This window comes from Acuticoccus yangtzensis (assembly GCF_001927245.1).
Taxonomy (GTDB): Bacteria; Pseudomonadota; Alphaproteobacteria; order Rhizobiales; family Amorphaceae; genus Acuticoccus; species Acuticoccus yangtzensis.
The window spans coordinates 286382-326922 of the sequence record NZ_MJUX01000005.1 but is presented as its reverse complement, the minus strand read 5'-3'; the positions used below and the strand labels follow the sequence as shown (position 1 = coordinate 326922).

General features: G+C 68.4%; 31 protein-coding genes and 1 pseudogene (1 of these 32 cut by a window edge). 16 read left to right on the top strand and 16 right to left on the bottom strand.

Annotated elements, in window-relative coordinates:
• Positions 1-111 (top strand): annotated as a pseudogene (locus tag BIX52_RS24080) (IS630 family transposase); the annotation flags it as partial.
• A 384-nt stretch (positions 112-495) separates the two neighbouring features.
• Here BIX52_RS24080 and BIX52_RS14830 read toward each other — a convergent pair.
• The 5 genes from BIX52_RS14830 to proS form a co-directional block, all read right to left on the bottom strand.
• Positions 496-3645: an efflux RND transporter permease subunit gene (locus BIX52_RS14830; RefSeq protein WP_075221848.1), complete on the bottom strand. Its 3150-nt coding sequence runs from the start codon at positions 3643-3645 to the stop codon at positions 496-498.
• Between the two features lie 176 nt (positions 3646-3821).
• A complete protein-coding gene (dnaE, locus tag BIX52_RS14825) occupies positions 3822-7259 on the bottom strand; it encodes a DNA polymerase III subunit alpha (protein WP_075221847.1) in 3438 nt (1145 codons plus the stop codon).
• 229 nt (positions 7260-7488) lie between these two features.
• Positions 7489-8187 (bottom strand): ABC transporter ATP-binding protein, encoded by a 699-nt coding sequence (locus BIX52_RS14820; RefSeq protein WP_075221846.1) that lies wholly within the window; start codon positions 8185-8187, stop codon positions 7489-7491.
• Positions 8187-9434: a lipoprotein-releasing ABC transporter permease subunit gene (locus BIX52_RS14815; RefSeq protein WP_075221845.1), complete on the bottom strand. Its 1248-nt coding sequence runs from the start codon at positions 9432-9434 to the stop codon at positions 8187-8189. Before BIX52_RS14815 ends, BIX52_RS14820 begins: the two co-directional genes overlap by 1 nt.
• Positions 9431-10762 (bottom strand): proline--tRNA ligase, encoded by a 1332-nt coding sequence (gene proS / locus BIX52_RS14810; RefSeq protein WP_075221844.1) that lies wholly within the window; start codon positions 10760-10762, stop codon positions 9431-9433. Before proS ends, BIX52_RS14815 begins: the two co-directional genes overlap by 4 nt.
• 187 nt (positions 10763-10949) lie before the next feature.
• On the opposite strand from proS, the gene BIX52_RS14805 reads away from it, so the two are divergent.
• On the top strand, positions 10950-11855 hold the full coding sequence (locus BIX52_RS14805; protein WP_075221843.1) for a calcium-binding protein: 906 nt from the start codon (positions 10950-10952) through the stop codon (positions 11853-11855).
• A 49-nt stretch (positions 11856-11904) separates the two neighbouring features.
• On the opposite strand, the gene BIX52_RS14800 is transcribed toward BIX52_RS14805, so the two are convergent.
• The 7 genes from BIX52_RS14800 to purM all read right to left on the bottom strand — a co-directional run bounded on the left by BIX52_RS14800 (position 11905) and on the right by purM (position 19387).
• Entirely contained in the window at positions 11905-12681 is a 777-nt protein-coding gene (locus tag BIX52_RS14800; RefSeq protein WP_075221842.1) for an L-fucose dehydrogenase, read from the bottom strand.
• A 165-nt stretch (positions 12682-12846) separates the two neighbouring features.
• Entirely contained in the window at positions 12847-13794 is a 948-nt protein-coding gene (locus BIX52_RS14795) for an ABC transporter substrate-binding protein (protein WP_075221841.1), read from the bottom strand.
• A 140-nt stretch (positions 13795-13934) separates the two neighbouring features.
• On the bottom strand, positions 13935-15125 hold the full coding sequence (locus BIX52_RS14790) for an ABC transporter ATP-binding protein (protein ID WP_083660286.1): 1191 nt from the start codon (positions 15123-15125) through the stop codon (positions 13935-13937).
• A gap of 16 nt (positions 15126-15141) precedes the next feature.
• Positions 15142-16224: a polyamine ABC transporter substrate-binding protein gene (locus BIX52_RS14785; protein ID WP_075221885.1), complete on the bottom strand. Its 1083-nt coding sequence runs from the start codon at positions 16222-16224 to the stop codon at positions 15142-15144.
• Positions 16225-16336: 112 nt separating this feature from the next.
• Entirely contained in the window at positions 16337-17731 is a 1395-nt protein-coding gene (locus BIX52_RS14780; protein ID WP_245803205.1) for an aminotransferase, read from the bottom strand.
• A 40-nt stretch (positions 17732-17771) separates the two neighbouring features.
• Positions 17772-18368: a phosphoribosylglycinamide formyltransferase gene (purN, locus tag BIX52_RS14775; RefSeq protein ID WP_075221839.1), complete on the bottom strand. Its 597-nt coding sequence runs from the start codon at positions 18366-18368 to the stop codon at positions 17772-17774.
• Positions 18353-19387 carry a phosphoribosylformylglycinamidine cyclo-ligase gene (gene purM / locus BIX52_RS14770; protein WP_075221838.1) on the bottom strand — a complete coding sequence of 345 codons (1035 nt, stop codon included), beginning with the start codon at positions 19385-19387 and terminating at the stop codon, positions 18353-18355. Before purM ends, purN begins: the two co-directional genes overlap by 16 nt.
• Positions 19388-19712: 325 nt before the next feature.
• On the opposite strand from purM, the gene BIX52_RS22920 reads away from it, so the two are divergent.
• The 6 genes from BIX52_RS22920 to BIX52_RS14740 all read left to right on the top strand — a co-directional run bounded on the left by BIX52_RS22920 (position 19713) and on the right by BIX52_RS14740 (position 28221).
• Positions 19713-20369, top strand: coding sequence for an HdaA/DnaA family protein (locus BIX52_RS22920; protein WP_075221837.1), 657 nt, complete (start codon positions 19713-19715; stop codon positions 20367-20369).
• A gap of 54 nt (positions 20370-20423) precedes the next feature.
• The gene (locus BIX52_RS14760) at positions 20424-22670 is read left to right on the top strand and encodes an RNA degradosome polyphosphate kinase (RefSeq protein WP_425426687.1); all 2247 of its coding nucleotides are present in this window, start codon (positions 20424-20426) and stop codon (positions 22668-22670) included.
• A gap of 4 nt (positions 22671-22674) precedes the next feature.
• On the top strand, positions 22675-24201 hold the full coding sequence (locus BIX52_RS14755; protein ID WP_083660281.1) for a Ppx/GppA family phosphatase: 1527 nt from the start codon (positions 22675-22677) through the stop codon (positions 24199-24201).
• A gap of 303 nt (positions 24202-24504) precedes the next feature.
• The gene (gene kynU / locus BIX52_RS14750; protein WP_075221836.1) at positions 24505-25734 is read left to right on the top strand and encodes a kynureninase; all 1230 of its coding nucleotides are present in this window, start codon (positions 24505-24507) and stop codon (positions 25732-25734) included.
• 76 nt (positions 25735-25810) lie between these two features.
• Positions 25811-26590: a tryptophan 2,3-dioxygenase gene (kynA, locus tag BIX52_RS14745; RefSeq protein WP_075221882.1), complete on the top strand. Its 780-nt coding sequence runs from the start codon at positions 25811-25813 to the stop codon at positions 26588-26590.
• Between the two features lie 212 nt (positions 26591-26802).
• A complete protein-coding gene (locus BIX52_RS14740; RefSeq protein WP_075221835.1) occupies positions 26803-28221 on the top strand; it encodes an amidase in 1419 nt (472 codons plus the stop codon).
• 41 nt (positions 28222-28262) lie between these two features.
• Here BIX52_RS14740 and BIX52_RS14735 read toward each other — a convergent pair whose 3' ends face one another.
• The 3 genes from BIX52_RS14735 to BIX52_RS14725 all read right to left on the bottom strand — a co-directional run bounded on the left by BIX52_RS14735 (position 28263) and on the right by BIX52_RS14725 (position 31617).
• Positions 28263-29162 (bottom strand): SDR family NAD(P)-dependent oxidoreductase, encoded by a 900-nt coding sequence (locus BIX52_RS14735; RefSeq protein WP_083660280.1) that lies wholly within the window; start codon positions 29160-29162, stop codon positions 28263-28265.
• Positions 29163-29210: 48 nt separating this feature from the next.
• Positions 29211-29948, bottom strand: coding sequence for a GntR family transcriptional regulator (locus tag BIX52_RS14730; RefSeq protein WP_108676587.1), 738 nt, complete (start codon positions 29946-29948; stop codon positions 29211-29213).
• A 421-nt stretch (positions 29949-30369) separates the two neighbouring features.
• Positions 30370-31617 carry an ROK family protein gene (locus BIX52_RS14725; RefSeq protein WP_075221834.1) on the bottom strand — a complete coding sequence of 416 codons (1248 nt, stop codon included), beginning with the start codon at positions 31615-31617 and terminating at the stop codon, positions 30370-30372.
• Positions 31618-31824: 207 nt separating this feature from the next.
• On the opposite strand from BIX52_RS14725, the gene xylF reads away from it, so the two are divergent.
• The 8 genes from xylF to BIX52_RS14685 all read left to right on the top strand — a co-directional run bounded on the left by xylF (position 31825) and on the right by BIX52_RS14685 (position 40282).
• Entirely contained in the window at positions 31825-32868 is a 1044-nt protein-coding gene (gene xylF / locus BIX52_RS14720; protein WP_075221833.1) for a D-xylose ABC transporter substrate-binding protein, read from the top strand.
• A gap of 74 nt (positions 32869-32942) precedes the next feature.
• Entirely contained in the window at positions 32943-34241 is a 1299-nt protein-coding gene (locus BIX52_RS14715; RefSeq protein WP_075221832.1) for a sugar ABC transporter permease, read from the top strand.
• Between the two features lie 9 nt (positions 34242-34250).
• The gene (locus tag BIX52_RS14710; RefSeq protein WP_075221831.1) at positions 34251-35018 is read left to right on the top strand and encodes an ATP-binding cassette domain-containing protein; all 768 of its coding nucleotides are present in this window, start codon (positions 34251-34253) and stop codon (positions 35016-35018) included.
• 66 nt (positions 35019-35084) lie between these two features.
• On the top strand, positions 35085-36377 hold the full coding sequence (xylA, locus tag BIX52_RS14705) for a xylose isomerase (protein WP_075221830.1): 1293 nt from the start codon (positions 35085-35087) through the stop codon (positions 36375-36377).
• Between the two features lie 260 nt (positions 36378-36637).
• Complete coding sequence (locus BIX52_RS14700) at positions 36638-36826, top strand: hypothetical protein (RefSeq protein ID WP_139312778.1); 189 nt, start codon at positions 36638-36640, stop codon at positions 36824-36826.
• Positions 36823-38097, top strand: a complete 1275-nt coding sequence (locus tag BIX52_RS14695) for a TRAP transporter large permease subunit (RefSeq protein ID WP_075221828.1) — start codon at positions 36823-36825, stop codon at positions 38095-38097. Before BIX52_RS14700 ends, BIX52_RS14695 begins: the two co-directional genes overlap by 4 nt.
• Before the next feature lie 157 nt (positions 38098-38254).
• A complete protein-coding gene (gene fahA / locus BIX52_RS14690) occupies positions 38255-39529 on the top strand; it encodes a fumarylacetoacetase (protein ID WP_075221827.1) in 1275 nt (424 codons plus the stop codon).
• A 339-nt stretch (positions 39530-39868) separates the two neighbouring features.
• Positions 39869-40282 (top strand): hypothetical protein, encoded by a 414-nt coding sequence (locus BIX52_RS14685; RefSeq protein WP_075221826.1) that lies wholly within the window; start codon positions 39869-39871, stop codon positions 40280-40282.
• A gap of 14 nt (positions 40283-40296) precedes the next feature.
• Here the strand turns inward: BIX52_RS14685 and BIX52_RS14680 are convergent, their stop codons facing one another.
• On the bottom strand, positions 40297-40541 hold the 3' end of the coding sequence (locus BIX52_RS14680) for a hypothetical protein (RefSeq protein WP_075221825.1). It continues 1204 nt past the right edge of the window; the window shows 245 of its 1449 coding nt (coding positions 1205-1449); the start codon falls outside the window, past its right edge; the stop codon is at positions 40297-40299.

The window sequence follows — 40541 nt, the reverse complement described above, 5'->3', positions numbered from 1 at the left end:
GCTGAGCGAACTGTCACCGCCCTTCGGGATCGCGTCGGCGACGTCCTCCACCTCGTCACCCCCGACGAGGCCCGCGCCTATTTCAGAGCCGCCGGGTATGACCCGGATTGAGCGCGAAGTGCTCTAGTGAGCTATGGACGAGACTGGATGATGCAGGTTTGGGAAGGGCGGTGATCGAAACCGCTGATCAAGCCTGCCAGATCCCCCAGATGAGCGATGCGCCGTAACGAAAACGGTCTGACGCATCCCGCCGGGCGCCGCATTTTGCCAGATGCTGCATCCTGCCGAACGCGGCATGCTGCTGCAGGGTGGGGGACTGCCCTGGACCGTGAACGTTTGCGGAGGAACCGTCGGCGCGAATGCCGCGCACATCCGGTATGGGGGCCGGAACGAAAACGGCCCGCTCGGTTGAGCGGGCCGTCGTCGAGGGCGGAGGCGGAGGCCGAGCCGAAGCCCGCCCATCCGGGCCGAGCGGAAGCCCGCCGAGTGGGCGCCTTATTCAGCGGGGGCTGCGGCCGTTGCGCTGTCGGCCTTCTTCTTCCGGCCGAAGCTGAGCGACTGGACCAGGCGCGTTACGGCGACGAAGAAGATCGGCACGAAGATCACGCCGAGAACGGTCGCCGACAGCGTGCCGCCGAGGACGCCGGACCCGATGGCGTTGCGCCCGGCAGAGCCCGCCCCGGTGGACAACACAAGAGGCAGCACGCCGAGCGAGAACGCCATCGACGTCATGATGATCGGCCGGAAGCGCTGGCGTGCGGCCTCGCGCGCGGCCGTCACCACGTCCTCGCCTCCTTCGAGCCGTTCTCGCGCGAACTCGACGATGAGGATCGCGTTCTTGCCTGTCAGTCCGATGACGGTGAGAAGGCCGACCTGGAAGAAGACGCCGTTGTCGAACGAACCGAGCCACGCGCCGACGAGCGCGCCGAGGACGCCGATCGGCATCGCCAGCATCACCGCGAACGGAATGTTCCAGCTTTCATAAAGCGCAGCCAGCGACAGGAACACCGCCGCCAAGGACAGGGCATAAAGGAGCGGCGCTTGCGAGCCGGACTCGAGCTCTTCGAGCGAAAGGCCCGTCCAGGCGATCTGGAAGCCGGGGAGGTCGGCGGCCAGACGCTCGATCTCGGCGATCGCCTCACCGGTGGTCACACCCGGCGCCGGTGATCCCTGGATCTGCATCGCCGGGACGGCATTGTAGCGATAGAGTCCTTGAGGGCCGTAACGCCAGTGGGCGGTCGCGAAATTGGAGAAAGGCACCAGCCCCCCCTCATTATTCGACACGCGCCACAGCTTCAGGTCCTCCGGCGATGAGCGCGCAGCCGGCTCGCCCTGAACATAGACACGCTTGACGCGGCCTTGGTTCAGGAAGTCGTTCACGTACGAGCCGGCCCATGCGATCTGCAAGAGGTCGCCGACATCCGCGGCGGACACGCCCATTGCACCGGCCGCCCTCCAGTCGATATCGAGGTTGAACTGGGCGGCGTCCTGCAGGCCGTTGGGCCTCGCATTGGCGATCAGCGGCGACGCGCCCATGGCGCCGAGAAGCTGGTTGCGGGCCGCAAGCAACTGATCGTGCGTCTGTCCGGCGCGCGCCTGGAGGTAGAAGTCGAAACCGGACACGTTGCCGAGTTCGATCACCGCGGGCGGGACGACCGGAAAGACCATCGCGTCCTGAATCTGGCTGAAGGCGCCGAAGGCGCGGCCGGCGAGTGCCCCCACCGCCTGCTGCGGCTCGGTGCGCTCGTCCCAATCCTTCAGCCGCACGAAGCCGATGCCCATGTTCTGGCCGCTGCCGCCGAACGAGAACCCGACCACGGTGAAGACCGATCCGACGTTGTCGGTCTCAGACTCGAGGTAGAAGTCTTCGATCGTCTCCATCGTCTGCAGGGTGCGCCCGGCCGTCGCGCCGGTCGGCGCCTGGACGAGGGTGAACATGATCCCCTGGTCCTCTTCCGGAAGGAAGCCGGTCGGGGTGTTGATGAAGAGGTAGACCATGCCCCCGGCGAGGGCGAGGTAGATGACGCCCATGCGCAGCGGCCGTTTCGCGGTCGCGCCGACGAGGCGGGAGTAGCCGTTCTGCGTTGCCCCGAAGCCGCGATTGAACCAGCCGAACGGGCCCCTCTTCGGCGCGCCGTGATGCTTAGGCGCCTTCAAGAACTGCGCGCACAAGGCGGGCGTCAGCGTCAGCGCGACGATCACCGAGAGCCCCATGGCCGATACGATGGTGATGGCGAACTGCTTGTAGATCACCCCGGTCGAGCCGCCGAAGAAGGCCATCGGCACGAACACGGCGGACAGCACCATGGCGATGCCGATGAGTGCGCCGGTGATCTGGCCCATGGATTTGCGCGTCGCCTCGCGCGGGGAAAGGCCCTCTTCCTCCATGATGCGCTCGACGTTCTCCACGACGACGATCGCATCGTCCACGAGAAGGCCGATGGCGAGCACCATGGCCAGCATCGTCAAGGTATTGATGGAGAAGCCCGCGGCGGCGAGCACGCCGAATGTGCCGAGGAGAACCACCGGAACCGCCAGCGTCGGGATCAGCGTCGCGCGAAGGTTCTGCAGGAACAACAGCATCACGAAGAAGACGAGGACGATGGCCTCGAACAGCGTGTGCACCACCGACTCGATGGAGATCGTCACGAACGGGGTGGTGTCGTAGGGGATGACGTAGGTCACCCCTTCAGGGAAGAACTGGGCGAACTCTTCGATCCGCTCGCGCACGGCGGTGGCGGTGTCGAGCGCGTTCGCGCCGGTGGCGAGCTGGATCGCCATTCCGGATGCGGGCTGGCGATTATAGCGGGCGATCGTCTGGTAGGATTCCGCGCCGATCTCCACCCGCGCGACATCCTTCAGAAGGACGAGGCCGCCGTCGGTCTCGGCCCGCACGACGATCTGCTCGAAGTCCTGGGGGGTCTGCAGCAGCGATTGCGCGGTAATGGTGGCGTTGAGCTGCTGTCCGCTGACGGCGGGAAGACTGCCGAATTCGCCCGCCGAGATCTGGGCATTTTCCGCCGAAACGGCGGCGACCACGGCTTCCGGAGACAGCTCGTAGGCGGCGAGCTTGGAGGGGTCCAGCCAGATGCGCATGGCATATTGCGCGCCGAACACCTGGACCTGGCCGACGCCCTCGATACGGCTCATCTCGTCGACGATGTTGGAGACGAGATAATCCGACAGGTCCACCTGATCGAGCGAGCCGTCCTCGGAGATCAGCGCGATGACCATGAGGAAGCCGGCGGACGACTTTCGCACGGTGATGCCCTGGCGCTGAACCGGTTCGGGCAGCAGCGGTGTCGCCTGGCTGAGCCGGTTCTGCACCTGCACCTGGGCGATGTCCGCGTCGGTTCCCGTGGCGAACGTCAACTCGATCTCCGCGCGCCCGTTGGCCGAGGAGTTGGAGGAGAAGTAGCGCAGCCCGTCGAGCCCGGTCATCTGCTGTTCGATGACCTGGGTGACGGTGTTCGCCACGGTTTCGGCCGACGCGCCGGGATAGGTGGCGTTGATCGTCACCGAAGGCGGGGCGATCTGTGGGTATTGGGCGACCGGTAGCGTCATGATCGCCAGGACGCCGATCCCCATGATGATGATGGAGATCACCCAGGCGAAGACGGGCCGATCAATGAAAAACTTTGCCATGCGTGACCTTCGAAGGGGGGAGGCGGTCCAGCGTGCGCGACCGAAGGGCGACGAGGTGCGTGCTGGCGCACGTTTCAATGTCGCACATTATCGGCAATTTTGTTAGCTGTCCTATGACCGCATCTGCATCACAGTGATGCACGTCTGAAGGTTGTACGGCAGCGAACGCGACCGGGTCAGGCATAGGCCACCTCCACGACGCCGGGGATCGACTTGATGGCGTTGGCGACGGACCGCGAAACGGAACGCGGCTCGCGAAGCGCCATTTCCACCTCCCGCCGGCCTCCATGGGTCAGCGCGACGAGCTTGACCGAACATGTGCCCTGGTTGCCGATCAGCCTCTCGATGGAGCCGATGACGTCCGGCCGGTCGAGGAAGACGGTGAGGCTGCTCGACTGCTTGGCGGCGAGCTTTTCGAGCGGCTCGACGTGGCCGATGCGCACCGAGACGCCTTCCTCCTCCTCGCGGCCCGAAACCGAGAGGAGAACGCAGGCGCCGGTTTCCAGCTTGTCTCTGCAGGCCTCCAGCGTGTCCGAAAAACAGATGGCTTCGTACTGGCCGGAGGGATCGGAGAGGGTGATGATGCCCATCTTGTTGCCGCTCTTGGTGCGCCGCTCCTGCTTGGCGACGACGACGCCGGCGAGCTTTGCCCCCTCGCCGCGCCGCAGTGCGTCAGGAAATTCGCGCCAGGTGGGGATGCCGGCGGCCTGAAGCGCCTCGCGATAGTCGTCGAGCGGATGGGCGGAGAGGTAGAAGCCGATGGCGTCGAGCTCGCGCTTCAGCCGCTCTTGCGGGGTCCAGACGGCGCCGGTGGGCAGGCGGATGTCGGCCGCTGCGGCGGCGCCGAAGAAGTCGTTCTGACCCATCGCCGCACCGGACGCGACGCGGTTGGCAACGCCCAGCACCTGTTCCAGCCCTGCCGAGAGGCTGCCGCGGTCGGGCACCCAGGCATCGAACGTGCCGGCGGCGACGAGGGCGTCCAGCGAGCGGCGGGGAGCGGCCTTGGGGTCGAGCCGGTTCGCGAAGTCGGAGAGGTCCTTGTAGGGCTTTGCCGCGCGCGTTTCCTCGATGTGCTGGACGAGCGGGCGGCCGACGCCCTTCACCGCGGCGAGGCCGTAGACGATGTTGCCATCCTGCACCGAGAATTCGGCGCCGGATTTGGCGATGTCGGGCGGCAGCACCTTGATGCCCATGCGCTGGGCTTCGCCGCGGAAGTCGGCGAGCTTGTCGGTGTTGCCCATGTCGAGGGTCATCGAGGCGGCGAGGAATTCGGCCGGATAGTGCGCCTTCAGATAGGCGGTGTGGTAGGCGACGAGGGCGTAGGCGGCGGCGTGCGACTTGTTGAAGCCGTAGTTGGCGAACTTGGCGACGAGGTCGAAGATGCGGTTGGCGTCGGCGGCGCGCGTTCCGTCCTTCACCGCACCGTCGACGAAGCGGTCGCGCTGCACGGCCATTTCGGCGGCGATCTTCTTGCCCATGGCGCGGCGCAACAGGTCCGCCTCGCCGAGCGAGTAGCCGGACAGGACCTGCGCGATCTGCATCACCTGTTCCTGGTAGATGATGATGCCGTAGGTCTCTTTGAGGATCGGCTCCAGCTTGGGGTGGAGATAATCCGGCTCCTCGAGCCCCTGTTTGCGCCGGTTATAGGACGGGATGTTGTCCATCGGCCCAGGACGGTAGAGCGCCACGATGGCGATGATGTCCTCGAACCGGTCGGGCTTCATGCCGACCAGCGCCTTGCGCATTCCCTGACTTTCGAGCTGGAAAACGCCGGCGGTCTCGCCGCGGGCGAGGAGTTCGTAGGCGGCTGGATCGTCGAGCGGCAGGGTGTCGAGGTCGATCGGGTCGGGGATGAGGGCGATGGCGCGCTCGATGGTGGTGAGCGTCTTCAGGCCGAGGAAGTCGAACTTCACCAGCGAGGCCGATTCCACCCACTTCATGTTGTACTGGGTGACCGGCAGGTCGGACCGTGGGTCGCGGTAGAGCGGCACGATCTCGTCCAGCGGCTTGTTGCCAATGACGATGCCGGCGGCGTGGGTCGAGGCGTGGCGGTAGAGGCCTTCCAGCTTCATCCCGATGCCCAGCAGCCGGTCGATTTCGCCGTCGTTACGTTTGGCCTCCTGGAGCTTGGCCTCCTGCTCCAGCGCCTCCTTCAAGGTGATGGGGTTGGCGGGGTTGGACGGCACCATCTTCGCGAGCTGGTCGACCTTGCCGTAGGGCATGTCGAGCACGCGGCCTACGTCGCGCACCACGGCGCGGGCCTGCAGCGTTCCGAAGGTGATGATCTGCGCCACGCGGTCGGCGCCGTAACGCTCCTGCACGTAGCGGATCACGCGGTCGCGCTGCTCCTGGCAGAAGTCGACGTCGAAGTCCGGCATCGACACGCGTTCGGGGTTCAGGAAGCGCTCGAACAGGAGGTCGAAGCGCAGCGGGTCGAGGTCGGTGATGGTGAGGGCGTAGGCGACGAGGGAGCCGGCGCCCGAACCGCGGCCGGGACCGACGGCGATATCGTTCTTCTTCGCCCACTGGATGAAGTCGGCGACGATGAGGAAGTAGCCGGGAAACTTCATCCCGTTGATGATGGAAAGCTCGTGCTCGAGGCGCTTTTCGTAGACCTCGAGCTCGACGCCGGGGGCCATGCCGCGGGTGGCGAAGCGGCGGGCGAGGCCCTCGCGCGACATCGTCGCGAGGCGTTCGGCCTCCTCGGCGAGCGCCTCCTCGTCGGTCTGTTCGACGGCGGGCAGGCCCATGACGCGGCGCTCGGTGGCGATGAAGCGCGGCAGCACCGGGTCCCGCTTCTTCACGCGGAAATGGCAGCGCATGGCGATCTCGACGGTGGACGAGATTGCCTCGGGCAGGTCCTCGAAAAGGGCCTGCATTTCGCCCTGTGTCTTGAAATAATGCTCGGGCGTGAGGCGGCGGCGGTCGTCGTCGCCGAGGCGGCGGCCTTCGGCGATGGCGATCAGCGCGTCGTGCGCCTCGTAGTCGTCGCGGGTGGCGAAATAGACCTCGTTGGTGGCAACAAGCGGCACACCGGTGGTGTACGCGAGGTCGACGGCGAAGGCCTCGAACGTATTGTCCGCAGATGTTCCGTGCCGCTGGACCTCGCAATAGAAACGGTCGCCGAACGTGTCGCGAAGAGACTGGAACATCGTCGTCGCGCCGTCGGTGTCGCCGAGGTCCACGGACCTGCCGATTGGGCCGTCGGTCCAGCCGGAGAGGGCGATGATGCCGCCCGAAAAGGGTTTTAGTTCCTCGGCGGTCAAGGCGACGGTGTCGCCGTCCGACGTCAGGTAGGCGTGGGAGACGAGGCGCTGCAGATTGGAAAAGCCGTCCTCGCCGGTGGCGATCAGCGGCAGGCGGGTGACGGGGGCGATCTTCTTGCCGCCCTGGATGCGTTCGGGCAGGCGGATCGGCACCGTGCAGGCGATGATGGGCTGGACGCCGTCGCCATAGGCCTTTTCGGAAAATTCCAGCGCGCCGAAGAGGTTGGCGGTGTCGCTGACGGCGACCGCGGGCTGATTGTCGGCCTTGGCGAGACCGACGATCTTCTTGAGGTGGAGGGCGCCTTCCAGGAGCGAGTAGGCCGAATGGACCCGCAAGTGAATGAACATGGCACGCCTCCCGTCAAACCAGATCCCTTTGTAGCGGTGAAGGTGGGGAGGCGCCTACACGAGGGGGACATGCATCCCGTCGATCCACAGATAGACGGCGACGACGAAGGCGGAACAGGAGACGAAAGCACCACAATCGAGAAGGAGACGCTGCATGACTGACCTCGTTTTGTTCTGTCGCCAAGGTGGCAGAATGTTCCGAGAACGGCAAGCCTGATTCGGGAGAAACTTATTCGCCCGATAATGTCAATTCGAGCGGTGCGATTTTCCCTTCCTTCAGAGTCACTGTGCGGTCGAGCTGTGACGCCAGGGTGGGATTGTGGGTCGCGACGAGCGCCGAAAGGCCGGTGTCGCGGCTGAGGGACAGGAAGGCGTCGCGCACGGTTTCGGCGGTCGCCTGGTCGAGATTGCCGGTCGGCTCGTCGGCCAGGATCAGCTTCGGATGGTTGGCAACGGCGCGCGCGATGGCGACACGCTGGCGTTCGCCGCCGGAGAGCTGGCCCGGCCGGTGGGTGCGGCGGTCGGCGAGGCCGAGGCGGGCGAGGAGGTCGTCCGCCCGCTCCAGCGCGGCCTTGGGCGCGAGACCCGCGAGACGCTGCGGCAGCGCCACGTTCTCGCGCGCGGTGAAATCGCCGAGGAGGTGGTGGAACTGGTAGATGAAGCCCACCTTGTCGCGCCGGATGGCGGTGCGATCCTTGTCGGAAAGGCTGCTCGCCTCGACGCCGTCGATGGTGACGGTGCCGGAGGTCGCGCGCTCCAGAAGCCCGGCGATCTGCAGCAATGTGGACTTGCCGGAGCCGGACGGAGCCGCCAGCGCCACGAGCTCGCCGGTGTTCAGCGTGAAGTCGGCGCCGGTGAGGACGCGGACCTCGTCCGACCCGTCGGAAAAGGTCCGCACGATGCCGGACAGAACGAGAGGAGGCGCCATTATTCGGCCTTCAGAGCTTCGACGGGATCGGTCGCGGCGGCCTTCCACGCGGGCGGAATGGTCGCGACCAGCGCCAGGACCAGCGAGATGACGACGACCATCGCGGTCTGGGTCGAGGAGATGTCGGACGGGATCTGCGTCAGGTAGTAAAGTTCCGGCGGGAACAGCTCGATGTTGAAGAGCGCAGTGATGCCCTGGCGGATCCCGTCGATGTTGACGGCGATGAGGGTGCCGAGCGCGAGGCCGATCAGCGTGCCGCCGACGCCGATGGTGAGGCCGACCATCAGGAAGATGCGCAGGATCGTGCCGCGCGTTGCGCCTATGGTGCGCAAGATGGCGATATCCGGAGTCTTCTCGTTCACCAGCATCGTCATGGAGGAAATGACGTTCATGGAGGCGACGAGGACGATCAGCGTCAGGATGATGAACATCACGTTCCGCTCCACCGTCAGCGCGGAATAATAGGCCCGGTTGTTCTGCCGCCAGTCGGACATATAAAGCGGGCGGTCGGACGCCTGGGCGATCTCGGCCTTCAGCCCCTCCATGTCGTCCGGCGAGTCGGCGAAGATCTCGATCCCGGTGATCGCGTCTTCCATGTTGAGGAAGAGCTGCGCGTCGGCGAGCGGCAGATAGGCGATTGTGCCGTCCACCTGGCTCATGCCGACGTCGAAAATGGCGATGACGGGGAAGGCGTCGATCTGCGGCGTCTGGCCGAAGGGGGTGACGGGGCCGTCCTCGGTCATCACCTGGACGCGGTCGCCGAGCGCCACGCCCAGCGTGCGGGCGAGGCCGGCGCCGATGACCATGCCGCGCCCCTCGCCGAACTCGTCCAGCGAACCGGCAATAAGGTGCTGATCGAGGAGGGGCGTACGCTCCATATTGTGCTTGGACACGCCGCGCAGGAGGATGCCGGACGCGCCGCCATTGCCGGTCGCATAGGCCTGGCCGAGCACGTAGGGCACGGCGCGCTGCACGCCGGCGATCTCCTCGAAGGCGTCGGCGAGGCCGTCATAGCCCGGCATGCCGTCGGTGGATTGCACGACGACGTGGCCGGAAATGCCGAGGATGCGGCTGAAGAGCTCGGTGCGGAAGCCGTTCATCACACTCATGACGATGATGAGGGCGGCGACCCCCAGGACGATGCCTGTGATCGACAGCGAGGAGACCACCGAGATGGCGCGCTCGCGCCGCCGGGCGCGCAGATAACGCCGGGCGATGGACCATTCGAGCGCGCCGAAGGGGGTCACGCGGCGGCACCCTGCGTCCCGAGGCGGCCGAGCGCCTCGGCCTCGGAGCAGGTGACGCGCTCGCCGGTGGCGCGGTCCTTCAGCTCCACCTCGCCGTTCGCCACGCCGCGCGGGCCGACGATGAGCTGCCAGGGGAGGCCGATGAGGTCCATGGCGGCGAACTTTTCACCCGGACGGCGGTCCGTATCGTCGACGAGGACGGTGCGGCCTGCGCCTTCGAGCGTGCGTTCGAGGCGGTCCACCACGGCATCGCAAGCGGCGTCGCCCGGCCGCATGTGGACGATGCCCACCTGCCAGGGCGCGACGCTTTCGGGCCAGATGATGCCGTCATCGTCGTGGCTCGCCTCGATGATCGCGCCCACAAGACGCGACACGCCGACGCCGTAGGAGCCCATGTGAACCGGCACCTCCTGCCCGTCCGGCCCGGCGACGGTGGCGCCCATCGGCGCGGAATATTTGGTGCCGAAATAGAAGATGTGGCCGATCTCGATACCGCGCGCTTCGACCCGCTTGTCCTCGGGGATGGCGGCGAACTCGTCGGCGTCGTGCATCTCGTCGGTGGCGGCGTAGAGGCTCGTCCAGTCGTCGACGATCGGCTTCAGGTCGCCCATGAAGTCGGTGTCCTCGGCCGGAATGGGCTTATCGAGCAGGTCCTTGTGGCAGAACACCGCAGATTCGCCGGTGGAGGCGAGGATGATGAACTCGTGGGAAAGGTTGCCGCCGATGGGGCCGGTGTCGGCACGCATCGGGATCGCGGTCAGCCCCATGCGGCGGAAAATCCTGAGGTAGGACGCGAACATGCGGTGATAGGCCCGCTCCGCCGACGCCTGGTCGATGTCGAAGGAATAGGCGTCCTTCATCAAGAATTCGCGCCCGCGCATGACGCCGAAGCGGGGCCGAACCTCGTCCCGGAACTTCCACTGGATGTGGTAGAGGTTCATCGGCATCGCCTTGTAGGACCGCACGTGAGCGCGGAAGATGTCGGTGACCATCTCCTCGTTCGTGGGGCCGTACAGCATCTCGCGCTCGTGCCGGTCGGTGATGCGCAGCATCTCCGCGCCATAGGCGTCGTAACGGCCGGACTCGCGCCACAGGTCGGCCGACTGGATCGTCGGCATCAGGATTTCCTGCGCGCCCGCCCGGTTCTGCTCCTCGCGCACGATGTTGGCGACGTTTTCCAGCACCCGCATCCCGGCCGGCAGCCACGAATAGATGCCCGCCGACTGCTGGCGGATCATGCCGGCTCGCAGCATCAGCCGGTGCGAGACGATCTCCGCCTCTTTCGGGGTCTCTTTGAGGACGGGCAGGAAGGTGCGGGTCAGGCGCATTCAAAGGCTCACGAAAAGGATCAAGGCTAATGAACCCTGAACGCCCCCCCGGTCAATGCGACGATCTTTGGCGATCACAGGCGCGACGATAAGCCGGTTCGGTCGGGCACCCGCCGCCTCGGGCCGCCCGCTTGACCTTGATTACATGCTACGATTGTGTGCCGAGGTTCAGGGAGACCGAGATTTTATGACTTTACCGAGAATCATCATCGGCACCGACGGCGACGATGTCTTGACCGCGCGGCCCGAGGGCGGGCGCCTCGAAGGCCTCGGCGGTGACGATACGCTCTATGGTTCCGACGAGAATGACCGGCTCTACGGCACCACCGGCCAAAATACCGTCTACGGCTATGGCGGCGACGACAAGATCTCGCGGCCCGGCTACTTCGCTGACGGCGGCGACGGGAACGACAAGATCGTCGACGTCTCCATCGGCTATGGCGGGGCGGGCGACGATACCATCGACAGTTGGGGCGGTTCGGACACGCTGTTCGGCGGCGACGGGGACGACCTCATCGACGCCGGCCAAGGCAACAATATCGTGCGCGGCGGGGCGGGGAACGAGCGCATCTGGGCGGACATCGGCCGGTCCAGGGTGGCGGGCGGCGACGGTGACGACGAGTTGAGCGTGAGCTGGTGGGGCACGCTCGGCGGCCAGGACGGCAACGACACCCTGAACGGCGGGCTCTATAGCAACAAGCTCATGGGCGGGTCCGGCGACGATGTTCTCAACGGCTACAGCCGCAACGACAGCCTTTATGGCGGCGCCGGCGACGACAGCCTGTTCGGCGGCACCAACCGTGACGTCCTGTTCGGCGGCGACGGCGACGATGTGCTCCACGGCGGTCTGGGTGTCGACACGGTGACCGGCGGCGCAGGGGCCGACATTTTCGTTGTGACGACCGGCAACGGGGCGAGCCGCATCATGGACTTCGAGCAGGGGACCGATCTGATCGGCCTCAGCCGCGGCATCAGGCTCAGCGAGCTGACCTTCTCCGGCGATACGGTGCGCGATGGTGACGGCGACGTCCTCGCAAGGTTCGAGGGCTTTGCCGCGACGGACCTCACCGCTGCGGATTTCGCCATCGTCTGACAGGCGGCCCCTCGCAGGTTGGCGCCCCGTTCAGGTCGGCGGGCCCGTCTCAGGTCAGCGCGCGGTCGAGGTGGGTGTAGCCGCCGTCGACGAAGAGCCACTGCCCCGTCGTGTGCGCAGAGCGCGGCGACAGGGCGAAGGCGACGGCGGCGGCGAGCTCCTCCGGCTCGGTCATCCGCTGACCGAGGGGAATGCGCCTCTCGATCTCGGCCCGGCGGGCGGCGGGATCGTCGAACGTCTCCAGCCAGCGGGCATAAAGCGGTGTCATCGCCTCGGCGGGGATGACGGCGTTGACGCGGATGCCGTCCTTGGCGAGGTCCGCCGCCCACTCGCGCGTGAGGGAGAGCTGGGCGCCCTTGGCTGCGGTGTAGGCGGAGGTGCCGCCCTGTCCCGTCACCGCCGTCTTGGACGAGATGTTGACGATCGCCCCCTTCGTTTCGCGCAAGTAAGGCACGAGGAGGTGGGCGAGGGTGTAGTAGTGGATGAGGTTCCTCTCCAGCGAGGCGCGGAAGGCGGCGGGTCCCGCGTCCAGCCCCACCGAATCGTTGGCGCCCGCGTTGTTGACGAGACCGTCCACCCGGCCGAAGCGCCCGGCGATCTCGGCCACGGCCGCGCCGCACGCGGTATCGTCCGACAATTCCAGCGCGATGGCGTGGGCGTTCGGCGCCTTCACCGTCACCGCCTCCCAGAAGGAGGGTTCGGGCAGACGGCGCGACAGGACGACGGGGACCGCCTTCTCTTCGGCCAGCGTGGCGGTGATGGCGGCGCCGATGCCCGAGCCGCCGCCGGTCACCACGACGACTTTGCCGGCCAGTTGAAGGTCCATGAAACGTCCTCGTTGCTCTTGGACCGGTACAGGCAAGCGCCGGCCGTCAGGTCATGGCCCTGCGCGGGGCGCGGGCCATCGAGTCACGCGCCGGCGCGGGATGCGCCGGCGATCTCGTCATGACCGGCGCGGCGGACGCGCCGGTCATCGGGGGTCGGTGGCCGCTCAGTCGTAGAGGACGGCGGCGATCTTCGGGTCGTCGATGTTGCTGGAATCGTACCAGTAGAAGCCGGTGTCGATCGACGAGGGGACGCTTTCGCCCTTCGACGCGGCGACGGCGGCCTTCACCGTCTCGTAGCCGATGCCGACGGGGTTCTGGGTGATCGCCCCGGCCATCTTGCCGCTGCGCACCGCCTCTTTCTGCTGCGTGCCGGAATCGTAGCCGATCACCACCACCTCGTCGCGGCCCATCTCGGTCACGCCGTTGAGGACGCCGATGGCCGAGCCCTCGTTGGCGCCGAAGATACCTTTGAGGTCCGGGTTGCCGGCGAGGATGGCCTTGGTCAGCTCGGTCGATTCGAGCTGGTCGCCGCCGCCATATTGGACGGTCACCACCTCGATGTCCGGGTGGGCCTCCTTCATCTGGTTCACGAAACCGTCCACCCGGTCGATGCCGGTGCGGCTCGTCTGATCGTGCGCCACGACGGCGACCTGGCCGGACCCGCCGATCAGCTCGGCCATCTTGTCGGCGGCGAGCGCGGCGGCGGCGATGTTGTCGGTCGCCGCGGTCGACACCGGGATGTCACTGTCGACACCGCTGTCGAAGGCGATGATGGGGATGCCCTTGTCGTTCGCCTGGCGCAGCAGCGGGATGGCCGCCTGGCTGTCCAGCGCGGCGAAACCCACCGCCTTGGGGTTCTTGGCGAGGGCGGCGGCCAGCATGTCGATCTGCCGGTCGACCTGGCCTTCGTTGTCGGGCCCCTCGAAGGTGACTTCGACGCCCAGTTCCTCGGCCGCCTGGTCGGCACCCGCCTTCACGGCCTGCCAGAACTGGTGCTGGAAGCCCTTCGAGATCATCGGGACGTAGATGGTGTCCTGCGCCTGGGCGGGGACGGCGGCCCCGGCGACCAGCGCGGCGAGGCCGCATGCGGCCAGCGTGCGTGTCACGAACATCAGGTGTTTCCTCAACCTTTTATGGAGCGGCCGGTTTGTCCGGCCTGCCTGATGCGACGTTGGCAAAGGCCCGCCACAGCGTCAACATGCGGTTGCGGGGGCGCCTGTCGGTTGCGGAACGCCGCAACAAACCGGGCGGCTCAACGGTCGAGGAACACCGCGTCGGCGACGTCGAAGGTGAGGACCACGGGGTCGTCCCAGGTGAAGGCGGCCTCGGTGGTGCGGCGGTGGTTGAAGAGGCTCGCCTCGACGATGCCGGCCGCCGTCTTCACCCGGTAGAGCGTGTAGTCGCCGCCATAGGCGATGTCCTCCACAGTACCTTCCAGGCGGTTCACGGTGTCTGCGGGTGCGGCGGAGGGGGCGTGCATCAGCATCTTCTCCGGCCGCACGGCGATGCAGCCCGCGGTGCCCGGCGCCGCACCTGAGCCGGGGGCGGCGAAGGCGAGGCCCGCAGGCCCGGCGATGACCGCCGTCGCGCCCGCTTCCTTCACGGTGCCGTCGAACAGGTTCACGTCGCCCACGAAGTCGGCCACGTAGCGGGATGCGGGGTTCTCGTAGAGCTGGGCGGGAGGGGCCACCTGCTCGATCGCCCCGTCGCGCATGATGGCGATGCGGTCGGCGAGCGCGAACGCCTCGTCCTGGTCGTGGGTGACGACGAGGAAGGTGATGCCGAGCGAATATTGCAGGTTGACGAGCTGAAACTGCGTCTCGCCCCTCAGCCGCTTGTCGAGCGCGCCGAGCGGCTCGTCCAGCAAGAGGACGCGCGGCTTCTTGGCGAGCGAGCGGGCGAGCGCGACGCGCTGGCGCTGGCCGCCGGAGAGCTGATGCGGCTTGCGCTTCGCCTGGGCGGTGAGCTGGACGAGCTCCAGCATCTCGTCCACCCGCGTCTTTACCTCGCGCCCCGGCAGACCGTCGCGCCGGAGGCCGAAGGCGATGTTGTCCCGCACGGACAGATGCGGGAACAGCGCGTAGGACTGGAACATCATGTTGACCGGCCGCTTGTGGGGCGGCACGCCGGCCAGGTTCTCGCCGTTGAGAAAGATCTCGCCCTCAGTCGGCGTCTCGAACCCGGCGAGGAGGCGCATCAACGTGGTCTTGCCGCAGCCGGACGGGCCGAGCAGGGCGAAGAACTCGCGCGGGTAGATGGTGAGCGACAATTTGTCGACCGCCACCACGTCCTCATAATGCTTGCTGACCCCCCGGTAGGAGATCAGCGGCACGGCCGCCGGGTCGTCCCAGGGGGCGAACGCGGGCCGCGCGGCGCCGGGGCGCTGGCGGACCTCGGCAGGAGCGGCGGGGACGGTGGCCGCCGCCGGCGTGGTGTCGGTCATGTGGATGTCCGGCCGGTCAGGAGCCGGTCTTCACGCGCGTCCACTCGCGCGTTGCGGTGCGCTGCACGCGGGGCGGAAGCTCGGTCGTGGTGAAGAGCTTCTCCACCACCGCCTCGGGCGGGTAGACCGCCGGATCGCTCAGCACCTCCTCGTCCACGAACTCCTGCGAGGCCTTGTTGCCGTTGGCGTAGGCGACATAGTTCGTCGCCTTGGCGATGACCTCGGGCCGCATGATGTAGTTCATGAAGGTGAGCGCGTTGTCCTTGTTCGGCGCGTCGGCGGGTATCGCCATCATGTCGAACCACATCATCGTTCCCTCTTCGGGGATCGAATAGACGACGGTCACGCCGTTGTCGGCCTCCGCGGCGCGGTCGCGGGCCTGCAGAACGTCGCCCGACCAGCCGACCGCCAGGCAGATGTCGCCGTTGGCGAGGCCGTTGATGTACTCGGACGAGTGGAACTTCTGGATGTAGGGGCGGATCGTCATCAGAAGGTCCGCGCCCTTCTTGATGTCGTCGGGATCCTTGGAGTCCGGGTCGAGGCCCAGATAGTTCATGGCGATCGGCAGCATGTCGCTGGGCGCGTCGAGAAGGTGGATGCCGCAGTCCTGGAATTTGGACACCACTTCAGGGTCGAAGATCATGTCCCAGCTTCCGACCGGCGCGTCGGGCATGCGCTCCAAAATCTTTTCTTCCACGTAGCCGATGCCGGTGGTGCCCCACATGTAGGTGATCGCATGTTTGGCGCCGGGGTCGTAGATCTCGGTGCGCTCCAGGATCTTGTCCCAGAGGTTGTCCCAGTTGGTCAGCTTCGACTTGTCGAGCTCGGCGAACACGCCGGCGCGGATCTGGCGCGACAGGAAGTAGGCGGTCGGCACGACGATGTCGTAGCCGGTGGAGCCTGCGAGGAGCTTGGCCTCCACCATCTCGTTGGAATCGAAGACGTCGTAACGCACCTCGATGCCGGTTTCGGCGGTGAAGTCGGTGAGGATCTCCTCGTCGATATAGTCCGACCAGTTGTAGACGTTGACGACGCCGTCCGCGCTCGCGGGGGTGGCCAGTAGCGCCAAGCCCAGTCCCGCATGGATCCAAGACTTCATCGCGTGCTCCATCGCTGGCCCCGGTGCGGGCCTTCCGGTTTTGTCCGCGCCGCGCAGCAATCGCTATGCCAGCGGCCCCTCCGGGCCACTGTTTCCGATGCGCCGCCCCGGATCAAGCGTGGCGCAGCGCCGCCTGGCAATCGTCCAAGGTGGTGCGGGCGCGGGCGACCAGGAGGTCCGCGTCGGCATGGGAGAGGACGAAAGGCGGGGCGATGACCATCGTATCGCCCACAGCGCGCATGATGAGGCCGTTCTTCACCGCCAGATCGCGGCAGAGGGTGCCCGCGTTCACTTCGGCCGGGAAGCGCTCCAGCGTGGCCTCGTCCGCGACGATCTCCAGCGCGCCGATGAGGCCGACCATGCGCGTTTCGCCGACCAGCGGATGGTCGGTGAGGGTGGACCAGGCGGCCTGAAGATGGGGGCCGATGTCGTCCGCGACCCGCTCCACCAGCTTCTCGCGCGCCATGATGGCAAGGTTCGCAAGGCCCGCCGCCGAGGCCGCGGGATGTCCTGACGCGGTGAAGCCGTGGAAGAATTCGCCGCCGTTCGCCAGCGTGTCCGCCACCTCGTCGCAGAAGGCGACGCCGCCGCAGGGGATGTAGCCGGAGGTCATCGCCTTCGCCATCGTCACGATGTCCGGCGTGAAGCCGAAGGTCTGGAACCCCCACTGCGACCCGGTGCGCCCGAAGCCGCAGATCACCTCGTCGGCGATGAGGAGCACGTCCCGCTCGGCGCAGATCTCGGCGATGCGCGGCCAGTAGGTGGCGGGCGGGATGATGACGCCGCCCGCGCCCTGCACCGGCTCGCCGATGAAGGCGGCGACGGTGTCCGCCCCCAACCGGTCGATCTCGGCGGCGAGGCGGTCGGCGGCGAAGAGGCCGTATTCGTCCGCCGTCATGCCGAGGAGCCGCCCTTCGCCGAACCAGTAGGGCTGGTCGATGTGGCTGATCCCCTCGATGGGAAGGCCGGACTGGGCGTGCATCGGCGCCATACCGCCGAGGCTCGCCCCCAGCACGGTGGAGCCGTGATAGCCGTTGCGCCGGGAGATGAATCGCTTCTTGGCGGGCCGGCCCTTCAGGTCCCAATAGGTGCGCGCGGCGCGGAAGGCGGTGTCGTTCGCCTCCGAGCCGGACGAGGTGAAGAAGACGCGGTTGATGCTGTCCGGCAGAAGCGCCGCGATCGCCTCGGCGAACCGGGCGGCGGCGGGATGGGTGCTCTGGAAGAAGGTGTTGGTGTAGCTCAGCGTCGCCAGCGTCTCGGCCACCGCGTCGGCAATCTCGCGCCGGCCGTAGCCGACGGCGACGTTCCACAGGCCCGACATGCCGTCGATGACCTCGGCCCCCTCGCTGTCCGTCAGCCGAACGCCGGACGCCCCGGTGACGACGCGCGATCCCGCCCGGTTCAGCGCCGCCATGTCCGAGAAGGGGTGGACGTGGTGGCGCACGTCGACCTCGCGGATGGCGGCCGTGAGGCTGTTTGGGGTGGCGCTGCTCGGGGTGGCGGTCACGGGGGACTCCCTGGTCGGCATCGAACGGCGGCGGCGCGGCTCAGGCCTTCAGGTAATCCGCCAGCGCCGCCGGGTAAATCCTATGCTCCTCCACCAAGACCCGCGCGGCGAGGCTGTCCGGCGTATCGTCCGGCAGCACGGGCACGCGGGCCTGGGCGAGGATCGGCCCGTCGTCGAGCTCGGGCGTGACGAGGTGGACGGTGCAGCCATGCTCGGTCGCGCCGTCGGCCAGCGCGCGGGCGTGGGTCTCGAGGCCGCGATAGAGCGGCAGAAGCGACGGGTGGACGTTCATCATCCGCCCTTCCCAGCGGCCGACGAAGGGCGCGCCGAGGATCCGCATGAACCCGGCGAGGCAGATGAATTGCGCCCCCGCGCGCATCACCTCCGCCTCGATCGCGGCGTCGAAATCGTCCCGGCTGGCGAAGCCGCGATGGGCGATGGCGACGGTGGGGATCCCCATCGCGCGGGCCGATTCCAGCCCCTTCGCGTCCGCCTTGTTGGAGAGGGCGAGGACGATCTTGGCCGGAAAATCCGGCGCCTTGGCGGCCTCGGCCAGCGCCAGGAAATTGCTGCCGCGGCCGGACAGGAAGACGGCGACGGGAACGCGCCCGTCCGCGTCCCTCACGAAATCAGGCATTGGGCCTCGTCGCCTTCGCGCGCCGCGACGTGGCCGATCGCCACCGCCGTCTCGCCCGCCGCGGTCAGGTCCGCGATGACGGCGTCCGCCGCCTCAGCCGCCACGGCCATGACGAGGCCGGTGCCGCAGTTGAAGGTGGCTTCCATCTCGGCCGGGCTCATCTTGCCCTCGGCGGCGAGGAAATCCATCAGCGGCGAGGCGGGGAGGGCGGCGCGGTCGATCTTCGCCGTCAGCGTCTCCGGCAGCATGCGCGGCACGTTGCCGGTCAGCCCGCCGCCGGTGATGTGGGCGATGCCGTGGACGGGATGCGCCGCCGCCGCCGCCAGCACCGGCTTCACGTAGATGCGCGTCGGCGCCATCAGCGCTTCAGCCAGGGTCACGTCGCCGAACATCGCGGCGAGGTTCCACGCCCGCTCGGTGGCGATGCGGCGGATCAAGGAATAGCCGTTGGAGTGGGCGCCGGAGGAGGCGAGGCCGATGAGGACGTCCCCCGCCGCGACACCCGCCGGCAGCACGCGCTCGCGCTTCACCGCGCCGACGACGAAGCCTGCGAGGTCGTAGTCTCCGGGCGCGTAATGGCCGGGCATTTCGGCCGTCTCGCCGCCGACGAGGGCGCAGCCGGCTTGGCGGCACCCTTCGGCGATGCCCTCGACGATTTCCGCCGCGGCTTCCACCTCGAGCTTGCCGGTAGCGTAATAGTCGAGGAACATCAACGGCTCGGCGCCCTGGGCCAGAACGTCGTTGACGCACATGGCCACGAGGTCGATGCCGACGCCCTTGTGCAGACCCGTCTCCACCGCGAGGCGCAGTTTGGTGCCGACACCGTCGGTCGAGGCGACGAGGAGCGAGCCCGCATGGCCCGCCTCGCCGAGGTCGAACAGCCCCGCGAAGCCGCCGAGCGACGGGTTGGAGCCCGGCCGCGCCGTGGACTTGGCGGCGGGCTTGATGCGATCCACCAATGTGTCGCCGGCCTCGACGTTCACGCCGGCGGCGGCGTAGCGTGCGCGGGGGTCTTCCATCTCTGCCTTCCGAATTGATGTTGTGCGACCTGCCACGGTTCGCGCGAAAGGGGAAGAGCGAAGCGGCTTTGCTGCCCCCACGGCGCCGCGCGGCCGACTTGTCAACAGGCAATCGGCCACAGCATGTTGAAAGCGGGTGCCGCGATTCCAAGCTCCATCACACGCGGCGCGATGCGGGTAGGGTCGCGCCGGTGCCGCCGTCCCGGCCTTTGGTCCGGGGGCGAACCGGCCGGCCGCGAGGAGGACCGGGTGCCGAGCGGCCCGGCCGCCGGGCTCCGACGCGAACCTGCCGGCCGCCGGGGACCCGTGAAACGGAGTTGTGACGATGCAGCTTGCCCTTGACCTTGCGACGGACGGCGTGCCCGGCACCATCGTCTCCGCCTCCAACCGGGACGCCTATGCGCTACTCGACGAGTGGCCGCGCTGGTCGTTCCCCGTCGCCATGGTCCGCGGCGGGGAGGGGACGGGCAAATCCCACCTGGCGCGCGTCTTCGCCGAGCATGCGGGGGCGACCTTGCGCGCCGGTGCCACGCTCTCGGCCGACGAGGTGCTGGCGCTCGCAACCGGCCCCGTCGTGGTGGACGACGCGGACGCCGCCGACGAGCGCGCCCTCTTCCACCTCATCAACGCCGTGCGCGCGGCGGGCACCACATTGCTCCTCACCGCCCGCAGCCGCGCCCGCGTGCGCCTTCCGGACCTCGCCTCCCGCCTCAACGCGACGCCCGAAACGCCGCTCCACGCCCCGGACGATGCGATGCTGCGCGGCGTCCTCATCGAGGCCTTTCTGGCCCGCCAGCTTCCGGCCGATCCGCAGGTGGTGAGCTTTCTCCTCGCGCGGGTGGAGCGGACCCTTCATGCGGTGGTGCAGATGGTCGAGGAGATCGACCGCGCCGGTCTCGCCGAGCAGCGCGGACCCACCCGCCCGCTCGCCGCCCGAATATTGAAGACAGGCGGTTCAAACCTCAGCGACATTGTGCCATAGGCCGATCCAACTGCCAGCCCTACGGCAAGACCAGGCCAAACGGCGAGGACGAACATGGCGATCTCTGACACTGAGGAGGCGCCCATGGCGTCCTCCTCCGCGGCGACGGCGGACACGGGTTCTGTCGACACCGCGCTCACCAAGCCCCATCCCCCGCACACCCATGACCTTGATCCGGCGCTGAAGGACAGCCCCGACCGCTTCTATAACCGCGAACTCTCCTGGCTCGGCTTCAATGCGCGCGTGCTGGAAGAGGCGGCGAACAGCAGTCATCCGCTGCTGGAGCGGCTCCGCTTCCTGTCGATCTCCGACAACAATCTCGACGAGTTCCTGATGGTGCGCGTCGCAGGTCTCCTCGGCCAGCAGCGCGCCGGGGTGGACGCCATCAGCGCCGACGGCCTCACCCCCGCCGGTCAGCTCGCCAAGATCAACGAGGCGGTCGCCAAACTCCAGGCCGAGCAGCAGCGCCAGTTCGCCGAGCTGCGCGGGGAGTTGGCGAAGGAAGGCATCGAGATCGTCGGCCCCGGCGACCTCACCGAACGCGAGGAGGAGACCCTCGAGCGCACCTTCCTCACCCACATCTTCCCGGTGCTGACGCCGCTCGCCATCGACCCGGCGCACCCGTTCCCCTTCATCCCCAACCTCAACCTCTCCCTGGCGCTGTCATTGAAGCCGCCTGAGGGGGATGCGCGGGTCGCCATCGTGCGCATCCCGGCGCAGATCGAGCGCTTCGTTCGCGTCTCGTCCGGCGCGGACGGTGAGCCGGAACGCTTCATCTTGATGGCGAACGTCATCCGCCTGCACCTTCACCGCCTGTTCCCCGGCCACGAGATCCTGGAAACCGGCGTCTTCCGCGTCGTGCGCGACTCCGACCTCGAGATCGAGGAAGAGGCGGAAGACCTGGTGCGCACCTTCGAAAGCGCGCTGAAGCGCCGCCGCCGCGGCGACGCGATCCGCGTGCAGATCGAAAGCGCGATGCCCGAGGACCTGCGCGCCTTCGTGTGCGAGCGCCTCGGCGTCAGCGAGAGCGCGCAGATGGTGGTGGACGGCATGCTGGCCATGAAGGACCTCGGCCAGCTCGTCGGCCTCGACCGGCCGGACCTCAAATTCCAGCCCTATACGCCGCGCTTTCCCGAGCGGGTGCGCGACGCGGGCGGCGACGTCTTCGCGGCCATCCGCACCAAGGACATGGTCATCCACCACCCTTACGAATCGTTCGACGTGGTGGTGCAGTTCGTTCGCCAGGCCGCCCGTGACCCTGACGTGGTGGCGATCAAGCAGACCTTCTACCGCACCTCCTCCAACTCGCCGATCGTGGCGGCGCTGATTGAGGCGGCGGAGGCGGGCAAATCCGTCACCGCGCTGGTGGAGATCAAGGCTCGCTTCGACGAAGAGGCGAACATCCGCTGGGCGAAGGACATGGAGCGCGCCGGCGTTCAGGTGGTCTTCGGCTTCCTGGAGCTTAAGACCCACGCCAAGCTCTCCCTGGTGGTGCGGCGCGAGGGCGGCAAACTCGCCACCTACACCCACATCGGCACCGGCAACTATCACCCGATCACGGCGAAGATTTACACGGACCTGTCCTTCTTCACCGCCGATCCGGAGATCGGCCAGGACGCGGCGCGGGTGTTCAACTTCATCACCGGCTATGCCGAGCCGGCGGAGCTCAACCGGCTCGCCGTCTCGCCGATCACGCTGAGAAGCCGCATCATCGACCACATCGACGCCGAGATCGCCCATGCGCGGGCCGGCCGTCCGGGCGCGGTGTGGATGAAGATGAACTCCCTCGTCGACCCCGCCACCATCGACAAGCTCTACGAGGCGTCGGCGGCGGGCGTAGAGGTGGACCTCGTCGTGCGCGGCATCTGCTGCCTCAGGCCGGGCGTTCCGGGGCTCTCGGAGAATGTGAGGGTGAAATCGATCGTGGGTCGATTTCTCGAACACTCTCGCATCTTTTGCTTCGGCAACGGCTCGCCTCTGCCGTCGCGTGATGCGGTGGTTTACATCGGGTCCGCGGACATGATGAACCGCAACCTCGACCGCCGCGTTGAGACTTTGGCACCGATCGACAACGACACCGTGCATCAGCAGATCCTGGACCAGATCATGGTTGCCTCGCTGCGGGACAACGAGCAGAGCTGGACGATCGAGGCCGATGGCAGCCACACCCGTGTCCGGCCCGGCGACGACGAGGAGCGCGTCAATGCGCACAAATATTTCATGACCAACCCGTCCCTCTCCGGCCGCGGCAAGGCCCGCGATCTCGTGAAGCCCAAGGCGTTCGCGCCTTTCATGGACTGACCGGGTGGTGGATCTGACACGGGCCCGCGAGTTCGCTCGCGGGCGTCGCCTGGGTGACGGCATCGCCGTCATCGACGTCGGCTCGAACTCGGTGCGCCTCGTCATCTACGAGCGCGCATCGCGGGCGCCGACGGTGGTGTTCAACGAGAAGGTTCTCGCAGCCCTCGGCGAAGGCCTCGTCGACAACGGCCGACTGACCGACGAATCCATGGGCCGCGCGCTGATGGCGATCCGCCGCTTCGCCGCCATGGTGAAGGCGGCGGAGGTGGAGGACGTCACCATCGTCGCCACCGCCGCCGCGCGCGTCGCCTCCAACGGCGCCGCCTTCATCCGCGATATCGAGCAGATCTCCGGCGTGAAGGTGCGCGTTCTGGAAGGCGCGGAAGAGGCGCATATGGCCGCTGCGGGCGTCCTGTGCGGCTTTTGGCAGCCGGACGGGGTCGTCGGCGACCTCGGCGGCGGCTCGCTGGAGCTGATCGACATCACCAAGGACGGCATCGGGCCGGGCGAGAGCCATCCCCTCGGCACCCTGCGCTTGCGCGGCGACGCCAAGGGCCAGCTTGCCAAGGGCGGCGCCATCGCCCGCGACATCCTCGCCCGTTCCGAGCCGCTGCTCGCCCTGAAAGGGCGCACCTTCTACGCGGTGGGCGGGACCTGGCGCTCGCTGGTGAAGCTGCACATGGCGGTGACGGGCTACCCCATCCCCATCATGCACCAATATGCCGTCTCGGCGGACGAGATGGCCGACTTCTGCGACGAGCTCATCAAGAACGGGCTCGATACGATGGATCCCGGCAACGTCGTCTCCAAGGGGCGGCGACCGCTGGTGCCGTGGGGCGCCGTCGTGATGCGCGCCCTCATCGCGCTCGGGCAGCCCAAGACGATCCTCACCTCCTCGCTCGGCGTGCGCGAGGGGATGATCTACGAGGCGCTGGCCGCGGACGAGCGCGGGCGCGATCCGCTCATCGTCGCGGCGGAGGAACTCGCCATCCTGCGCAACCGCTCGCCGCTCCATTCGGCCGAGCTGGTCGATTTCTCGCAGATGTGCATCGACGCGATGGGGCTGGAGGAGAGCGAGGAGGATCAGCGCCTGCGCATCGCCGCGTGCCTGCTGTCCGACATCTCGTGGCGCTCGCACCCGGACTACCGGGCCGATCAGGCGCTGGCGGTGATCTCCAACGTGGCACTTTACGGCGTCGATCATCCGGGGCGCGGCTTCCTCGCCCAGGTGCTGAACGAGCGCTATGGCGGGCCGGAAAACCCTGCCGTGGCGCACAACAGTGCCGAGGCCCTGTGCAGTGACCGTCTGCGCGAGAGGGCGAAGGCGGTGGCGGCGATCCTGCGCATCGCCTACGTGCTGGCGCCGGGGATTTCCGGGGTAATCCCCAAGCTGGCGGTGGAGCGGGACGGGGGGAGTCTCATCCTGCGCATGCCCGCCGACATGGCCGCGTTCGATGGGGAGAGGCCGCTGCGCCGCATGCGCCAACTCGCCAAGGTGGTGGGGCTGGAGGGCCAGATCCGCGCCGGCTGAGCCGTCACGCGCTCAGCCGTCACGTGCGAAACCTGCGCCGGACGCGGCGCGGCCGCGCGGCTGGCGTGCCCGTCAAGTGCGCGCGGGCCACGCGCCGCCGACCGCCGCCCACCCACCCCCGTCGCGTTCGTCGCCGGTGCACAGCATCAAGGTAAAGGTCGGCCTTCCGTTCGCCGGACGGCGCAGTGCGGGTGCCGAGCCTTTGAGCTTGCATTGGGGCCCCTTGCGGCTGTTCAGTCGTCCCACCGGCGGCGAGCGGGGGTGAGGGGCGTGAACGATCATTCAGGCACGGCCACCACGGCGATGCGGCCCGGCACGGCGGCCGCCGCGGATCCCTTCGCCGCAACCCGCGCGCTGTTTCACCTGCCGCCCGGCATCATCTATCTGGACGGCAACTCGCTCGGCCCGCTCCCCAAGGCCGCCGCCGCCCGCGTCGCCGCCACCATGACCGAGGAGTGGGGCGAGCGCCTCATCCGCGCCTGGAACGACGCGGGGTGGATGGACGCGCCCGAGCGCATCGGCAACCGCATCGCCCGGCTGATCGGCGCCGCGCCCGGCACCGTCACCATGGGCGACACCCTGTCGATCAAGATCTATCAGGCGCTGGGGGCGGCGCTGGACCTTGCCCGCTCCGCCGCGCCGGACCGCCGGGTCGTTCTGTCCGACAGCGGCAACTTTCCGACCGACCTCTACGTCGCCTCCGGCCTCGTCGAAACGATGGGTCAGGGCCACGTCGTGAAGGTCGTGGAGCCGGAGGAGGTGGAAGGAGCGATCGACGAGACCGTCGCGGTCCTGATGCTGACCGAGGTGGACTACCGGACCGGCCGCCTTCACGACATGGCGCGCCTCACCGCCAAGGCCCATGACGCGGGGGCCTTGACGGTGTGGGACCTCGCCCACTCGGCGGGCGCTCTGCCGGTGGACCTCGCCGGGGCGGGGGCAGACTTCGCCGCCGGCTGCACCTACAAATATCTGAACGGCGGGCCCGGGGCGCCGGCCTTCATCTACGTCGCCCCGCGCTGGGCGGACAGGGCGCGGCCGGTGCTGTCCGGCTGGCTCGGCCACGCGGCCCCCTTCGCCTTCGACCTCGACTATCGCCCCGCCGCGGGCACCGGCCGCATGCGCGTCGGCACGCCTCCCGTTCTCGCCCTCGCTGCGCTCGATGCCGCGCTCGACGTCTGGGACGGTGTCGCCATGGACGACGTGCGCGCCGCCTCGATGGCGCTGACGGCGCTCCTGGTGGACGAGGTCGAGGCGCGCTGCCCGGACCTCGTCCTGGCCTCGCCGCGCGATCCCGCCCGGCGCGGCAGCCAAGTCTCGTTCCGCCACCCGGAGGGTTACGCCATCTGTCAGGCGCTGATCGCCCATGGCGTGATCGGCGATTTCAGGGCGCCGGACGCCATCCGTTTCGGCATCGCTCCGCTTTATATCGGCGCCGACGAGGTGAGGGGAGCGGCCGCCATTCTGGAGCGCATCATGTCCGAGCGACTGTGGGACGATCCGGCTTTCCGCGTGCGCGCGGCCGTCACATGAGAGCCTGCCCGTGACGCGCGGCGAAGCCCCCTACGATCCGGCGGACGAGGGCGCGGAAATATCGTTCGGCGACCGAATGGCCTATGGCGACTATCTCGGCCTCGACAAGGTGCTGTCCGCCCAGGCGCCTCTGTCGGGCGCGCACGACGAGCTTCTCTTCATCATCCAGCATCAGACCAGCGAACTGTGGATGAAGCTCGCCGTCCACGAAATTCGCTCGGCGATTTCGGCCATTCGTGCGAACGACCTGCGCCCCGCCTTCAAGATGCTTACCCGCGTCGCGCGCATTTTCGAGCAGCTCAATGCCTCGTGGGATGTGTTGCGCACGATGACGCCGAGTGAATATTCGCACTTTCGCGGTGCCCTCGGGCGGTCCTCAGGCTTCCAGTCCTACCAGTATAGGGCGATCGAATTTCTGCTCGGCAACCGCAATCCGGCGATGCTGCGCCCGCACGATCACCGGCCGGACATCATGGCCGAGCTGGAGGCGATCCTGGCCGCACCCAGCCTCTACGACGAGGCGATCGCTTGGCTCGGCCGTCAGGGCTACGCCATCGGCCCTGACGGTGAGAGGACCGACTTTCGCGGGCCGCGCGCCAAACAAGGCTCGGTGCTGGCGATTTGGCGGCAGATTTATGTTGCGCCCGATTCTCATTGGTCTGCCTATGAATTGGCCGAGAAACTGGTCGATCTCGAAGACTATTTTCGGCGTTGGCGCTTCAACCATGTCACAACCGTTGAGCGCATCATCGGGTTGAAACGTGGTACGGGAGGAACCGGAGGCGTTTCGTACCTTCGCAAAATGCTCGATGTCGTGCTATTTCCTGAGCTTTGGGAAGTGCGTACAACGCTTTAACACTCTACTTATTTGGAAGACCTTTGATTTGATGGCTGACGGATTGAGAACCGCAGGCGAGCGCGCCGGCGCGGCAGCGACCGGCCGACGCCGCGCGCGACCGACCAAGGGCGCGAACGGCCGGGCGGACCTCGCGATTGGAATTGCGACGCATGGGATTTGCGGCGGCGTCCGCGGGCTGACGAGCCGGGCGCCAGGAAGGGGGCGGGCTGATGCAGCTTGACCTGATGGCACAAGCCGCCGACATGGCGGGCGCCAGCGTGCCCGGCGCCGAGCGGCTGCGCGAGCGCCGGCGCGTGCCCGGCGTCACCGCGTGCCATGCGGCGCTTCGGGCGGGTTCCGCCACCCCGTTCAGCCTCGCCGCCACATCCTTCGACCGGATCGACGCGGAAGATCGCGAGATCGCCGCCTTCGTGCGCCGCACCGACGATGCGGCCCGCGTCGCAGCCGCCCACGCCGCCCGCCGCTGGACCGCCGACACGCCCCGCGGTCCGCTGGATGGGGTCCCTGTCGCCGTGTCGGACACCATTGCCATGGCGGGCGTCGTCACCGGGTGCGGCCATCCCGGCCCCGATCCGGGTCCGGCCGCCGCCGATGCCGCTCTCGTCACCTCACTCATCCACGCCGGCGCGATCATCACTGGCAAGACGCGGGTGGACGAGGGCGGGGTCTGCGCCACGGGAGGCCAGATCGCCATCACGCGAAACCCCGCGGCCGAAGGTGCCAGCACGGGCGGTGCCCACGGTGGTGCGGCCGCAGCGGTCGCCTCCGGCATGGTGTCGCTCGGCCTCGGAAGCGACTGTCTCGGCTCGCTGTTGGTGCCCTCGGCGCTGTGCGGGGTCTATGGGCTGCGTGCCACCTACGGCGCCATCGGCCGCACGGGGATCGTGCTGGCCGCCCCGTCGATGGACAGCGTCGGTTTCATCGCCCACGCGGCGGAGGACCTTGGTGCCGCATTCGACGCGGTGAACAGGTTCGACCAGGCCGACCTCGACGCGGTCGCACCGTCCGAGCGGCGCTACCGGGCCGAGCCGGAGGGCAAATCCCTGGTGTTCGGCGCGCTTCAGCTCGCCGATGCGACGATGGAATCGGCGGTTCGTCTGTCGCTCTACCGCGCGTGCGAGGCGATGGAGCGAACCGGGGCGGCCCGGCGTGACGTGCGGCTCGGCACCGCGACGGTGCCCGAGGCGGGCGCTGCGGCACGGCGCATCCTTCAAGCCGAGCTTTCGGTCCACTCGGCGCCCTCCCTGGCGTCCGATCCGGGGCGCTACGGCCTCGGCTTCCGCCGCTGGGTGAAGGACGGAGCGCTGATCGCGGCGCCGCTCCTGGTGGAAGCCTACACGGTGCGCCGTGCCGTCGCGGCCGAGATGCTGCGTCTCCTCATGGAGGTCGACCTCATCCTGATGCCCACCGCGCCGCGCCTGTCTCTCCGCCACGGCGCGGAGATGGCGCCGCACGAATTCGACCTTTGCGCGATCGCCACGCTGGCCGGCCTCCCGGCGGTGACGGTTCCGGTCAAGCGCCGCGGCGGGCCGGCGGCAGGCGTCCAGCTCATCGGTCCCGCATGGAGCGAAAGGTGGCTGACGAAGATCGCCGCAAAGCTCGGCGCAGCGCTGAACGAGCCGCACTGACGCGGGGCTAAGAGGACGGCCGCCACCCGTACGGGGCGTGTTCAGCCCTCCGGCCAGACCGGGCGGCTGAACACGCCGCCGTCCACCCACAGCGTTTGCCCGGTGACGAAGGCTGCGGCCGGTGAGGCGAAGAAGAGCACCGGCCCGGCAATGTCCTGCGGCCGGCCTACGCGCCGGAGAGGCGTCACCGCGGCCCACTTGGCGGCATAGTCCTCGGTCCCCGACGCCGTGCGCTCGACCTCCACCGCCCCCGGCGCAACGCAGTTCACGCGGATGCCGTGCGGCCCCAGCTCCACCGCCGCCACCTTGGTGAACTGCTCGATGCCGCCTTTGGCCGCGGTATAGCTGACGAGGCGGGGAAAGGCCGTCTTGTTGCAGCCCGAGCCGATGTTGACGATGCTCCCGGCCACTTTGCGCTCCACCATCAGCCGCGCCGCCGCCTGGGTGTTGAGGAAAGCGCCTTTGAGATGGCTGTCGATGACGCGGTCCCAGTCCTCGGGCGCCAGATCCAACAGTGGCGCCAGCACCTGCACCCCGGCATTGTTGACGAGAAGCTCCGGCGCGGCATCGTAGTCGCGCGCGAGGGCGTCGTAGAAGGCGGTGACGGCGGTGCTGTCCGCCGCATCGCACGGGTAGGCGGTGACGTCGTGACCGGCGGCGCGCGCGGCGCTCTCGGCACTCGCGGCCTCGGCCGGCGTGTCCAGAAAGGTGAAGGCGACGCGGTAGCCGGCAGCGCCGAGGCTGCTGACGAGGTGCCGGCCGATCCCCGTTGCCGCCCCGGTGACGACGGCGAGCGGCGGGGCGACCGGCGTGCCGCGGGCGGGCCGGGAGCGTGGCTCCGGCCGTGCGCGCCCCTCGCCGCTCGCCGCCGGGCTGGTTGCCTGATCTGGCGCCGGAGCGGTCCAGTCTTCACCGAACGGGCCGGGCTTCGTCGTCGCCATCGGTGTCTCCATCGTGCGCACGGCGGCGCAGTGCGGCCGCGCTTCGCGTCAGCGGGACGGTGCGCTGGCGATCGCCGCCGCCACGGTTTCGCCCGTGCGCATCAGGTGGCGGCGCCAGACGCGACCCGCCTCTTCGGGGTCGCCCTTGTGGAGCGCTTCCATCAGCATTTCGTGTTCGCCCATCGCCTCGTCCCACCGCGAGATCGACATGATGGCCATGTAACGCCCGCGTTTGGCACGCAGCATCAGGTTATGGCGGGTGGCGACGAGGGCGCGGTTCCCGGCCGCGTTCACGATCATCTCGTGGATCTGGCTGTTGCAGTCGAAATAGGCGTCGCGATTGCGCGTCGAGTGATACTCGCGCATCCGCCCATGAAGATGGCTGAGCGCGTCGGCGATGCTCGGCGTCATGCGGGCCACCGCCAGCTCCGCGGCGAGGCCCTCCAGGCTCGCCAGCACCTCGAAGAGTTCCAGTGCCTCGGCCGCGGTGAAGGCGAGAACGCGCGCTCCTCGGTGCTGGGAGATCTCGATCAGCCCGTCGATTTCGAGGAGCTTCAGCGCCTCGCGCATCGGCGTGCGGGAGACGTTGAGTTGGGCGCACAGCGTTCGTTCGACGATGCGCGAGCCGGGCATCAGGTCGCCGCGGATGATCATGCGGCGGAGCGCTGCCAGCACGCGCTGGGCCGCGGGCAGGCCGTGGATGCCGCCGTCGGCGTCGACCGGCGGCGCTCCGGGCGGGGCGGGCGGAAAGGAGGAAGGGCGGGTCATATCAGGCGCGTCGGACATGGATAAGGGCAATCCATTTCAGTAAGTCGTGCAGCCGAGCCGCAATGGGTTTCAAAGCCGTGCAATCGTTATGCCGATAAAGTGGAGCCGGGTGAGTTTGCCACTCCTGATTGTGTTCGCGGGAGCAATCGACGCAGAGCGGGGCGGTCTGATGCCGGCCGGGCACACCTTTGGGGGCCGGTCGGCGCGTCGCTTGAAGCGTGCCATGGCAGTCTTTGCGGCCGCATCCATGGCCGATGCGGGAGAGCGGGCGAGGGGCGTCCGCCGTCGCCGCGTCAGGTCCGCGTCACATCGCATGAGTGCGGCGCAACTTCGGCGCGCGTGCACAGCGTCGTTTGGCGCGCATGGTGGCCGGTTCGAGCCCTTCGCGCGGATCGGCCTCGGGCGAACGGGGCAGGGCTCCTGTGTGATTGCCTTTATGCTATCCTCCGACGCGTTCGGTCCCCAGAAGCTGCTCGGTGAGGGCGGAGAGGGCGAGGGCCGCCGCACCGCGCGCCCACACCATGTCGCCCCAGGCGTTGATCTCGATCTTCGGCGCGGTGCGGCCGGTCTGGGCGGTGAGCGCCTGGACCTCCGCCAGAACCGCGTCGGCGTAGAGGAAGTCGAATCGCATCTCGCCGCCGGAGATGATGATGAGGTGCGGGTCGAACAGCTCGGTGACGTTGGCGAGGCCCACGGCGAGGTAGCGCCCGGCCCGGCGGAAGATGGAGAGCGCCGCCTTGTGGCCCGCCTTCGCCTCGTCATAGAGCGTTTCGAGGAGCTCGCGCGCGCTTCCCGCCTCGTCGCGGTTGAAGTGGAGCGCCGTCTGCGCCTCGCGCACCAGCGCGTAGTCGGCGACATAGGCCTCCAGGCACCCGCGGCTGCCGCAGCGGCATAAAGCTCCGTCGAGCTGCACCTTGGTGTGGCCGAGTTCCATGCCGAGCCCCGAGCCGCCGCGGAACATGCGGTTGCCGAGGACCAACCCCATGCCGACGCCGTTCTCGATCGTCACCACGGCGAAGTCGGTCATGCCGCGCCCGGCCCCGAACCACAGTTCGGCGAGCGCCAGAAGGTTGGCGTCGTTGTCGATGGTGACGGGGAGGCCGATGGCGGCGGCGAAGGTTTCGCGCAGCGGCGCGTTGCGTTCGGTGAGGAGGGGCGACCACAGGACGATGCCGGCGGCGTGGTCGACCACCCCGGCGATCCCGAGCCCGACCCAGGAGAGGCTCGCCCGCGTCATCCCCGCCTTCGCCAGCGCCATGTCGAGGAGCGCTTCGGCTTCGGTGAGCGTGGCCGCCATGGTCTGCCGGTGCGCCGCGCTCTGCAGCGTCGCCTGGGCGATCAGCGCGCCCGAAAAGTCGATGATGACGGCGGTGTGGGCATCGTCCGTCAGCTTCACCCCGGCGACGGCGGTGACGGCGGCGTTGACGGTGAGGGCCACCGGCGGGCGCCCGCGCGACGGTTCGCGCGGCGCGTCGATCTCCTTCACCAGCCCTGCGTCGATCAGCTCGGCCGACACGGCGGTGACGGAGGCGGGCGAGCAGTCCAGCCAGCGGGCGAGGTCGGCGCGGCTGGAGGCGCCGGCGGCGCGCAGGCTCTCGAACAGGCGCTGCCGCAGGGGGCGCGTCTCGGTCACCACCGGCAGAAGGGGGCCGCATCCGGTCTGGAGCGCGTCGATGAGGTCGGGCATTGCCATAGATTTACAAAATAAAGGAATTACGCCGCGAATTAAATACGCAACGAATAGATGCGCAGCCATTTCGGCGCTTTGTGCAGCAGCGAAGCCCATTTCGCATTCGCAGCATCATTTTTTAATTCTCAGGCTGAACTAATTATGCGATTATCGAATGAAACCGAAATGGATTCGCCGGGACGTTGAACCCGGCGGCGGGAGGAAATGGTGAAGATCAAATCGCTTATGGCGGCGGCTGTCGTCGCCGGCCTGTCCGGAACCGCCATGTCGCAGGGCGCGATGGCGCAGGACCTCACGGTGGGCGTCAGCTGGTCGAACTTCCAGGAAGAGCGCTGGAAGACCGACGAAGCCGCCATCAAAGAGGCGCTCGAAGCCGCCGGCGCGGCCTACGTGTCGACCGACGCGCAGTCCTCGTCCGCCAAGCAGTTGTCGGACGTGGAAAGCCTCATCGCCCAGGGGGTCGACGCGCTGATCATCCTGGCGCAGGATTCGCAGGCGGTGATCCCGGCCGTTCAGCTCGCCGCGGACAACGGCCTTCCCGTCGTCGGCTACGACCGGCTGATCGACGATCCGCGCGCCTTCTACCTCACCTTCGACAACGTGGAAGTGGGCCGGATGCAGGCGCGCGCCGTGCTCGCCGAGGTGCCGGAAGGCAACTACGTGATGATCAAGGGTTCGCCCACCGATCCGAACGCGGATTTCCTGCGCGCCGGGCAGCAGGAGGTGCTGCAGGAGGCGGTCGACGCGGGCAAAATCACCATCGTCGGCGAGGCCTATACGGACGGCTGGCTGCCCGCCAACGCCCAGCGCAACATGGAGCAGATCCTCACCGCCGAGGACAACGCGGTCGACGCGGTCGTCGCCTCCAACGACGGCACCGCGGGCGGCGCCGTCGCCGCGCTGACGGCGCAGGGCATGGACGGCACCCCCGTCTCCGGCCAGGACGCCGATCACGCCGCGCTGAACCGCATCGCGCAAGGCACGCAGACCGTGTCGGTGTGGAAGGATTCGCGCGACCTCGGGCGTGAGGCGGCCGAGATCGCCCTGGCGCTCGCCGGCGGCGAGGAGATGAGCGCCATCGAAGGCGCCGAAGAGTGGACCTCGGCCAGCGGCAACACGCTGTGGGCGAAATTCCTGAAGCCGGTGCCGGTGACGGCGGAGAACCTCGAGGTCGTCGTCGACGCCGGGTGGATCTCCAAGGACGCGCTCTGCCAGGGCGTTTCGGCCGGTCCCGCCCCCTGCAACTGACGATCTGACGGGCGCCGCCGCCCTGTCGCGGCGGCGCCCCTCCCGCGTGCGTTCCTCATGACCGACGGCAAGCCATGACCGATACCGCAGCGGGCCGCGCGCCCGCACCGCCCCGCCGCAGCTTCATCCAATCGCTCGAGGTGGACCTGCGCCTCGTCGGCATGATCGGCGCCTTCATCGTCCTTTGCGTGATGTTCGACGTCGTCACCGAGGGGCGCTTCCTCACGCCGCGCAACCTCTTCAACCTCACCATCCAGACCGTCTCGGTGGCGATCATGGCGACGGGGATGGTGTTCGTCATCGTCACCCGCCACATCGACCTGTCGGTGGGCTCGCTCCTCGCCACCTGCTCGGCGGTGATGGCGATGACGCAGACGTGGTTCCTGCCGCAGGTGATCGGCCTCGACTACGGCAACCCGCTGATCTGGATCGTCACGATCTTCGTCGGCCTCTTCGTCGGCACCGCGATCGGCGCCTTCCAGGGCTGGCTCATCGGCTATCTCACGATCCCGGCCTTCATCGTCACGCTGGGCGGGCTGCTCGTCTGGCGCAACGTCGCCTGGTATCTGACGGACGGGCAGACCATCGGCCCGCTCGACGACACCTTCCGCATGTTCGGCGGCATCACAGGCACCATCGGGGTGGACGCCTCGTGGATCGTGGCGGGGCTGTGCTCGGCCGCGGCGGTTGTGCTGATGGCGATGAGCCGGCGCACCAAGGCGCGCCACGGCGTGCCGCTTAAGCCGGTGTGGGCGGAGGGGGTGATGATGCTGATCGTCGTCGGCGCCATCTTCGGCTTCGCGGCGGTGCTGAACGCTTACGAAATCCCGTCCGGCGCTGTGCGGCGCATGTTCCGCGAGCGGGGCGAGGCGGTGCCGGACGGTTTCGTCGCGGCATACGGGCTGCCGATCTCGGTGCTGCTTCTCGTCGCCATCGCCGTCGCCATGACGGTGATCGCGCGGCGCACGCGGCTGGGGCGCTACATCTTCGCCACCGGCGGCAACCCTGATGCGGCGGAGCTGTCCGGCATCAACACGCGCCTTCTGACGGTGAAGGTGTTCGCCATCATGGGCGCGCTCTGCGCCATTTCGGCGGTGGTCGCCTCGGCGCGGCTCTCCTTCCACTCCAACGACATCGGCACTTTGGACGAGCTCAGGGTGATCGCCGCCGCCGTCATCGGCGGGACGGCGCTGTCGGGCGGTGTCGGCACCATCTACGGCGCCATCCTGGGGGCGCTGATCATGCAGTCGCTGCAGTCCGGAATGGCGATGGTGGGTGTGGACGCGCCGTTCCAGAACATCGTGGTGGGCACGGTGCTGGTGCTGGCCGTCCTCATCGACATCATCTACCGCCGCCGCCTCGGCGTGAAATAGGGGGACACCATGGCGGACCGGACCACGACCCCACTCGTCGAGATGGAGGACATCTCCATCGCCTTCGGCGGTGTCCACGCGGTGGACCACGTCTCGCTGTCGCTGTGGCCGGGGGAGGTGCTCGGCCTCCTCGGCCACAACGGCGCCGGCAAGTCGACGCTGATCAAGATCCTCTCCGGCGCCTACCGGGCCGACACGGGGACGATCAGGATCGACGGCACCCCGGTGAAGATCGAGAGCCCGCGCGACGCCCGGCGCTACAACATCGAGACGATCTACCAGACACTCGCCCTGGCCGATAATCTCGACGCCACCGCCAACCTCTTCCTCGGGCGCGAGATCGTCACCCCGCTCGGTTTCATGGACGATGCGGCGATGGAGGCGGAGACGCGGCGCATCATGGCGCGGCTCAACCCCAACTTCAAACGCCTGTCGGAGCCGGTGGCGGCGCTGTCGGGCGGGCAGCGCCAGTCCGTCGCCATCGCTCGGGCGGTCTACTTCAACGCCAAGATTCTCATCATGGACGAGCCGACCGCGGCGCTCGGCGTGCATGAAACGCAGATGGTGGCCGAGCTCATCGAGGAGCTGAAGCGCCAGGGTCTCGGCATCATCCTCATCAGCCACGACACGCGCGAGATGATGAGCCTGTGCGACCGGCTGACGGTGATGAAGAACGGCAAGGTGGTCGGCACCGAGGCGACCGCGGACGTGACCGAGGACGACATCCTGTCGATGATCATCATGGGCACCAATCCACGCGACAAGGCCGCCGCCTGACATCCCCGGCGCGCGCCGCCGGTTCTCTCGCGGCCCCGCGCCGCCTCTTAGCTTCTGGACACTCCCATGTCGTATTTCGAGGGCATCGCGCCCGTCCGCTACGCCGGTCTCGACGCAGACGGCGACTTCGCCTTCCGCCACTACGACCCCGCCGAGGTCGTCGCCGGCAAGACGATGGAGGAGCATCTTCGCTTCGCCGTCGCCTACTGGCATTCCTTCGCCTGGCCGGGCGGCGACCCGTTCGGCGGGCAGACCTTCGCCCGGCCCTGGTTCGGCGACACGATGGACCATGCCCGCGCCAAGGCGAACGCCGCGTTCGACCTCTTCGCCATCCTGGGCGTACCCTATTTCTGCTTCCACGATGCGGACGTGCGGCCGGAAGGGGCGACCTTCGCGGAATCCAGGCGGAACCTGGACGAGATCACCGACATCTTCGCCGCCAAGATGGAGACGGCGAAGGTGAAGCTCCTGTGGGGCACCGCCAATCTCTTCTCCCACCGGCGCTACATGTCGGGCGCTGCGACCAACCCGGACCCCGACGTGTTCGCCTACGCGGCCGCCACCATCAAATCGTGCATGGACGCGACGCACCGGCTGGGCGGGCAGAACTACGTCCTGTGGGGCGGGCGCGAGGGCTACGAGACGCTGCTGAACACCGACCTCGGCCGCGAGCTGGACCAGATGGGGCGGATGCTCGCCATGGTGGTCGACTACAAGCACAAGATCGGCTTCGAGGGCACGATCCTCGTGGAGCCGAAGCCGCAGGAGCCGACCAAGCACCAGTATGATTTCGACGTCGCCACCTGTTACGGCTTCCTGAAGAAGTACGGCCTGGAAAACGAGGTGAAGCTGAACATCGAGCAGGGCCACGCGATCCTGGCCGGCCACTCGTTCGAGCACGAGCTGGCGATGGCGCGCACACTCGGCGTGCTCGGCTCCATCGACATGAACCGCAACGACTATCAATCCGGCTGGGACACGGACCAGTTTCCGAACAGCGTGCCGGAGGTGGCGCTCGCTTTCTACGAGGTGCTGAAGGCGGGCGGCTTCACCACGGGCGGCACGAATTTCGATGCCAAACTGAGGCGCCAGTCGCTGGAGCCGGCCGACCTCGTCGCGGCGCACGTGGGCGCCATGGACGTGTGCGCGCGCGGCCTGAAGGCGGCGGCGGCCATGCTGGAGGACGGCGGGCTGGAGCGCGCCCGGGCCGACCGCTACGCCGGATGGGACGCCGGCGGGGACCTTTTGGACGGGGACCTCGCGGCGATCGCGGCGCGCGTCGAGGAGCGCGGCATCGAGCCCGAGCCGCGCTCCGGCCGGCAGGAGCGTCTCGAAAACTGGGTGAACCGTTTCGTCTGAAACGGGCGCGGGCGCGGTGGCGGTCGAGCCGGGCGGCGAGACGCGGCCGCACCGGGCGGCTGTCTCGTGCGTCATGCACCGCGGCAACGTGGCGTGTGCCGGTCCGTCGGCCGCCGCCTGACGCCGGGACGCTCGATCCGGGCGGTTCGCCGAGCGGTGAACGCGGACGGTGTTTCATCGGACTGGCCGAGACATTCATGGCGCGATGAAATATGCACGGGCCTGAGGCGCACGTGTCGATGCGCCGCCGGGAGAGACCCATGGAGCATGCGCGCCAGACCATCGGCGCCGGTCCCCGCGCACGGGTTGCGCGAACGGCCCATCATGCCGGCCGCCTGACGCCAGCGGTCCGGGTCGATCCCGCCGGCCCCGCTGCCGCCCCGCGAGCGGTGATCACCCTGATCCTGCCGGTCGCCGCATACGAGGTGAGGGTGGAGGCGCTGGTATGACGATTGCCATCGTCGTCGCCCTGTTGATCGCGATCCGCATGACCGGGGTCCCGGTGGGAACAGGGCTGGCCGTCACCGGCGCGGCGATCCTTCTCGCCTTCGAGCACAGCCTGTCGCCGATCCTGGACGTTCTGGGCGCCACCGCGGCCAACCCGCTCTGGGTGGCGATCCCGCTCTTCATCTTCATGGGTCTGGTGCTGCTGCGGGCGGGGGTCGCCTCGGATGCCATGGCGCTCGGCCTCGGCCTGGCGCGCCGTCTCGGCGGGGGTGTGCGCGGCGGTACCATCCTCGGCGCGACCCTGGTGGGTGCGGTGTCGACCGTTTCGCTTCCGAATATGCTGGCGATCGGCGTGCGCGTCCTGCCGCTCCTCGCCAAAGCCGGGGTGCCGCGCGGGGCTGCGGCGGCGCTGGTCGCGGCGGCGGCCACGCTGACGGTTCTGCTGCCCCCGTCGACGGCGCTCATCCTGTTTGCGATCGCCGCGGGCGTGCGGGTCGAGCCGGTCTTTCTCGCCGCGCTTCTTCCGGCCGGGCTCGCCGTCGTGGGCTTCGCGGTTGCGGCGCGTTGGGGTGGCGGGCCGTCGACGCCGCCGGAGGACGATTGTTCCTCGGAGGCGAACCCGGCGCTGGCACCGGCCCTGACACGGGCGTTCGCGGTGCTCCTCCTGCCGGTGCTGATCCTCGGCGGTCTGGCGCTCGGCCTCGTGACGGGGGTGGAGGCGGGCATCGCGGGGGCGGTCTATGGCGGCGCGGTGGCGCTGGCGGCGCCGCGGCGCATCGGCCTCAAGGCGGCGGGTGAGGTCGCGATCGAGACGGTGCGCGCCGCGCTTCCCATCCTCGGCCTGGTGCTTGCGGCAGCGCTCTTCTCGGCCGCGATGGGGGCGATCGGGGTGCCGGACGAGATTGCCGAGCTGGTGGAGGCGGCGGGCCTCGGACCGGCGGCCTTCGTTCTGCTGGCGGCGCTGGTGACCTTCGCGGCGGCGCTGATCTTGGATCCCGCGGCGCTCATCCTGGTGGTGACGCCGCTGATGGCGCCGAGTTTCGCGGCGGCGGGGATTTCCCCCGTATGGGCGGGGCCGATGCTGGTGGTTGCGGTGGAGGCTGCGGCGATCGCCCCGCCCTTCGGCGTATCGCTTTACGTCGTGCGCACCATCAGCGACGTCACGTCTGGTGAGCTTCGCCGCGCCGCCTTGCGTTATATTGCAGTACTTCTTTGCGTAACGGTCGCGATGGCGCTGATCGTGACTATAATTTCTGGCGGCGCCCCGCTTTGATCTTACGCTTTTGACTTTCCCACGCCGGGAGGACTGAGCTAGAACGGCAGATGTTGAGAGAGGGGGGCGGAGGGCCTGTGACCCTTGCGCACATCTTGAGGGCCGTTGCGGCCTCCATCGCGGACGGTCGCCGTCGCGCGCCGCGTGCCGGGCGATCATGAGCGACGAAACCAACGATGCCGGGCGCACGAGCTGGGTGCCCGGCGCCGACGGTCACGTCATGTTCCCGCTCCAGAACCTTCCGTTCGGCGTCTTCTCGGTGAACGACGTGCCGCGCGTCGGCGTGGCGATCGGCGACATGATTCTGGACATGGCGGCGATCGAAGCGGCGGGCCTCTTGCGGCCCGATCCGGACCTCACCGTATTCGACGTTCCGGCGCTCAACCCGTTCATGAGCGTCGGCCGCTTCGCCTGGGGGGAGACGCGTCGCAACCTCTCGCGCCTCCTCGGCGGCGAGGATCCGCGGTTGAAGGACAATCCGATCCTGAGCGGGCGGGCCCTCGTGCGTGCGGACCAGGCCAAGCTGCATATGCCCTTCGCGGTGGCCGAATTCACCGATTTTCACGCCTCGCGCGAGCATGCCTGCAACCTCACCGCGTTGCTGTGCGGTCCCGATCACGCGCTGCCGGCGAATTGGGATCACATGCCGATCGCCCATAATGGCCGCGCCTCGACGGTGATCGTCTCCGGGACCGGGGTGCGCCGCCCGATGGGGCAATTGAAGGCAGGCGAGGAGAAGCGGCCCCGTTTCGCCCCCTCCGCCGGGCTCGATTTCGAGCTGGAGCTCGGCGCGGTGGTCGGTGTTCGCTCGGCGATCGGCACGCGCCTTTCCACCAGCGAGGCGGACGCGGCGATCTTCGGCTACGTTCTCCTGAACGACTGGTCGGCGCGGGACATCCAGCATTGGGAATGCGTGCCGCTGGGTCCGTTCCAGGGCAAGGTGTTCGCCACCACCATTTCACCCTGGGTGGTGACCACGGCCGCACTGGCGCCGTTTCGCACCCCGCCCCCGCCGCGCAGGACGCCGCTGCTGCCGCACCTGCGTGAAGGGATGCCGCACAATCTCGACATCGAGCTCGGCGTCTCGCTGCAGGCGCGTGACGGTGACGCGGCGGAGGTTACGCGGACCAATGCGCGCCACCTCTACTTCTCCGCCGCCCAGCAGCTTGCCCACCACAGCGCCTGCGGCTGCGCGATGTCGATCGGCGATCTCCTCGGTTCCGGCACCATTTCTGGCGACGGGCCGGGGAGCTACGGCTCCCTGTTCGAGCTGACCTGGAATGGAAGCCGTCCGCTGACGCTGCCCGGCGGAGCGGTACGCACCTTCTTGGAGGATGGCGACATGGTTACCATGCGGGGCTGGTGCTCTCGGGCCGGGCGGGTGCCGATCGGCTTCGGGACCTGTGCCGGCGTGGTGCAACCGGCCATATGACGCGCACGGCCGGCGGCGCGCTCGGCCGGCTCGGCGGTCGGACGCGGACGCGGCGGCCGGGGCGTGCGGTCGTCGCGCTCGGGCGTGGCGTGCAGGCGTCTTGCCGGGCCGCCGTGGGTCCGCCGCTTGCCGCGTCTGTCACCCGGGCGACGCGCGGCGGGATCGCCGGTAGCGCGGGCGGACGGATGCGGCGCGGGTGGGTGTCGCGGCGGACCGGGACGGCAGCGGCATGTGGCCGGGGCACAGCTCGGTGCGGTGGAGCGTCCCCTTGCGCGGCCCGCGCTGAGGTGCTCGGGTCGCCTCTCACGGCAGCAGATTCGGTCGCACAAGGAGGACGCAATGTCCAAGGACACCGCAAATGGGGGCATCGCCATGGCCAATGGCGAGGTGCCGCATGGCGCCGCCGCCGGCGCGTCCGGTGCGCCGGGGTCGAACGCTGCGGCCGGAGGAGGGCCGGGCTCGGATGCACCGGGAGCGGCGGCGGGCAGCGCGCCGACCGGACGCAAGGTGAAATTCGTCGGCCGCCAGGAGATCCCGGACGAGCTTTATGCCGATGGCGTCGGCAGCCTGCATTTCGGCCGCAACGTCGTGAAGCTCGACCTCTACCGCGTGCTGGAATTCGACCGCGACGACGCCGAGGTCCGCCAGCTCGCCCACCGCGTGGTCCTGCCGATCACCGCGATCCCGGAGCTGGTGCGCGTGCTCCAGAACTTCGGCCAGGTGGTGAAGGACCACTCGTCGTCCGGAAGCTGAGGCGGCCGGCCGTCTCAGGGGGCGATGCACATGGTCGGCGTGTCCGTCGTGCAGATCGGCAGCGAATCGGAACGGTCGAGCGCTGCGTTGAGGCGGGTCAGAAGCAGGTCCGGCGCCATCGGTAGGGCGAACCTCTCGTCACGAGCGAAGTTGTCGATCGCGTCCTGCACGGCCGCGCCCGACGCATCGCCATCCGTGCCGAGATAATCGAGCTCCTGGAGGGCGGCGATGACGCGCTCGTCGCTCTGAGCGTCGCTGG

Bases quoted from the DNA above. Each gene is read 5' to 3' on its own strand.
- BIX52_RS14760 (WP_425426687.1), top strand. From the start codon at position 20,424: ATGGCGATCTCTGACACTGAGGAGGCGCCCATGGCGTCCTCCTCCGCG.
- BIX52_RS14685 (WP_075221826.1), top strand. From the start codon at position 39,869: ATGTCCAAGGACACCGCAAATGGGGGCATCGCCATGGCCAATGGCGAG.
- xylF (WP_075221833.1), top strand. From the start codon at position 31,825: ATGGTGAAGATCAAATCGCTTATGGCGGCGGCTGTCGTCGCCGGCCTG.
- BIX52_RS14805 (WP_075221843.1), top strand. From the start codon at position 10,950: ATGACTTTACCGAGAATCATCATCGGCACCGACGGCGACGATGTCTTG.
- kynU (WP_075221836.1), top strand. From the start codon at position 24,505: ATGCGGCCCGGCACGGCGGCCGCCGCGGATCCCTTCGCCGCAACCCGC.
- BIX52_RS14735 (WP_083660280.1), bottom strand. From the start codon at position 29,162: ATGGCGACGACGAAGCCCGGCCCGTTCGGTGAAGACTGGACCGCTCCG.
- dnaE (WP_075221847.1), bottom strand. From the start codon at position 7,259: ATGTTCATTCACTTGCGGGTCCATTCGGCCTACTCGCTCCTGGAAGGC.
- xylA (WP_075221830.1), top strand. From the start codon at position 35,085: ATGTCGTATTTCGAGGGCATCGCGCCCGTCCGCTACGCCGGTCTCGAC.
- BIX52_RS14740 (WP_075221835.1), top strand. From the start codon at position 26,803: ATGCAGCTTGACCTGATGGCACAAGCCGCCGACATGGCGGGCGCCAGC.
- BIX52_RS14715 (WP_075221832.1), top strand. From the start codon at position 32,943: ATGACCGATACCGCAGCGGGCCGCGCGCCCGCACCGCCCCGCCGCAGC.
- BIX52_RS14725 (WP_075221834.1), bottom strand. From the start codon at position 31,617: ATGCCCGACCTCATCGACGCGCTCCAGACCGGATGCGGCCCCCTTCTG.
- BIX52_RS14785 (WP_075221885.1), bottom strand. From the start codon at position 16,224: ATGAAGTCTTGGATCCATGCGGGACTGGGCTTGGCGCTACTGGCCACC.
- BIX52_RS14790 (WP_083660286.1), bottom strand. From the start codon at position 15,125: ATGACCGACACCACGCCGGCGGCGGCCACCGTCCCCGCCGCTCCTGCC.
- BIX52_RS14795 (WP_075221841.1), bottom strand. From the start codon at position 13,794: ATGTTCGTGACACGCACGCTGGCCGCATGCGGCCTCGCCGCGCTGGTC.
- proS (WP_075221844.1), bottom strand. From the start codon at position 10,762: ATGCGCCTGACCCGCACCTTCCTGCCCGTCCTCAAAGAGACCCCGAAA.
- fahA (WP_075221827.1), top strand. From the start codon at position 38,255: ATGAGCGACGAAACCAACGATGCCGGGCGCACGAGCTGGGTGCCCGGC.
- BIX52_RS14820 (WP_075221846.1), bottom strand. From the start codon at position 8,187: ATGGCGCCTCCTCTCGTTCTGTCCGGCATCGTGCGGACCTTTTCCGAC.
- BIX52_RS22920 (WP_075221837.1), top strand. From the start codon at position 19,713: ATGCAGCTTGCCCTTGACCTTGCGACGGACGGCGTGCCCGGCACCATC.
- BIX52_RS14700 (WP_139312778.1), top strand. From the start codon at position 36,638: ATGGAGCATGCGCGCCAGACCATCGGCGCCGGTCCCCGCGCACGGGTT.
- BIX52_RS14710 (WP_075221831.1), top strand. From the start codon at position 34,251: ATGGCGGACCGGACCACGACCCCACTCGTCGAGATGGAGGACATCTCC.
- purM (WP_075221838.1), bottom strand. From the start codon at position 19,387: ATGGAAGACCCCCGCGCACGCTACGCCGCCGCCGGCGTGAACGTCGAG.
- BIX52_RS14730 (WP_108676587.1), bottom strand. From the start codon at position 29,948: ATGTCCGACGCGCCTGATATGACCCGCCCTTCCTCCTTTCCGCCCGCC.
- BIX52_RS14695 (WP_075221828.1), top strand. From the start codon at position 36,823: ATGACGATTGCCATCGTCGTCGCCCTGTTGATCGCGATCCGCATGACC.
- purN (WP_075221839.1), bottom strand. From the start codon at position 18,368: ATGCCTGATTTCGTGAGGGACGCGGACGGGCGCGTTCCCGTCGCCGTC.
- kynA (WP_075221882.1), top strand. From the start codon at position 25,811: ATGGCCTATGGCGACTATCTCGGCCTCGACAAGGTGCTGTCCGCCCAG.
- BIX52_RS14800 (WP_075221842.1), bottom strand. From the start codon at position 12,681: ATGGACCTTCAACTGGCCGGCAAAGTCGTCGTGGTGACCGGCGGCGGC.
- BIX52_RS14830 (WP_075221848.1), bottom strand. From the start codon at position 3,645: ATGGCAAAGTTTTTCATTGATCGGCCCGTCTTCGCCTGGGTGATCTCC.